This is a genomic window from Thalassospira australica, from assembly GCF_000763295.1.
GTDB classification, from domain to species: domain Bacteria; phylum Pseudomonadota; class Alphaproteobacteria; order Rhodospirillales; family Thalassospiraceae; genus Thalassospira; species Thalassospira australica.
Map to the genome: position 1 here is coordinate 170,817 of NZ_JRJE01000020.1, position 57,671 is coordinate 228,487.

Sequence of the window (57,671 nt, forward strand, 5' to 3'; positions counted from 1 at the left end):
ACCTCGCTTTCGCGATCACCCGACAGCAGCATTACTTTCTTGAAATGATGGACCGCGCCCAGATGACCGACAAAGCTTTCGCCCTCCGCCCGTGGGGTATCGCGGAAGCGGAACGTCGCGCCATATTTGCCATCGACCAGCACCACGCATTCAAGGCCAGCGGCCGTTTCGGGTAAAAGTGCGGCAATGTCGGGATCGGATTTCATCAGTTTGTTGCGATGGGTAACGGCGACCTCATGCCCGTCGGCCCGCCCGCTTAGCCCCTGCCCCGGTTTTTCCGAGGCATGATTAACCTCATCAAGCGGCAGATTGCGATCCTGTGCCGCAGCCAGAACCGCCGAGGCCAAGGGATGCTTGGAATAGCGTTCAAGACTTGCCGCAAGTCTGAGCACCAAATCCCCGTCCATATCTGGCCCCGCCAGGACGTCCACCAGTTCCGGCCGGCCATAGGTCAGCGTGCCGGTTTTATCGAAAATCGCGGTTTCGCAGGTCGGCAAGCGTTCCAGCACGGTCGGATCCCGCACGACAATCCCGCGCCGAGCGGCGATTGAAATCGCACTCATCACCGTGATCGGAATGGCGATCAAAAGCGGGCATGGGGTCGCCACCACCAATACCGCCAGAAAACGTGATGAATCGCCACTGAAATATCCGACAACTATCGCAAACAACAAGGCCGCCGGAGCAAACCACGCACCGATCTGATCACCAAGGCGGCGAATGCGCGGGCGTTTTTGTTCGGCCTCAGCCATGACATTCATGATCTGGGCATAGCGCGAATCACGTGCGCGTTTTTCCGCCCGAATGACCAGAACCGCCTCGCTATTGATCGCACCCGAAAGCACCGCCGTGCCCGGTGCCTTGGCCACCACATAGGGTTCCCCGGTCAGATAACTTTCATCCATGGAGCCATGACCATCGACCACCACGCCATCAACCGGGGCTGTTTCATGCGGGAAGACAGCAATCAGGTCCCCGATGTTGATGTCATCAAGGGCAATGTCGGCAATCTCGCCCGCCGCATCCTTCCTATGTGCGACACTTGGCATACGCCGGGCCAGGGCATTAAGGGCCGAGGACGCCTTGCGCATGGCAAAGCTTTCCAACACCTGCCCGCCAGTCAGCATCAGGATGATCAGGCTGGCCGCAAGATATTCCGCCAGCACCACCCCGGTGACAAATGAAATGGCGGCAAGGAAATCTGCCCCCATTTCACGCCTGAGCAGCTTAAGGGCCAGTTGGGCAAGGATTGGAATGCCACCAAGCACGAACAAAGCATAGAGCGGAAGATCAGCCACGCGATAGCCGCCAAGCATGTCTGGCCCCAGCCACATCAGGGCAAAATGCCCCACCATGGCAATCAGCGTGCCGATCAGGATTGCGCGATTGAGGGACGCTGACGACAGCGCGTCGTCAAGCCGTTCAAGAACATCCCCCACCGCGCGGTCTGTCATATCTTTTTCCCGTTGGGTATCAGGCCCTGGAAACCTTGCCCATCGCCATGGATACCATCAGATACCCAAACCCCGAGGACAGCAAATTAATGCCAAGCAGCAAGCCAATCGCCCAGCTTGCCGAGCTTGGCAGTTCGGCAAAAATCAATATCCCGACAACAATCGAAATCACACCGGAAATCAGCATCCATTTCCAGCCAGGAAACTGTTTGAGCCAAAGCGACATCAGTATTTCAAACAGGCCGTACAAGACAAAGCCAATTGCCAGCAACACGGTCAGGGTAACGATCCCGCCAAGCGGAAAAAACGCCAGCCAAACACCAATCACCCCAAACACAAGCCCCTGAATAATATCAACCCCGCGGCGCGTCGGTGTATCGGCATTCCATGCCCCGTAAAAATGCCCCGCCGCCCCGATCAAAAACAGCCAGCCAATCACAGTTTTAAAAGCAATCGTTGTCGCAAAGGGAAAGGCCACCGCCAGAATGCCAAGGATCAGCATAATGATCCCGACATTGCGCAACCGTTTGCGCCCCTTGTCCAGAAGGCCGCGCATTTCCGGCGTACCGTCATTAACAACCTGTGTCATGGCTTGGTGCTCCTGTCTGTCAGATACAACAGAGTTCAACTTGGAATTGCTTACGCAACAATAAACGACTTAGGGTCGGAACTCATTAATTTTGGCTTGAACGGGTCCTGACTTTAACGCCGGGCCAATAGAAAAAGTTCCCTATCTACAGTCCTTTGCCTTGGCTGCCAGGCGCTCCGCCACCGCACGAACAGCCGGTCTTTGTTCATACGCCGGCTGCACCAAAAAGGTCGCAAGCGGGCTCTTGACCGGCTCAAACGGCAAGACCACAAGATCATGGTTTTCAATTGCCCGTCTGGCAAACGGGAACCGTGCCAGCAACACCCCAAGTCCGGCCTCTGCCGCAGCAAGGCCAATAGAATAATCTTCAAACCGGCGGTCTGATGGCTTTTGACGGAATTTAACGCCCTGGGCGTCAAGCCAGTGCCGCCAGCCTGTGGCATCACTGTCGTGAAGCAAGGTCATATTCGCGATCTCTTGGGCATCCAGCGCCTCCGGGGCCCGTCCGGCAAGCAGCTTGGGGGCAATCAGCGGCACCAGATGGTCGGTGAAAAGAACGGTCGATTTGGTGCCCGGCCACTGCCCCTTGCCGCAGCGAATGGCAATATCGGTTTGACCGTCGCTGAAATCCGCCAGCCGCTCTGAAATTTCAAGCTCCAAGCGCACATCAAGGTCGCGTTCAATATCGGGCACAAGTGCCAGAATCCATATCCGCGCATAGGATGGCAGAAGGCTAAGCCTTACCACATCAGGTCCGCGTCGCCGACGCCAGGGCTGCGCGCCCTGTGACAGCAGATCAATTGCCGTCTGGGTTTCACGCAGGAACCGCTGACCATCGGGCGTTGGCCGAACACCCCGGCCATAGCGTTCAAACAAATCATACCCCAGCCATTGTTCCACTTGCGCGACATGACGGCTGATCACGCTATGGGTTACCCCCATCTCCGTAGCAGCAGCAGAAAAGGACCCACTGCGTGCTGCGGCCAGCACAGCGGGCAAAAGGGCAAGGGGCGGCAAGGCCGGATCATTACTGTGCATCATATGCACATCTCATCCCCAAGCTATGGGCTATGTCAACATCTTTGCATCGTCTATCAGCAAGACAGAAACGCTCTTTGACCCTGATGACAAAGGTTTGCAACATGGCTTCGCGTCCCGCACTTGGCCTTTCCTGTGCCCTGATTACCGTTCTGGCATGGGCGGCATCTTTTCCGCTGATTGGTATTGCACTTTCGGGTTTTACCCCGCTGCCCCTTGCCGCAACACGTTTTGCCATTGCCGCCGTGCCCGCGGCAATCTGGTTGCTGATCGTGCGCCCACCGATGCCACATTTACGCGATCTTGCCCGTCTGGCACTTGGCAGTGCGTTGGGCATCAGCATTTACAACTGGCTGCTTAATACCGGGCAACAAACCGTATCACCGGGGGCGGCAAGCTTTATCATCAATACCTTGCCGATCTGGACGGCGATGCTGGCGACAATTTTCCTGCGCGACCGCTTCGGGCTTGGCGCGTGGATCGCCACCAGCATCAGCTTTTCCGGTGTTGCACTTATTGCCATTGGCCAGCCCGGCGAAATGCGCTTTGGCAATGGCAGTTCGCTTATCCTGCTGGCGTCCATTCTGTCTGCCAGCTATTTCGTTTTGGTGCGCAATGTGATTGCCCGTTATGGCGCGGGCACCTGTACGTGCTGGACGCTGATCACCGGGGCGCTATGGCTTTGCCCGTGGCTTGCTGACGGGATCGATCAGTTCATGACAGCCCCGCTCAGCGTGATGTCGGCCATGCTGTTTCTTGGGCTGGTATCCGCGTCTCTTGGCTATGCGACATGGAGTTACGCCATCAGCCATTTCGGTCCGGCGGGGGCTGCGAACTTTTTGTATCTCGTACCGCCAATTGCCGTCGCGCTGGCATGGAGTCTTACCGGGATTACACCCGATGTTCTGACGCTGATTGGCGGGGTGATCGCCATTATCGGGGTTATAATGTTGCGAATTTCCATGGCCCGCAACGCCAGAAGGGCAACCGCATAACCCCGACCGGCAGGGCATCGCAGCCTGTTTTCGAACGATTATAAAGAAATACTGATAACTGGTTCACAACAGCAGGCTTTGACACCGCGTTTTCAAAGGTCTATTGAAAATCCGTATCTTTCCAATGTGGATGGAAGCCCGTGTATTTTACACCCCTCAACTGCCCGGCTGCCAGACGGACACTGTCACTTTGTGTGGCGTGGTTGTTGCTGGTGAATGCCCTGTTGTTCGGGTTCATGCATGCGCCGGTCGCCCTTGCGGCAGTGCCGACAAGCACCACGGAAGCTTCTCAAACCACGGAAACCTATGTTCCGCTGATCATCTGTACCGCAAACGGGATCAAGACCATCTCGGTCCCGGCAGGTGTCGCCGAAAGCACCACGACCTATCCGCACAGTTCGGATGCGTTTGACGGTTTCCAATGTGCAAGTTGCGGGCTTGGCAATCATGCCGTTGGCATGCCCGTTGAGCCCCAATTGCCACTGGTCCATCGCATCCGCCTGTCAAAGAAGGTCACAGCCCTTCATATCACTGCACGGCTGCATGATTTTTGTCTGATTGCTGCCTCTCCGCGTGCACCACCCGTCGCCCTGTAAACGTGTTTTCTGATCCCGCAACACAAGGCCGCTCACGCCACAGGTGTATCCAATGCACCGCCCCGGGACCGGAAACTGACACGTGCCGTCGGATACAGGCACATTCCCGGTGCCATGCCGGGTTCACAGACTGGTGTCGGTACGCGACCTTTTGACTGCCGCGTATCTTTAAATTTGCCAATGGGGGAAAATCCCATGAACAAAGATGACGCCCTGAAAATTTTTGAAAAACTTGCTGACCCTACGACACTGACCTTGCCATCGGATGCCTGCATCGGCCATCACGCCGAAGATCAGGCCTATGTCTATTTGCTTAGCTCAGGGCTTGCCCTGCGCTGCCGCTATACCGCCAATGGTGAAAGACAGGTTTGCCGGGTCTATCGACCGGGCGATTTGATCGGCCTTGAAATGCTGGCGGTCACCGATCCGTCGCTTCTGATTGAAACCATCGCACCATCGGTCATCAAACGCATTCCGATTGGCCGGGTGCGGCTTGCCCAACAAAACGACCCGCGCGCGCAAGCAGCCGTGACATCGCTTCTGGCAAGCGAGGTCATGGATGGTCAGCAACTCAAGATCAGCTTTGGCACCGGATCGGCCATGCGCCGGATTTGCCGGTTTTTGTTATGGGCGGCCCAAAATGACCTTGTCGCCCTGCCCAACCGTGAAAAGCTTGGCAATATCATCGCCACAACAACCGAAACCGCCAGCCGCATGATTGCCAATCTGCGGCGTGACGGGGCGATTGCCAAAAACCCGCGGATGCCTTCGACCATGACGATCAACCGCGACAAACTTTCCAAGGCCGCGGGTGATCATCACCACCAATCAGCGGCCTGAAAACGGTTTCTGACTGAAACAAAAACGCACCGGGTGATTTCATCCGGTGCGTTATTATTTTACCGCTCGTAACGGGGACTTGCCGATATCAGGCCTGCGCCACCGGGAATTGTGCCGGCGAGGCCAGGTTGATTTTCAAAAGATTTTCCATATCCCCGGCAGCGACCGGTTTGCTGAAATAGAACCCCTGCACTTCGTCAACGCCTTCAGACGCGATGTGTTCAAGCTGGGTTTCGGTTTCAATGCCTTCGACATTGACCGCCATGCCAAATGACCGTGCCAGGAACACCACCGCACGCACAATCGCCGCGTTGCCGTCCGAACTGTCGATATCAATAATAAAGGACCGGTCGATCTTGATTTTATCGACCGGGAACCGCTTCAGATAGGCCAGCGATGAATAGCCGGTCCCGAAATCGTCAATCGCAATACGGATGCCCTGATTGCGCAAAACCCCAAGCGTGATCGCAGCTTCGCGCGGGTTGTCCATCACCGCACCTTCGGTCACTTCGAATTGCAACTGACGCGGATCAAGTTTCGATCGCGCCAACACATCGCCAACACTTTCGATCAGATCCTCATGCCGGGCAAGCTCAAGCGGCGAAAGATTGACTGATATCGTCAGCTCGCCATAGCCCTCTTCGCGCCATGTTCGGGTTTGGTCACAAGCGCGGTTAAGCACCCATTTTCCGATGTCGGCAATAATGCCCATCCGTTCGGCCACCGGGATGAAATCAACCGGGCTGACCTCGCCACGTGATGGGTGGAACCAACGGACAAGTGCTTCCATACCGATGATGCGGTGTCCGGCAATATCAATGATCGGCTGATAGAACAGTTCAAGTTCGTCATTCTCGATCGCGTGGCTCAAGTCGCGTTCCATCGCCTTGCGTTCCTGCACCTCGACCTGAAGTTTCGGTTCAAAGAAGTGATAGCGATTGCGCCCCTCGGCCTTGGAGCAATACAGCGCCAGATCGGCATTGCGCAGAAGGTCTTTTTCATCCCGACCATCCTGCGGATACATGCAGATGCCAACCGATGTCGACGCCTGCACTTCATTGCCCTCAAGCATGAAACGTTCAGAAACCCGTTCGATCAGTCGCTGGGCAACAAAGGTTACTTCCTCGACCGAGCCCGGCTCATTGATCAGAACAGCAAATTCGTCCCCGCCCAGACGTGCGACCACATCCTCGTTGCGCAGGCACACCCGCATGCGTTCCCCCACTCCCTGTAAGAGTAGGTCACCAATCGGGTGGCCAAGCGTATCGTTGATGTCCTTGAAGTTATCCAGATCAAACATCATCAGCACAAAGTTGCGCCGTTCACGTTTGCTGCGCTCCACGGCATTGGCCAGTCGTTCCTGAAACAATGTCCGGTTGGGAAGTCCGGTCAGCCCATCATGATGGGCCAGGAACTGAATGCGTGCTTCGCTGCGTTTGCGATCAGTAATATCGGTGATCGTGCCATCAATGATCGACGGCCGCCCCTGTTCGTCACGCACCAGACGGGCGTTTTCTTCGACCCAGATGATTTTGCCATCGGCACGGCGCATTTCGGTTTCGAACCCGTGCACAGCCCCGTCGCGCAACAACCGCCCGGTAATGCGCAGGCGACTGACCGGATTAAGATAATGCAATGACGGATCCTGTTCCGCCGCAACAAGGTCTTCGACCTTTTCGTAGCCAAGGATGGAGACAAATGCCGGGTTCGCCGACAGGATCGGCCCCAGCGGCAGGCTTTGATAAAGCCCCTCGGCCGAGTTTTCGAAAATCCCGCGGAATTTTTCCTCGGCATGGCGCAAGGCACGTTCGACGGACAGCTTTTCGGTCACATCCTGACCGATGCAAATCACCCCGGCAATGTCGCCGTCTTCGCCAAAGTGCGCTCGAGCATTCCATTGCAACAGGCGCACTTCACCGTCGCGCCGCTTGAACGAAAACACCTCATCCTTGATGATCTCACCGGACATAAGACGCCGCACCGCCATGCGAACACGTGCGCGATCTTCCTCGACCAGAAGGAATTCAAAGAAGTTCTGGCCCGCGGCTTCCATCCAGGAATAGCCAAAGGTCCATTCGCATTCGCGGTTGTATTCAAGAATCCGTCCTTCGGCATCAAGGAACAAGATCACGCTGCCCGCAGTCTGCACCAAGGCGCGATAGCGTTCCTGACGGCGGCGCAGGTCATATTCGGCCTGCCGGTTCTTGGTGATGTCGGTCATGGTGACGCTGTAGCCAAGCAACCTGCCACCTTCGCCACGAATATCGGTGGCATTCATCCGCACCCAAATCTGACTACCGTCCGCGCGGCGCATTTCAACATCGCGCGCATGAACACCTTTCCCGGACGCAAGATCACGGCGCAGTTGAAGGCGCTGGCTGTCGTCGGCATAAAATGTTTCCGGATGGCTCAAATAGGCCTGTTTTACGTCACGCACAGAATCATAGCTAAACAACGCGGCAGTTTCTTCGTTCACGCTTGTGATCGTACCTTCGGCATTCAGTTCAATGATGCCATGCACCGCATGTTCAAGGGCGCGACGATAGCTTTCCTCACGCGTGCGTTCCTGACCGAAAAGGACAAGACAATTGGCCATTTCAAGGTTCAGATACTGCCACTGGAAGAAGCGCTGCCCGTAATGCACTGTGCGCGTGCTATCGGCATCAAACTGCACGCCCTGTTCGGTAACAAGGGCGCGTTGATCACCGGGATTGATCAGGCCAAGTGGCGATGTCAGCCCCATCTCCAGACAAATCTGTTCCGCAGCACTGTTTGCGCAACGCAATTGTCCGTCCCGTTCGACCAGCAAAACAGGTTGCGGCGAAATCAACGATCCAATCCCTGACGAAACCGTCGCCCCGATCATGGTAAAACGGATATAGGCGCGATGCCCGACAACCAGCTTCCAACCAACAAGCAAATGCGGCTTGTCACCAAAAGCACACGCCACATGATGATAGCCGCCAAATTCCAGAAGATGTGCAGACAACTCCGACAGTGCACCGGAAACGTCACCGAGCACATCACAAGAGCACCATTCGCCGCTTTGCACGCTGCTTCCGAAAATGTCACACCAAGGTGCGTTGACAAGGAAACGCTCTTCGTCTGGGTCAAATGCTCCAGACGGTAAACACAGATGGCTGATCAACGCCGTCAAGGAACCGACGGAATTGATTGCGTTGATGTCTCCCATAGCGGCTTTATTCGTCATGTTTGTTGTCGCTGCGCGACCATAACTGCTCCCCCATACCGTGCAAAGCCCAAATTTCCCCGTCGAGAGCCAATATTCTCAATCATTTTGCTTGTATTTTTGTAATGGCTTCATTTTTGGTCTTTTCGATCACGCGCACAACCTTATCGCGGCTTTCTGCGCCCGCGTGACCAGCACACACAGAATGAACGCGATTTCACTACACAATCATTAAAATCCCGAAAATTTAATCGCTTAACTGTTGCTCACGGATGGTTATCAGAATACCATTTGTTCGCTCGGAGGTTTTTCACACGGTCTTGCTGCCAGCGTCACAGTCTGGGTCATCAGCATTTCAAAAAGCCATCCAGAACAAAGGAGCGACCAACGTGATTTCGCACCAGGACGCCTTGATCTACACAATGGTTATGGTTTCGGCCGCCGATAATGACATTACCGACGCCGAACTTTCCGCGATGGGCCGCCGTGTCCGCTATCTTCCGATTTTTGCCGGTTTCGATAATGACGGGGTCACAAGCGTTGCCCGCGATTGCGCAAGTCTGCTGGGCGAAGAAGATGGCATGGACCGCGCGCTGAACCTGATCCGCGATGCTCTGCCACGCAAATTGCGCGAAACGGCTTATGTCTTTGCCTGCGAAATCGTTCTGTCAGACAGTGAAATCAGTCAGGAAGAACTGCGCATTCTTGAATTGCTGCGCCACCGTCTTGATATTGATCGGCTGGTTGGCGCGGCCATTGAACGCGCCATGGCTGCACGCTATGTCCGGCCCGGCGATCTTTAAACACCATGGCCTTTGCGCGGCAAACCTGGTTTCGGTTGATCCGCCGCAGCAATAGAACCAACAGACCCAATCAGCATTTCCGCAAACACGATGGCCTGTCTGTCTGATATTGTGGTACCTAAAACCTGTTCAGAATAACGACGCCTGAATTCGCTGCTTTTCTGAACGCCACAATGTGATATGGCCTAACCGCAAAGATGATCATGCCCGCGCCCCTTGGTGCGGACTGATTTTGCATCTTCGATGTCGATGATGCCCACCGTCAGATAAAGGGACTGCCGCCATGACTGCTCTTTCCGGGGAAAACATTGCTTTTATCGGACTTGGACTGATGGGCCGTCCGATGGCGCTTAATCTTGAAAAGGCCGGTGCAGTCCTGACAGTCAACACCCGCAACCCCGAAACGCTCAATGCGTTCGAAGATTTGGGCATTGCCACGGCGGGCACCCCTGCCGATGCCGCGGCAGAAGCCGATATCGTCATCATTTGCGTTGCCGATACCGTTGCCCTTGAAAACGTGCTTTTGGGTGAAGACGGCATCATTGACGGCATGGAAGACGGCACCATCGTCATTGACATGGGCACCACGTCGGTCGAAGCCACGCGCCGCTTTGCCGATGCCGTCGAAGATGCGGGCGGCACATGGATTGATGCCCCGGTTTCCGGCGGCACCCACGGGGCCGAAAATGGTACATTGTCGATCATGGTCGGTGCCGACAAAGAAGATTTCGACCGCGTGCATCGCATCTTTGATGTTCTTGGCGCCCGCGTTACCCACGTCGGCGATGTCAGTTCCGGTCAAATTGCCAAGGCCGCCAATCAGATGATCGTCGGCATCACCATTGGTGCCGTGGCAGAAGCCTTTTCCATGGCTGACGAGGCATCAGTCGATCTTGAAAAACTGCGCGCAGCACTGACGGGGGGATTTGCGGATTCTGCGATTTTGCAAAAACACGGCGAACGCATGATCGAACGCAATTTCGAGCCCGGCGGGAAAGTCGTTACACAGCGCAAGGACCTGTTCCAGGCACTTGAATTTTCTGAAGGTGAACTGGGTGTGGAACTGCCGTTTACCCGGCTTGCCATGGAACTGTATGACGAAGTGATTGGCATGGGCGATGGTGATCTTGATCATTCGGCCCTGATCAAAGTCTATGAAGAAGATTGATCCCAAAGAAATTATTCTGACATCGGCGCTGACATGCCCGGAATGCGGGCATGTCGAAACCGAAACCATGCCCACCGATGCCTGCCAGTATTTTTATGACTGCAAGGGGTGCGGGGCGGTTTTGCGACCACTTCCCGGGGACTGCTGCGTATTTTGCTCTTATGCAACCGTGCCCTGCCCACCGGTTCAGATCGACGGCAAGGACGGATGTTGCGGGTAATCACGCACCGTCCTATGCAGTAATACCTGCCTTGTGACTGCCAAACCGGTACAGATACAGCCTGTCGGAACTTGTTTTCATCGGTATTTCACCAAAGGCCTGCCATCCGGGAATGGCAAAGGCCCGTGATATCACGATTGCCCCGGGGTCCATTCGTTGCGACAAAACATCCCCGACATCATCCATCAGGCGCGGATCAAGAAAGCAAACAACGACCTCGCCGGGATTATGATCAAGGGTGCGGAAATCGGCCCGGATCAGCGAAAGGTTTGGCTTGGCCGCAAGGATCGCGCGCATCCGGCTGATCGCAAACGGAACCGGTGACAATTCAATGCCGGTCACCTCGATATCCGGCCGGGCACGGGCAATGGCAATCGCCAGATCGCCCCACCCCGACCCCAAGTCGGTCACGGTTCCGGTTTCCGATGGAATATAAGCAATGATTTCGTCGGCCACCTTGCCCGATGTGGGCATTGGAACGGCTTTCAGCCTGATTGCATAAATCGCAATCAATGCCAAAATAATCCCGACAAAGACAAGAACGGATAAATCGGTCATAGACTCAAAACTATGATAATGTCTGCACCTGACAGTCCTGCCACAGCGGCACCGATGTCACAAGTTAGATTGAATTCCAAATCCAGAAGATACCAGCATGCCCAATGACGATACCGAAAACCGTATCACCGAACTTGAAACACAGATCGCCTACATGGAAACCGTAGTAAGCGACCTGTCAGACATGATCAAATCCCAATGGGATCGCATCGACGTTTTGGAACGCCAGAACAAATTGATGTCTTCTGATGTTAAACGGATGATTGACTTTCTGCGTACATCACCAGAAGACGATGCACCGCCACCGCATTATTGATCAAACGGTACAGCCGTCCATGCCTGCCGGGCGGGCGACACCCCTGCGAGAGCGACGTGACCAACCTGTATCTGGATATCCCGACATTCGATGATTTCGCCAAGGTTCTTGATGGCTCGGTCTATCATGAACTTCCAGATGACTGGTGGGTCGGGACGTCTGATATCGTCGGTTCGACCAAGGCCGTTGCCCAAGGCCGGTTCAAGGATGTGAACATGGTTGGGGCATCGGTCATTTGCGCAGTCAGCAATGCGCTTGGTCATTCGGATTATCCATTCATGTTTGGCGGTGATGGGGCAAGCTTTGCCTGCCCGCCAGAAAAGATCGATGCCGTGCGTGATGCCATGGCAGCGACTTCAACCTGGGCGCAGGAAACACTTGATCTTGAACTGCGCGTCGGGCTGACGAAAATTTCCGAAATCAGGGCCAGTGGTCGCAGTGTCCGCGTTGCACGTTATGCGGTGTCGCACCCGGTATCCTATGCCATGTTCAATGGTCGCGGGCTGCGCTGGGCCGAAGATCAAATGCGCGACGGCAACAACGTCATTCCCCCGGCGCCAGCGGGCACGCGCCCCGATCTGACAGGCCTGTCATGTCGCTGGTCCCCGATCCGGGCCGATAAAAACAATCAGATCTTGTCGATCATGGTCATGCCTGCAGAAGACCGTGAAAAGTTCGATGCTGTTGTTGCCGGGCTTTTTGACATCCTTGACGACGCCCCGCGCAAAAGCAGCCCCATCCCCGCCAAAGGACCAGATTTTGCCTTTCCCCCGCCGGGGCTTAAGCTTGAGGCTCTGGCGACCGAGGAAAAAGAAGGCGGATATGTCAAGGCGTGGCTCAAGGCACTTTATATCGCGCTCATTGCCCTTGTTCTGATGAAAACCGGTTGGAAACTGGGTGATTTCGACCCAAAGCGCTATCGCGATTATACCGGCTACAACACCGATTTTCGTAAATTCGGGGACGGGCTCTGGATGACGGTCGATTGCAGTGCTGAACGTGGCTTGGAAATTGATGAATATCTGCGTATTGCCGAAGACCGGGGCGACATTCATTTTGGCACCCATCATCAACGCACAGCAATCATGACCTGCATCGTGCCCTCAATCACCAGCGACGCACATTTCCATTTCCTTGATGGCGGTGAAGGCGGCTACACCGCAGCAGCGACAGTCTATAAGGCGAAAATGAAGCGCGATCAGGCAACTGCTGACGCGCCATCCAACGCATAGCGTTTCCCCATCATCCAAGCTTAATAGATTTCTTGCATGAAAGGCGCGAATACCTGAAACTGCTGCCCGTTCGGACGGATCAAAATCAGGCAGACAGGCATCAGTCATGCCCAATCTGTTTTCCGAACCGCCGCCCAAAAACCGAATGAAACGGTCGTCCGCCACCACCACCGGCCGGATCATTCCAATCAGAACATCTCGCGCGGAGGAACCTTGATGCGCCCCACCCCGGAAACCGGATCCGCACCCGGTTCACAATCGCCCCAAAGCCCGACCCGCATGGCACTGCTGCGTGCAAAAAAATGGTTCCCCTGGCTGGTCCTGCTGTGTGGCTGCCTTGTTCTGTCGCTAAATTTGGGTGTGCGTCAATCACTGGGCCTGTTCATTCCCGACATGCTCAATGACACGGGCTGGAACGCGGCGACCTTTGGTCTGGCCTTTGCCATTCAGAATTTGATGTGGGGGATTTCTGCCCCGATCGCCGGGGCCATTGCCGATCGTTTCGGCACCACCCGCACCCTGATTGGCGGCGGTATCATTTACGCGCTTGGGCTTTATCTGATGGGCACATCAGGATCCCCTGGCGAGCTTCACCTTACCACCGGTTTCCTGATCGGTACCGGTGTTGGCATCACGAGCTTTCCGGTGGTCCTTGCCGCCATCAGCCGTGTTTTCAGCGCCGAAAAACGCAGCTTCGCACTCGGCCTGGCATCGGCGGGGGGCTCGGTCGGTCAGTTGGTCATGGCCCCGACCACCCAGGCGCTTAACAGTTCATTCGGCTATGCTGCAGCCCTTGTCATTCTGGCGGGCATTTCGATGCTGATCATCCCGGCGGCCTTTGCCATGACCGGCAAGGCCGAAGGCAACAGCCCGACAGCCACTCCCGACATGGGACCACAAGGATTGGTCGCAGCCTTCCACGAAGCCCGTAAACATCGTGGCTTCGCGCTTTTGAATGCCGGTTTCTTTGTCTGCGGGTTTCATATTGCCGTGATTGCAACCCACCTGCCGACCTTTACCGAGCTTTGCGGACTGCCGAGTTCTGTTGCCGCCGAAGGATTGGCACTTATTGGCCTGTTTAACATCATTGGTACGCTCACAGCAGGTTGGGCCGGGGGCAAATGGCGCAAGAAATACGGCCTGTCGTTTATTTACGGCATGCGTGCAATGGTCATTGTGATCTTTATCTTCTCGCCCAAAACATCTGAAACCATCTTGCTGTTTTCGGCATCCATGGGCGCGCTTTGGCTTTCGACCGTGCCGCTGACCAGTGGGTTGATCGCACAGGTGTTTGGTCCGCGCTATATGGCGACCCTGTTTGGCATTGTCATGCTGTCGCACCAGATCGGCGCGTTCTTTGGCGCATGGATGGGCGGGATTGTCTATGACATGACGGGTAATTTCGATGCCGTCTGGTGGGCGTCAGTCGCCCTTGGCGTCTTTGCCGCTGTGGTGCATTTGCCCATTGATGACAAGGAACTGCGCAGCACTGCCAAGGCATAACAAACGTGCAGACTTCCTCGATTTTAAAGCAGCGATCAGCACGCCCTGATCGCTGCTTTTTCATGGGCCTTTGCGTTCCCAAATTTCTGCGTTAAAACGCGGTCATGGACAAACCGATTTACATCACACCCGAAGGCCTTGACGCCCTTAAATCCGAACTCGACCACCTTTGGAAAAAGGAACGGCCAGAAGTCGTGGCTGTTGTCCATTGGGCTGCGGGCAATGGCGACCGTTCGGAAAACGGGGATTACATCTATGGTAAAAAGCGCCTGCGCGAAATTGACCGCCGCGTAAGATACCTCCGCAAGCGGATCGAAGATGCCGTGGTTGTCCGCGCCGAAGAACAACCCGATCACGCCCATATCTTCTTTGGCGCACAAGTCACCTATGTGAATGCCCGCGACGAAGAAAAAACCATCCGCATCGTTGGCGAAGACGAAGCCGACAGCCTTAATGGCAAAATCAGCTGGGTCTCCCCGGTTGCGCGTGCGCTTATGAAATCGGGTGTCGGCGATGTGGTTACCGTCCGAACACCTGCGGGCGAGGACGAGCTGGAAGTCCTTGAAATCAGCTACCCCGGCTGATCGCCCGAACCGCGCAGAGATCGTGCTAAACCGGGCCAAATTTGAATAACATGTTGATATCATGTACGCTTGCACTCTTCAGGACAGATGGAGAGCAAGAACATGGGGATCGAAAACCCACTTTTGAAGCGCGCCTATGCCCTGGCGGGGAACCGTGATGACATTCGCGCAGTCTATGCCGATTGGGCCGAAAGCTATGACGACGACACGCTTGTCGGCATGGGCTACGTCGCCCCGGCGATTGCTGCGGAAACACTGGCGGCTGAAATCACATCATCGGACCGGGTTCTGGATGCTGGATGTGGCACCGGACTTGTCGGCAAGGAACTGCATGACCAATGCGAACTGACGATTGATGGCATCGACCTTAGTACTGACATGCTTAAACAAGCCCGGCAAAAAGGCATTTATGATGCGCTTGAAACCGCCGATCTGACCCAAAAGCTTGATATCGAAGATGACGCCTATGACGGGGTGATCAGTGTTGGCGTGTTCACAAGCGGCCATGTTGGCCCAAGTGCGATGAACGAATTGGTCCGGGTGATCAAACCCGGCGCGCCGGCCGTCATTACCGTGCATGAAAAGGTCTGGGACAAGGACGGCTATGCTAAACACCTTGATCAGATGGAAGAAGACGGCATCGCCAAAGTCCGCGAAATCCGCGAGGCGCCGTATCACCAAAAAGAAGGCTACACCTGCAAGCTTTGCATTCTTGAAGCGGCCTGAGCACGTTCTCCCTACATCCGGCTTTTGACCCTGCGTGTTGGTTCGGCGACCTGCGGATCATCGGGCCAGTAATGTTTGGGATAGCGCCCCTTCATCTCGGCCTTGACCTGGGCATAGGACCCGTTCCAGAACCCGATCAAATCGCTTGTCACCTGAATGGGGCGTTGCGCCGGGCTAAGCAGATGCAACGTCACCGCGACCTTGCCATTTGCCACCATCGGCGTTTCGGTTGCGCCAAACATTTCCTGCATGCGCACCGGAAGGGCCGGTGTTTCACCGCTATAATCAATGCGGATGTTTGATCCCGTCGGCACCTGCCAATGGGTGGGCGCCAGACGATCCATTTCCTGTCGCTGGCTCCAGTCGATCCCGGCGAGCAAAGCCTCAGACAGGTTAATTTGTTTTAGCTGGCTGCGTTTGGTAATCCCGATCAGATAGGGTGCCACCCAATCTTCAAGCGATGTCAGCAGGCCGTCATCAGAAGCATCGGGCCAATGATCGCCATCCACCCGATGCAAGAACGCCAAGCGTTCACGCAGACCGTTCGCGGCCTTGTCCCACGGCAGGCAATGCAGGCCGAGCTTGCGGATGCCCTCGATCATGGCGGCTGCGATCGCGTCGGGATCGGCTTCGTCATGGGTGGCCTTTTCGTCCAGAACCAATGCGCCAATCCGGCGTTGCCAGCGGGCGGCCACCGCATCGCTTTGGCTATCCCAGAAAACCTCTGTGCCTTCGGAAATCTGATCGGCAAAATGGGTTTCAAGGGTGGCGCGCGCCACCGGGGCCGCAAGGTAAATCTTGGCTTCGCGTGCTTGCCCGTCCAGTTCCGCCACCGCGATATAGGGTTCGTTGGCAAGGCTGTCTTCGTTGGGCAAAACACCCCCGCGCCCACCTGACAGGCGATAACGCGCATCCGCACCTTTTCGCCGCTCGCCAATCCGGTCGGGATAGGCAAAGGCCAACAGCAAGCCGACCTCATCAGCGCGATCAACCTGTGCTGGATCAGATTTGCCGAGCCCCGCCTGTTTGGCAACCGTTGCCAGTCGCCGTGACAGTTGCTTGGCCGCAGCACCAATCATTTTTGGCGCATGGCCCTTTTGGATGGCGTCAATTCGCAGACGCAAATCCGCCCCACGCCCGCGCATGAAATCCCGGTCAGATAACAGCGCCGCCAAGGCACAGGCGACCACCTCAAGACCAAGCTGCGCCCCACGCAACATCATATGCGCCAAGCGCGGATGGACCGGCAATCCGGCCATGGCAGTGCCCATCGGCGTAATGCGGTTATCAGGATCAAGCGCCTCAAGTCCGCGCAGCACATCGCGCGCCTGATCGATCTTGGAGGCGTCCGGCAGATCAAGCCATGGCAGGGTTTCGGGATCGGTGACACCCCAGCGCGCCAGCTCAAGCGTCAGGGGGGCCAGATCGGCATCAGATATTTCCGGCGCGGTAAACGGCGGACGCGCACGCTGTTCATTTTCCGACCACAGGCGATAACACACGCCCGGCTCCAGTCGCCCGGCACGGCCGCGACGTTGCTCAGCGCTGGCTTGTGATGATTTCACCGTCACCAGCCGTGTCATGCCCGATGCCGGATCAAAGCGCGGCAAACGTTGCAAGCCGCTATCGACAACCACCCGGATGCCATCAATGGTCAATGACGTTTCAGCAATGGCGGTTGCCAGCACCACCTTGCGCTTGCCTGCGGGGGCGGGCTGGATCGCGATATCCTGTGCCTTGGCATCCATCGCACCATACAGCGGGGCAATGATGACATCCCCATCAACAGCCTCTTTTAACGCGCTTTCAACCCGGGTGATTTCGCCCTGCCCCGGCAGGAAGGCCAGGATCGACCCGTCTTCTTCGCGAAGGGCGGTTTTGATCGCCGCTGTCATCTCGGTATCAATGCGAATATTGCCCCATTTGTCGGGCTTGGGCGGGATGTATTGGGTCTTGACCGGGTACGCCCGGCCTTCGGATGTGATCAATAGGCAATCGCCCATAAGCGATGCAATCGGCCCGTCATCAAGGGTAGCGGACATCACGACAATGCGCAGGTCATCGCGGAGCGCCCCTTGGGTTTCAAGCGCAAGTGCCAAGCCCAGATCGGCATCAAGGGACCTTTCATGAAACTCATCAAAGATCACCGCACCGACCCCGGACAATTCAGGGTCATCCTGAATCATGCGCACCAGAATACCCTCGGTCACGACCTCGATCCTGGTATCAGACGAAACCTTGCTGTCAAACCGCACGCGATAGCCAACACGTGCGCCAACCGCCTCACCCAAAAGCTGCGCCATACGTCGGGCGGCGGCGCGTGCGGCCAGACGCCGTGGTTCCAGCATAATGATCTTCTGATCGCCCCGCCACGCAGCATCCAGCAACGCCAACGGCACCTTGGTCGTCTTGCCCGCGCCTGGCGGCGCTTGCAAAACGGCATTGGTGCCCACATCCAGCGCGGATGTCAGGTCCGGCAGAACGGCATCAATCGGCAGGGCGGGATAGGCGTTGGGCATCGGGGTCTTTCAGCTCGCAAATGATATGCCGGTTATTTCGCAAATCTGGCGAGGTGGCAAGGTTTGCAAGTTCTGCTAGGTCTGCTCCCCGTCAACGGTTGGACGGGGAGCTAAAATCAAACCACGTTCACCTGCAATCCGTTGCAGGGTTTTCAGCCCGCGCGTCAGATCATAAAGCGCTTCCATCTCACCGCGTGCTTTCATCTCTGCGGCGGCTTTGCGCGTGACGACATAAAGGGCGCGAAAGTCGGTATCAGATAATGCACGCAACGCGGCCTCCTTGACATTGCGCTCCGGGTCGGGATGGGCAAAGACAAGGGGCGTATCAGGGGCCAGAACCGGGCTGTTTGGGCGTTGATCCATCGCCATCGTTTCTATCACGATTGACAGTCCCCAGACCATCCAGGCCTGTGTCCAGCGCATATAGTTTCGCCGATCCGGCCCAAGCCGCCCGATGCCGGCAAAGAACACATCGCGTTCGGGATCAAACAGATTTTCTGCCGCCCATCGGGCAACCTTGACCGCCCCGTCCATATCGCCAAACCTGCACAGACTTGCCATGGCTTGGGCTACCGCATGAGCATCACGGTATCCGTCCTTATCGGCAAAACTGCGCGGCAAACCGTTGTGATCAAAGCAATGGCTGCGATAAAATCCCCATCCACACGCAAGGGCATCATCAAGCCCCACCATACCTGACGCCCGAAAGCGCCCCAGAAGATCAAGAATGTAGCCGGTATGAAACCCGTCAATGAAACCATGGTGGGCACGCGTGCCATAGGTCCAGCCACCATCGGATCGTTGCGCCCTTAAGACACGTGCCACCGCCTGTTCGGATTTTGCATTTGGCCCGATAATGCGCAGCAGGGCAAAACCCGCCCACAGACTGGCATTATGAATTTCAACGTCGGTGTGATCGAAATAGGCAAAGTAACTATCACGCCAAAGCGGACCGGCGATAAATTCCGCAGCCCGGATAAGGGCCGGATGATCCGCCAGTACGCCCGTTTCCATCAGCCCATCAACACCAAAGCTTGTGACAATCGCGTTGCTCTGATGGTGTTTGGCGTAAAACGCCCGTGCCTGCCAGGCAAACGGATAACCCCAACCACCATCCGGGTTTTGCAGCGCCAGCAGATCATCCCTGACATCAGCAAGCACAACACCCGTGCCCGCACCACTCAAAAGCGCAAGCGTTTTGGGATTTACCATATGCGGAATGCGGGCAGCCTTGCGCAAAACATCAGGCCCACGTTTGATCGCCTGCACCCAACACAGTCGCGCCAAGCCAAGCCGCCCAAGCCCGCTTGCCTGAAACAACCGGCTTTCAAGCCCGTCAAATGGGTCCGCCCCGGCAAAGCCATCGCGGGCCATGCGGGCCAGAACCCGGTCGCGTATGTCGATCAAACCGGCTCTATCCATTTGCATCCCCCCCGGCGCACAGAAATCCCGGCCGCAATACCACAACAGATCAGATAATGCCCGTACGTCAGCGTATTATCCGTCACCATCGTCAACATAACCGAAAGCAACAGACACACCGAAAGGCGCACATGACGCACGGCCCAAAGCATTACAATCCATCCCAACAACCATAATACGGCCCCGACAATCCCGGTTTCAAACAGGATACGGAAATGGTCGTTATGCAACGCTCCGAACGACCCAAAAGATATGTGTGATGATAAAATCGCCTCAACCGCGCCTGCCCCGAAGCCAAACCATTGTTGCGCCATTGATGCCGCGCGCCAGAGTTCCCAGAACTCCTGCCAGAATGGAAAACGCCCGCTGCCATGAGTCAAAAACAGGCGTGGCAGATGATCAACCGCCGCCCATCCCAAAACGCCCACCGCACAAAGTGCAAACAACCATGTCAGCACACGTGAAAACCAAATAGCTCCCATAAGGTTGACCAGCATCGCCAAGACCGCAATCCGCGTCTGACTTAGCAACACGGCAATGCCCGCAGTCCCGCCAAGCCAGCGATGCCCGCGCCATTGCGCCACTGAACATAGCGCAAACAACCCCAGAAACAGGAACGGCTGGTTAAGCCGCATGCCGTCGTGCGTGACGTAAAAGGAACTCGAAAGAACCAAATAAACCACCAGAACCGGAACAATGATACGCAGGCAATCGCGCCCGATCACACACCCGGCCAAAAGCCCGACCGGCAACATCAAAAGATTGCCGACAAGGCGAAGCTTCTCGACCCCTACTCCACTGCCAACCACAATCACGGTGATAAGCCCCAGCAGGATCCCCCCGCCGATAAGCGCAGTTGGCGAAAACCTGAGCCCGCGTAAAAAGCCAAGCACCATGATCCCCCAGAACACAAGCAGGATCAGCTTCGCCATCATGCCGCCCGCCGCAATCAGCCAAAGCGAACCGCCCATCACCAGATTGCCCAAAAGAACCAACCAGATTGGAAGCACAATACCGTGCGACGCGGAGTGGCGGCTGTCAGCTGATATCCCCGCAATTGTTCCCCCTGTCATCGCGCATCACCCCGGCTGCATCGCGACGAACAGGCACGCATGAGGACATCCCCCATAAATTCGGGTATGCTGAAAGTCTTGTTTTCAAAGCAGGTTGATCGTTTCGGATGCTCAAGCTGGCGCAAATTTGTCTGATGGCTCAGATCATTCTGACCCCGCTGATGTTGGGTGGAGCGCGGCCGTGGGCATTGGCGGTTCTGGCGATGCTGACCGGGACCGGCATCCTTGCCGTTTGCATGCGCCCCGGTCCCGTGCGCGCAGCAGGTTACCTGCGCCATGCCTGGTTGTTTCTGGGCGCATTGATCGTCTGGTGCCTGATACAAAGCCTGCCGATCTGGCCGATACAATCTGATCCGTTCAAGGCGCCAATGATCGCGCTGATGCCAGATGGCTGGATGGACACGGCCATCTATCTGGTCTGGCTTGGCGGGCTTGTCACCCTGACGTCGCTGATCGGGCAAGCGTGCGGTCAGCACCTCGTAAACCTTGCAGCCTGCGCCATCGTGATCAGTTGCGCCCTTCAGGTTGCGCTGGCGGCCACATCCGCGCTGTTTGACTGGAACACAACATACTGGTTTGCCAAGCAGGCCCATCTGGGGGACTGGACCGGCAGTTTTGCCAACCGCAATGCCTTTGGCGCATTGATGGGGTTTGGCGTTCTTGCCTGTCTGTTTTTCTATGACCACAGCCCGGCGCAATCGGCTGGAAAGCGCCTTGATCGGTCGGGTGGCTGGTTGGCGCTTGCGATCCTGTTTGCCGCCGCCCTGATCCAAAGCCATTCGCGTCTGGCCTTTGTCATGATGCTGGTTGGGGGCATGGTCTTTGGCCTGCTGCGCACGGCCCCATACGCAAACTTTTCCAAACGCATGATCTTTGCCTGCTTGGGGGGACTTTTGGTAATCGGCCTTGCCACCCTGATCTCGCCAGAGCTTTTTGTACGCTTTTCCGATCTTTCGCGCGCCGATCTGATCCAGCGTGATGATCTTTGGCAGACAGCCCTTCTTGCCATCACAGATCGACCAATCACCGGATTTGGCCCGGATAGCATCACGCTTGCCCTTGGTCATTTTGCAACCCCGAAGCTGAACACACATGCCAACTGGTTTAGCAGCCATAACCTGTGGCTGGACGGGGCCATCATGTTTGGTGTTCCGATCATGCTGGGCATTGGTCTGGCATTAAGTGCGGCCATTAAAATCGTACTCAGAACCTGCCCCCACACCGCAAACCGCGCCCTTCTGATCGCGTTGTTTGCGATGACACTTCCTAGCACATTTGGCGACTGGGTCATGATCATTCCTGCCCTTACTCTGCCGGTGGTATTGCTGATGGTGGCAAGCTTTGAAGCCGGGCTTGCAGGGCAAGCGACAAGGCCCGAATACGGGGATCACGCGGTGCAATCACCCGCGCCTGATCAAGCAACCTTGCACTAGCCGCAAGGTCAGCCTGCGCAAGGTTGATGGCCTTTAACGTCAATAAAACCGGATCAAACGGATCAGAGACAAGTGCGTCTGCCAGCCCATCACGAACCTGTTGCCCATCACCGGAACCAAGGGCACGCACCAACCGTTGCGCACTTAGTTGCGCAGAAAAACCATCGGCATTTTCAAAGGCCGATGGTTTGTCATTGACCTGCGAGAAGGCGCGCACCTCTGAAAACAGGGCCACGCCCCCCGCTCCCAGCACCAAGCCCCCAATGACAAGCAGGACATATTTCATGACACCTGCCCGGTGTTCGCGGTTGGCGATATTCCCTTGCCATAAGCCACCCGCGGCTGCGCACCGTTTAAAACAATCCCTTCCGGGGCAATGCCCGCTGCACTCAACTGGTCAAGGGCGTGGGCAATATCCCGACGCTTGCTGTGGCCACACCGCAGGGCAAATAGCCTGACATCCGCCAAACCAAGTGCAACCACCCCATCCGCAACCGACAGGATCGGCGGTGTGTCAATAATCACATGATCAAACCGCGCCCGCAGGTGGGTGACAATTTCTGCCAACCGCCTGTCAATCAGGCCCGTGGCAATATGGCCAGGCACAGCCATGCGCGCCCCAAGGTAATAATATCCATCTTGCCCCTTTGCTGCGGTCAGAACGTCATCAAGCACCACATCACCTGACATCACTGCACTCAGATCCGGGCGCATTGCATCACCGATTTTAACGTGCGCAGGCAAAGCCGGATCATGCAGGTCCGCATCCAATACAATCACAGACGCCCCCAACCCGCCAAGCTTGTCGGCCAATGCGTGGGTGATGTGGCTTTTGCCATCTCCTGAAACCGGCGATGCAATTGCAATGACCTGCCCGGTTTGATCATCAGGTCTGTCGCCTTCACCACCTTGCGCCATAATGCGCATCAAGACGGCCAAATGCCCGGCTGCCTCCTCAAACGAAGAGGTTGTCTTGTTTGAGCCTGCCCCACCGCGGCGATCGGGGATGCGGGCAAACAACGGAACGCCAAGGTGGGGTTGCGGGTCAAAATCGTCATCAACGGTCTGATCAAAATAATGGCGCAATAATGCGGCAACAACTGCGGCAAAAAGCGCAACCATGATGGCCAGAACACTCAAGTGACGTTTGCTGGGGAACTCCGCCGCACGCGGCAACATCGCGGCGCGAATGATTTCGGCGTCGCCATGAAATGCGGCCAATGCCCGGCGCAGCGCCTGAACCCGCTGCCCAAGTTCCTGCAATTCAGTACGGGCCATGGCAACAGATCGCATCAATGCTGCCTGCCCTTGAACGCTTGTCGTGCGCGCGGCCATCCGATCCTGCCACTGATCACGCTGGGCAATGATCAGGTGTAATCTTTCCTCGGCCTCTTTGAGGGCGATATCCATACTGCCAGAAACGGTTTCTGCCGCCCGCGCAAGCGCCATGCGCGCATCGTCAAGCTCCTGCTTTTTGCCCTGCATGCGGGGGTGCCTGGGACCATATCGTTGATCAAGAACGGCAAATTCCTGCTTTTTGTCTTCAAGCTGTTCTGAAAGCTGCTGAACCGTTGGGTGGCCTACGACATCGGGGATCGCCAAAAGATCATCAAGGGTTTCTGCCGCCCTGCGGTTTTCACGGGCAAGACGCAGGGCCACGACCTCCTGCCCCAGTTTTTCGGCCTGCTCATCCAGGGCATAAATGCGATCAAGCATTCGGTTGCCCTCATCCGCATCAAGCATTCCGACCCTGCTTTGCGCCCGCGCCAGATCACCTTCAAGTACGGCCAGTTCACTTTGGGCAGCGTCAAACTGTGAAACGGCCTCCGTCAGTTGACGTCGGAGTGTGCGTTTTTGTTGGTTTTCACGGTGCCATACATAACTTTCGATAACCGCCTGCAACGCCTTTTGCGCTATTTCCGGCTGAGCCGCGCTAAAGCCAACCTCAATCACCGCTGCATTACCAACCCGGCTTGCATTCAGTCCCCCACGAAGGCGGGTGACCATGTCGGCTTCATCGGCAGGACGGTTTTCTTCAAAAGAAGGCTGCTTGAACACCGCCACCAATTGAGCAAACAAGCCGTCATCTGGCACCGACATCAGAGTAATACCTTCGCCGCGCAAGACCGATGCTGCTGCCTCAAGCGTCTGCTGGCTTTTAATCGCGGCAATCGCGGTTTCAATCTGTTGCGCGCTCAGAACGCCACGCGAAATTGCCCCATCATCAGTCCAGACACGGCCTGCAATTTGCGCGTCCAGCGACAAACCAATTTCCGCCACCGCACGATAGGTCCCCCGCCAATTGGCAACCAGGGCAAAAAGCAAAACAAGCGTGACAACAAAGCTCAGGATCGCAACACCACGCCGCTGCCAAACAATAATCACCAAATCGCGTAGAGACGGATCAAAACGTTCGGTTGCCTGACTGCTGACAGAACCGGTGGGCACATGGTTTTGCATCATCGCGGGCTTGCATCCTCAAGCTCCAGAATACCTTCAAGCTTTTGATAATCCTGCGCAGCCCAAAAAATGCTTCCGGTCTGGTTTCTGCGCGGGTCAACATCCAGAAACGAATATAGATTGTCCCATTCTGTTTCGGGTTGGCTGACGGGTTTGACGACCCCGACCTTTTCGCTTTGCACCGCACTTTCGGCGGATGTCGGTGTGTCAAAAAGCTCTGCGGGGCGGTTTGATGTCCCGCCAAACAACCGCCCGGCCAAATCGGGTGCAAAGCCTGCCACCAGACTTTGAAACTGATCGGGCCTTGGATGCATATCGGTTAACCCAAGCACGACACCGCCCAGAACCGTCTCAAGCAAAAAACGGCTCGCGCCGGTGTTGGCCAAAACCACATCAAACAGTCCCAGCACTATTTCAAGGTTTTCCTCGGTCACTTGCCAGTCGATGGCTGTGGCCTCGGCGTCAGTCTCCGGCGTGCGCGATAATATCCCCGCAACCAACTGATCAATTATCTGGCTCAGATCATTCGGGTCCTTGAGCTCGGTAATATTGGCTTCCAGCCACGAAATTGCTGATTGCTGATCCGTCAGTTCAAACCTGTCTGACGTGATCGTTTGTGCCTGCCCCTCCGCCGCGGCCCACATGATCGGCATCAATGCGCCAACCACGGCCAGTTTTCGCAGGATGCTGCGTATCCGTGCGCACTGCATCTTTGCAATTGTCGGCAATACCATTCGGGCAAATGCGCTTAGACCATGGGCATATCGCGGGATCATGTATCGCGGCTGGCAAGCAATGCGCCACAGGAACTCGATCCCCGTCCGTTGCCATATGATTGGCGCACGCTTTACCTCACCTGCCAGAACGTCAAACGCCCCGCCAACCCCCATGGCAAAACGGCATCCGGTTTGGGGAGCAAAGTGATCAACGAATATCTCCTTGCGTGGGGAAGGCAAGGCAACAAACAGGGCATCTGCCTTCGCCTGCGCGACACATTTCACAAGTTTTTGGTCATCCATCTCATAACCATGATGGGTCCCGGCAATGATCAGGCCGGGAAAACGCAGAGGCAATTCCACAGACAACCGATCAAGCACCTCTTGTCGGGCGCCCAGCAAAAAGACACGCACACGGTCATGGGCGAAATGCCCAAGCAGATCGGTCATAAGTTCAATGCCGGTCACCCGCTCTGGCACCTTGATCCCCATCATGCGTGCAGCCCAGACAATCCCCATACCATCGGCTGACAAGCAGTCCGCGCGCGCAAGCGCCCCAAACAAAGCGTCATTGCGCACCGCACCGGGCAGTTTTATGGCGTTTAAGGAATGCTGGCAAAAACAGGTGGGGGATCGGCGATCCGGTGACTTTGCAAGTGCGTTTCTGATATCGCTGCAAAGTTCAGGGCGGGTACGAACATCAAGAGACAGGCCAAAAAATTCCGATCTTTCTACTGTCTTGGCATTTCGCATTCCTGCCCCCATCCACGTCAATCTGAATGCCCCATTTAACCATAACACAGACTTTTCTGGATTTTCCCGTTTGTCGTTCGATGCTCAGGATCACATCCAGGGTCGATCAACAGGTCTGTATAATTGGTTGAAGGCAATGCTAACTTATGATTGATTTATCGACAACAACAGCATCCCAAGGTGATTGTCGCGGTGAAGGTGACATTACTGACCAACCTTGTGCCACCCTACCGAACAAATGCCTATGACGCGCTTCATCGCCGCGCTGTTTCGGCAGGTGGCGGCTTGCGGGTTATCTGTACCCAACAGGGCGAACCACAGCGAAACTGGCCCGCAACAACGGCGTCTTTCATGCGCGAAAGGCTTCCCGGGCTTCTGCTTCCACTAGGTGAAAACCGTACATTATCCATTCCTTTTGGGGTTACCCGCACCCTGCAAAAATCACCACCATCGGTTTTGATCCTTGCCGGGTTTGGTATCGCCCAATGGCAGGGGCAAAACTGGGCGCGTCAACGCAGGATTCCAACCATCTTGCAATTTGATGGCTGGGCAGGTTCCGATGATGCCTATACCAATCCTGTCAGGTGCAAGCTCCGTCAACACATGGTTGCCCGCGCTGATGGCTTCATTGCCGCAAGCACGCGCGGTGTGGCCTGGTTTGAACAGCAGGGAATACCAAACCAAAAGGTCGCAATTGCCCCCATCCCACCATCCTTTGAGGCCCCAGACGAAACCAATCTGAAGGATCGTGAAAACAGGCAATATGATTTGCTTTGGTGTGGGCGAACCACCAATTCAAAGGGCTTTGATCGCTTTATTGAAATCGTCGACAAACTTTCCAACCAAGGCATTACGGACAAAATCGCGATTGTTGGCAGCACCGACATCACAAACACCACACAGCTTGTATCTGCAATTGGGGTATCAGAACGAACCGACGTTTTTGGACAACTGCCCCCAGACCAACTTCCCGCAATCCTGAACAATGCCAAGCTATGCCTGTTTCCCAGCCGAAATGATGCATATGGCGTCGGTGTCATTGACGCCATAGCTTGTGGGGCCGTGGTTCTGGCAAGTTCGATGGTTGGCTGTGCACCCGATGTTCTGGAAAATTCCGAAATTCTACCGGTCGATAACGACAAGGCCTGGGTCACAGCATGCATCCGTCTGCTTTCTGATCCCGACCATTGGGAACAAACCCGCGAAATTCAGGCCGGAAAGATCAACTTTAATACGCCCACGCATCACGGGGCGGCAATGTGGGATGCCATCACGCACGCAACATGTGAAGTTTCGGAAAGCCGCAGATGGAACTGATCAAACCAAACGCGAGAACATCGACATCAGCACCATCGGTTTGGCTGATCAGCCGTATTGATCAAGCCAAAATACTCGCCAGTCATTTGAACGATCAACACAGACTGGCACGCTGGGACAGCTTTTGGCGCCATGACGGCACCGGCCCCATTCGCCCCAAATCACGACAGACTGATGCGCGTTTGTCTGATATTCCCGGTCGCCATCTGCTGCCTGACGTGCTTGGCAAAACAGCACAGAAACTGGGCCTGCTCGCGCCAAACCTTTACTCAGATGTTCCCTTGTCCATGCTGGCAGCCCTGCGCACACCCAAAGCCGACATTTTGCACGGACAGGGAAATTACAGCCTGCCCGCGATGCGCCGGGCAAAGGCACATGGCATGGTAACAATCTCAGATGTAACCGGCCAACTGGCAAAAATCCGTTGCCAACAGCTTGCCGCAGAATACGCCTGCCACAACCGGACATATCACGAAATATCAGCCTTTCTTGCCCGACGCCGCACACAGGAGGCACAGTTTGCCGATGCGGTATTCGCGCCATCTGACGCGGTGGCCGATGGTTTGCAGCGGTGCGGCGTCGCACCAGAAAAAATTCATCTTGTACCCTTCATCGCGCCGGGCTGTCAGGCGCTGCTTGATCGGCACCGCACCACGCATAATGACACGATCGTTCGGCTGTTTTATGTCGGCAACCTGTCACTGGCAAAAGGCATCGCGCATCTTTTGACCGCATGGAAAACCATCCGCGAAAAGTTCGGGTTACGTGTCGTACTGACCCTTGTTGGCCCGGCAAAATCCTGTGCCCGGGCAATGCTGTCAAACCTGCCGGACGGGGTCACATGGCAGGGGCCTTTGCCCCATCGAAAGGTCGCTGACCTGATGCTTGGATCGGATGTTTTCGTCTTTCCCAGCCTGAGCGAAGGCGCAAGCCTTGCAACCATGGAAGCCATGGCAGCGGGATGCGCGGTCGTTACCACCTTTGATGCCGGAAGCCCGGTAATCAATCACATAAGTGGGCTGATCGTGCCACCGCGTGATCCATCCTCGTTAGCAACCGCTGTCTCGGCCCTGATCGCTGATCCAACCATGCGCCAAAACATTGCACAAACGGCGCGGGACCAAATCGCCCGCGATCTTTTGCAAGGTTATGGCCAGCGTGTCGATCTGGCCCATGAAGCTGTTCTGTCGCGCCATGGTTAACAAGTTTCAAACCATACGATCTGGCCTCTATCCACTTTGGCTTATCGGTGCAAACCTGTCAGCCCGGCTGGGCGGCATGGTGATCCTTCTGATCATCGGGCATTCTTTTGCAGCCGAGGTGCTTGGCGAATACTTTAAGGCACTTGCGCTGATTGGTTTGGCGATCACCGCAACACAGGCAGGCAGCGGGCCGCTTCTGGTTCGCCTCGCCCAAAGCCGGTCATTTGTCAAAGCCCGTTTTCTTGTGATTTTGCGGCTTGTGATTGCGCTTGTTTCAACAGTCCTTGTCATCAAATACGCAGCCCAACCTTTGGGGCAATTCTGGCCCCTGATGCTTATGCCGTTTGCCTGTGCCCTTTCGCCGGACTGGATTGTGGCCGCCCAAACCAGATTTTCCAGATTGGGCCTGATTGCCGTTCTCGGACAAGTCACCGGTATCATGGTTGCCGTTTGGGCATCTGTCAGCCAATCACCTGATGCGCTTTATGGCATTGCACCGGCAATCTCGCTGGCAAGCCTTGTTTTTGCTTGTTTGTTTGCATTCAAGCGCACCGGAAACGATAGCGACCTCACTGTCCCTGCCCGCCATGGCGAGAACGCCGTTGGCCTTGTCGGGTTCACATTGCTGGCAGGGTTTCTGCCCAACCTTGATTTCGTTTTATTGGGCGCAGGAGACGACACATTGTTTCTCGCACAACGCGTTTTTCTACTTTGTGCGGGCCTGACTGCTGCGATTGCATCAACACTGTTTGCCAAACGTCAATCGGGACATTTGCGTGATTTCTGGCTGCTGATGCCAATGGCCTCGGTGTCCCTGATGCTTTTCTTCTGGCCTGAGGCCCTTGCGACATTGATCTATGGCGCACCATCCGATCTGCTGATCTCGGTCCTTCAGGCCGGTGCAGCATGGCCGATGCTGTTTGCGCTTTTGACACGGCAAATACTGATCTTGCAGGAAAAAACTGCGTTCAGGTTGGTCGGCTGGATATGCCTTGCACTGGCAATCATCACCGCATTTTCCATCCCCAACGTCGGCACCGCAACCGATGTCATGGTGCTGATTGAACTTCGCCTGGCGGTTTTGATGGTCATCCTGTCTGCCTGTCAGCGCTACGTGATCACCCGGCAGGTGACCGCATGAACCAACTGAAAACAACCATCCGCAATAACCAGCTTATTCACGGGCAGTTTGGTGACATCACCTTTGGTCCGTGGGGATTGGAATGTTCGGACCGGCATGCGTTTGTCACCCTTACCGATACCCCAAGAAACGTTCAGCGCAACGAAAATGTCTGGTTGCTTTCCGGCGGTCGGCTGCAAATTGACTACGCCACACAACAATCAGAAACCAACACACTTCATCTTCAGGTTCGCTTTCACGCCCTTGATGACATCCTGTTGCAAGATGGTGTGCTGCGCATGGTTTTTGACAAAACGGCCATCAAACACGGGGTCATTGACAACAAAACGATCCTTCATACCGATAGCGACAAATACCGCCTTCATCAAACCAACACGGTCAGGCTTGTCGGGCAGAACCACGCAACCATCACCGTCACCCTTGATCATGCCGAAGGTGCAGGGCGGTTTGATCCATATTTGTATCTTCGTGATCGGGCGGACCAGTGGATCATTCATGCACGTTTATTGCCGCGTAACCCGGTTGATCAGGTTTGGCTGCGCTGGGCCAATCGCTTTTTCACCGTCTCCGCCCCTGATCGCCTTGCCCAGTTATTATGGCGCATCACACCTGCCCAAAAGGCCCTTTGGCGATTGCGTGAACGCATGGGGCGAAACTGGCCGGAAATACAGGCCGTACCGCTTAACCGTCTTCAGCGTGGTCAATCATTGACGCTGGAGGTGACATGTCGCTTTCATTAGCCCAATATGATCTGACCACCCGTTGTCGTAAAATTTCCTGTCAAATTGCAGATGATTTAACAAGACGACAACAGGCAGACGGGACTTTTGCCCTGCCGGATTTCTATGCCAAGGCCTTTGCCATCAACCTTTGGACCCAGCTAGATCGAAATCGGTTTCACGCCAATATTGAACGCGCGCTAACCGCATTAAAGACGGAACCTCAGGACAGGGGGTATCACCGCGAATTCATTGAATATGCCTTCCGTGAAACGCCCGGACTGTCAGAAGAAACCATTGCAGGCGTTTTACGCAACGCACCCTCACAAAGCCCCGATGTTGCCAATTGGCAAATACTTGGTCTGATGAACCGCCAAAAGCGGGACGACGGGCTTGGCACAAAGCTTACCAACCTCGCGCATTTTGCATTGATCCGCTGTCGGTATTGGCGAAGCCCGCTATTTCTGGACCGTCCAAACTGCTTTTCGGCCCAGTATCATGCCTTTTGCGCTGCACTTCTGTCCGATAGCCCAAACAAACACCAACAACGCCTGGCCCGCACAGCAACCAAATTGCTTGCAGCCCTGAGTGGTACGCACGGATATGCAAATTTGACCGGGCGTGGTGCGGGGCAGAGTTTTGGCGCAGTCTGTGCGTTATATGCCCTGATCAAACATGGATATCAGGCCCCGGCAAACGCCATCCTTGATCGGATTGAAAAGGCCGTTTTCACCGATGCGGGATTACCACTTAATCTGCTGGCGGCAGCCCCACTGCCAGATGCACCCGGCCCGGCAAACCCCGAAACACCGGGATGGTACAACTACAACCGCCATGATGATTATCTTGCCTTTGCGGGATACTGGCTGTGTAAGGCAGCAAAACTTCCTATGCACGGGAAACATCCGTCCCCCGCAGGCACAGTTGAAACCACATCACACTTTGCGCATTTCTCATCCCGGCACTATCATGCGCAGATGGCGTTGCGGGGCAAACAGGTGTTTGACGTATCCGGTGCGCCAGTCATCGTTTCCGGTCAGGGAACTACTGCAAAACTTCTTCTTCCCCCCACGGGCGGAGAACAGGACGTACCAAGTCTCTATGACAAGGAATCGCATCCCCTACCCGCCATCGGTACAGATCATTTCGCACGCTTTCTTCGTACCAAACACACGGCCGACAACACGTTTGAAATTGCCTTTGAACTTCGTGGCATTGCAGGCACGCGAAAGATTGAGTTTCAGGATCATCAGGTCATCATAAGTGATGGCTTTCCCGATACATCAGGCCAATGCGCAGATCTTTTCCGTATCCTGTTTGATGGCAGAATTGATCTTATCCAAACTGCGGAACGCGTCATCATCTGCCCTGCCCTTGGCATACAGATGCATGCCAACACTGCGCTTCAGATTGATCATTCCCCAACCTTTAGCGCCGCGGGACCCGCGATGCGCGTAAGTGCGCCAAATGCCAACAAAGCCAAACTCGTGATCATCTGGGGAAAGCCCAATGCGTAAGCCGTTCACGATCATCACAACCGTGCATAATGGCGATGCACATCTGGTTGATTATTTTGATAATCTGGCATCAATCCTTGGCCCAAATGATCATGCAGTGATCGTTGATGACGGCTCAGAAAACCCGGTAGCCCTTCCTGATAGATTGCAGGATAAAACCACCATCACAGTGCTTCACCCCGGCAGGATTGGACGCGGTGCGGCACTTAACCTGGCACTTGAAAACAGCCCGATCGATCTGATCGCCATACAGGATATTGACGATGCGTCCCATCCCGATCGGTTTGATCATCAGGCCAAACATCTGACCGATCATCCCGGCGGGCTTGTTTTTGCCACGGCAACCTCTGACCCGTGGCGAGCGCGTTTTGGACATCTCCAGCACATCCCTGCTGCGCGGCTATATTTTGCCAATCCATTACATCATTCATCCCTTGCCATGCATCGGTCTGTCTGGGAACGCATTGGCGGGTATGACACCGATTTACCATGCTGTATCGACCTTGATTTCTATTTACGGGCCGTCACCGTCGGGCAAGCAAGGATTTGGCGTATTGGGACGCCTCTGATCACCCGCACGCTTGATCCGCAAAGCCGATATTTCTCCCGGATATCTGCTGATATCTACCAGCAAACACTTGCGATGGTGCTTGATCGCCACCGCATGCACCTGCCCCGATCGATTTGGCCCCTACTTGGCAAGCTGCGACGATTAAGCAGGGGGACGTTGTGACAAAAAACGCAAAAGTCGTTGCCATGGTTCAGCTCCCACCGCCGATGCATGGTGCCGCAAAAATGAACCAGCATGCTGTTGATGCCCTCTCAGCGCAGTTTGATCTTCAGGTGATTGAGATGCGCTTTGCCCGAACAGTGTCAGAGGTAAACCGCTTCTCGCTGCGCAAGCTTGCATTGGCGGTCTGGCTACTGATGCGGCTGGCCTGGAAGTTGCCACAGGCAAAGTCACTTTACATCTGCTTCGCGCCGTGTGGCTCCGCCTATTACCGCGACTGTCTTTATGTTCTGCTGGCAAAGCTTTTTCGCGTGCCGGTGATATTGCATCTTCATGGTCGTGGCCTGCCCAACATGCGAAAATCGCGATGGCAGAAACAATTCCAGCAACATGTTTTTCACCGACAGACCGTCATCCTGTTAGGCGAAAAATTGCGCCCGGAAGTCACCGAATTGACCTGTACCACCGTGATCATTCGCAACTGTCTGGAGGCTGGCTTATTTCTGCCTCAACGCACCGATCCATGGGCACCGCATCAGCCGGTCAGGCTTTTGTGGCTTTCCAATCTGTTTCGCTCCAAGGGCATCGAAACCCTGATTGCCGCATGTGCACTGCTGCGCGCCGAAGGCACAGATTGTCACCTGACCATTGCCGGTGATCATGGTGATATCTCCAAATCCGAACTAGATGCCTTGCTGGAAAGACACCAGATGCATGATGCCGCAAGCTGCATTGGTCCTGTCTCGCCAAATGAAAGGCAGGCTGCGCTTAAAAACACTGACCTGTTTGTTTTTCCCAGTACCTATGCCAATGAAGCTCAGCCACTTGTCGTGCTTGAAGCCATGGCTGCATCTGTTCCCGTGATCACCAGCACCATCGCGACACTGCCGGAATTTGTCCGTCCTAGAGAAACCGGCCAATTGTGCCCGCCAGACAACCCGGATTTGCTGGCAACGGCCATCTCAACGGCCATCAAGGCACCCGAGGAAACAACAATCATGCGGGATCAGGCATACCAAATGTGCCAACATGAGTTCCATCACGAACGTTTTGCCCGCGAACTGACAAAGCAGGTTTCCGATATCACTGGTCCGCCCTGAAACACGACTTCACTTTTGTGTTTTTCACACGCAAAATAGCTTTTGCTTGCCATCGCAAACAGGACGACGCCAATGGACCGCGACGCATTCAATGCCTTCTGCAAGTCCCTGCCCCACACCACCCATGTGGTGCAATGGGGTGGTGCTGATGTCTGGAAAGTGGGTGGTAAGGTTTTTGCCATTGGCGGCTGGACCAAGAACGAAACACTTGGCATTACCTTCAAGACATCGGAAATCGGCTATGAAGTTCTGAAAGATCAACCGGGTCTGCGCCCGGCACCCTATCTGGCATCACGCGGTATGAAGTGGATCCAGCATTATGACAAGCCGGGCCTAAGCGATGATGACCTGATGGACCATATCAAAAGCGCGCACCGCATCGTCGCCAAGGGTTTGACGAAAAAGCTGCAGCGCGCGCTTAATTTGTATCAGGACGAATAAAGGCTTCGCGTAAGGTCAGTGGCCTAGAGCCGCCAGAGATCAATACCCGCCGGAACACTGTCACGCGGTAACACTGCACGCACATCGGCAACAAAGCCCTTGCCGTCCTTAAGAAGACTGCTTACCAGCGGCCAGCCCTTGGCGACATATTCCTTGTGCGATACTGCCAAAACCAACGCGTCGGCTGGTTTCAGGTCATCATCCCCGCTCAGTTTCAAGCCTGCGAATTCGTGGGAGACTTCCGTGGCATCGGCATGGGCATCATGCACCTGCACCGTGATTCCGGCATCTTCGAGCGAGCGGATAATGTCAATCACGCGTGTATTGCGGATATCGGGCACATCTTCCTTGAATGTCAGACCAAGCACGGTGACGGTCGGTTTTTTGGTTGCCCCTTCACGCAGCAGTGCGCGAATAACCTTGTTGGCAACCACATCACCCATGCCATCATTCACGCGACGCCCAGCCAGAACCACCTGCGGGTAATAGCCAAGCTCTTCGGATTTATGCGTCAGGTAATAGGGATCAACACCAATGCAGTGTCCGCCGACAAGCCCCGGCGTGAATTTCAGGAAGTTCCACTTCGTCCCGGCAGCTTCAAGCACATCACGGGTATCGATACCCGCACGGTCAAAGATCAGCGACAGCTCGTTCATCAGCGCAATATTCAAATCACGCTGGGTATTTTCAATCACTTTCGCTGCCTCGGCGGCCTTGATGGTCGGCGCTTTGTGAACGCCTGCGGTAACAACACTTCCATAGACATCGGCAACGATATCAAGGGTCGCTGCGTCCTGCCCCGACACCACCTTGGTGATTGTCGTAAAGCGATGTTCGCGATCGCCCGGATTGATGCGTTCGGGCGAATATCCGACCGTGAAATCACGTCCGGCCTTCAGGCCTGAAAGCTTTTCAAGGATCGGCACACATTCTTCTTCGGTCGCGCCGGGGTAAACCGTGCTTTCGTAAACAACGATGTCGCCTTTTTTAAGGATGGCACCAACGGTTTTCGATGCCGAACGCAGCGGGGAAAGATCCGGACGGTTGGAGCTGTCAATCGGGGTTGGCACCGTGACGATGTGGAAATCAGCCTCGGCCAAATCCTTGGGATCATCGCTCAGCAAAAGATCTGCTGCGGCCAGTTCATGATCATCAACCTCACCGGTGGCATCATGCCCGTCTTTAAGCTGGGCAATCCGTGCGGTGTTGATGTCAAAGGCAACAGTGCGCCCAGTGGCTGTCCCGAATGCCACGGCAACCGGCAATCCAACATAACCCAACCCGATTACGGAAATCTTGCGTCCGTGGCTCATTACTCAATCCTACCAAAGATACACGTTTCTGACTTCTATCCAGCCTGCCAAAAACCGTCAACAAACGAGATCACAAAGAAACAGGGCACCGCATAACGGCAATGGCCTGTCTCTTATATCAGTACCCGGCCGGGCTTAGCCCTTCACGACGATATTAACCAGTTTCGGGGTCGGCTTGGCGACATAGATCACCTTGACGATCTGCATGCCTTCAAGGTGACGGGCAACGTTCTCGTCTGCCTTGGCAAGTGCTTCGACCGTTGCCTGATCAGCATCGGCTGCCACCATCACGGTGCCACGCTTTTTGCCATTGACCTGAACCGGAACTTCAAATTCGTCATCCTTGGCCTTTTCGGCATCGAATTCCGGCCAGTCAAACTTGATCACCGATTTCTTGGCACCGAATTCGTCCGCCGCCATCCGGCTCATAAGCTCCTCACCCAGATGCGGTGCAAACGGTGCGACCATGAGCGCCAAGGCCTTGGCATGTTCATCATGCACGGCATTTTGTTTGGTCAGCGCATTGGTCAACTCAATCAGGGCTGCAATCGCCGTATTAAGCCGCAAATCAGCAATATCGCCGGTCACCTTGGCAATTGTCTTGTGCAGAAGCGTTTCAATCTTGCCGTCCACCACGTCGGTGCGTTCCATCTGGGTCGTGACTTTCCAGACGTTGGACAGGAACCGCATCATGCCGACAATCGCATCGGACTGCCACGGTTTGGAGCTATCAAGCGGCCCCATATACATTTCATAGGTGCGGAACGTGTCGATGGTGTATTGATCGCAGATTTCCTCGGGCGGGATACCGTTTTTATAACGTTTGCCCATCTTGCCCGGAACAGTAATCAGCTGTTCATCCGTTTTGGCGTTGAACGGTACTTTCTTGCCATCGACATCGCGCATTTCAACATCATGGATGTCGACATAAACACCGCGCGCGTCGGTATAGGCATCAGCCGTGATCATGCCCTGGTTAAACAGCTTCTGGAACGGCTCGGGCGTGCTGACATAGCCAAGGTCAAACAGGACCTTGTGCCAGAACCGCGAATAGAGAAGATGCAGCACCGCGTGCTCCGCACCGCCAACATAAAGGTCAACAGCCCCCGGCTGTGCCTTGCCGTCCTTATCGGTGCTGTTTGCCCAATAGGCCGCCGCATCGTCTGATGCGAACTTGGCATCATTTTTGGCATCGAAATAACGCAGATAATACCAGCAGGACCCCGCCCAGTTCGGCATGGAGTTGGCATCACGTTTGAACGCGCGCACGTCATACTCGCCGCCATCATGGGCGTATTTTGATCCGACTTCGGCCTCCACCGGCAGAACCGAACCATCACCAAGGACAATCCCCGTCACTTCCATCCAGTCCTTGGCACGTGCGAGCGGCGGCTCCGGCTCGGAATTCGGGTCTTCGTTGGATTTCGGTTTGAAATCGGTCATTTCCGGCAGAACGACCGGAAGGGCGGCCTCGGCAATGCCGTGCACCTGATCGGTCTCAACGTCGAACAGAACCGGGAACGGCTCCCCCCAATAACGCTGACGCGAAAACAGCCAGTCACGCAGTTTATACTGCACGCGCCCGCGTCCAATGCCCTTGGCTTCCATCCATTCGATGATCTTGGCCTTGGCATCCGGGGTCGAAAGCCCGTTCAGCGAGACTTCGTCATTGGCGGAATTGATCGTCTCGCCAACCTCAACCTGGGCCAGCTTGAACGCGCCCGGCTCCGCCTCATAACGCGCAAGAAGCGTTGCCGCATCGCCATCAGCCAAATCTGCCGGGGCGTTGTCCTTAAGCCAAGCGTCTGACGGCTTGGTGGTTGCCTTGATCGGCAGACCGAATTTATGAGCAAATTCAAAGTCGCGCTGGTCGCCGGCGGGTACTGCCATGATCGCACCGGTGCCATAGCCCATCAGGACATAGTCCGCAATCCAGACCGGGATTTCTTCACCCGTGACCGGGTTGGTCGCATGCGCGCCAATAAACACCCCGGTCTTTTCGCGTTCGGCATCATCCTTGGCCGATACGGCCTTAAGCTCGGACGCCTCCGCACGATAGGCCGCAACCGCGTCCTTCTTATCATCCGCAAGCAGCTTGTCCACCAGCGGATGTTCCGGCGCCAGCACCATATAGGTCGCGCCAAAGATCGTATCCGGGCGGGTGGTGTAAACCGCGATTTTTTCGTCCGTACCGTCCACTGTTTTAACCGGGAAATTCACCCGCGCACCCACAGAACGGCCAATCCAGCCCTTCTGCATCTCGACGACGCCATTCGGCCAATCAAGCCCTTCAAGGTCGGTGACCAGACGATCGGCATAATCGGTAATGCGCAACATCCACTGTTTGAGCGGACGTTTATACACCGGATAATCACCACGTTCGGACTTGCCTTCGTTGGTGACTTCCTCGTTCGACAGAACCGTCCCCAGCATCGGGCACCAGTTAACCGGCACTTCATCGACATAGGCCAGACGCCCGCGATCAATCGCGCGATCAATTTCCTTGCCTTCGGCCTTGGTGCCCTCGCCAATCACGGATTTCGGCTGCGGCACGCCATCTTCATCCAAAAGCCACTCACCACTTTCCAAAAGCGGGCGCAGCTCGGCAATCGGGCGCGCACGGCCGGTGATGGTCTGATCTTGCGGGCCTTTCCATTCCACGGTCGGATCATAGAAGCTGTTAAACAGCTGCAGGAAAATCCATTGCGTCCATTTGTAATAATCCACATCGGTCGTGGCGAAACGGCGATGCGGATCATGGCCAAGGCCAATGACCTGAAGCTGACGCAGCATATTTTCGATATTGGCTTCGGTCGTGATGCGCGGATGCTGACCGGTCTGGATGGCGAACTGTTCGGCCGGCAGACCAAAGGCATCAAAGCCCATGGAATGCAAAACATTGTGGCCACGCATGCGCTCGAACCGCGCCTTTACATCCGTCGCGATATAGCCCAGCGGGTGCCCGATATGCAGGCCCACCCCGCTTGGATAGGGGAACATGTCCAGAATGACGCTTTTCTTTTTACTTGCGTCGAAATCCGCATCGCCGGGGTTGGGGGTACGATAGGTATCGTTTTCCCGCCAATAAGCCTGCCAGCGCTTTTCAAATTCCCGCGCACTTTCCTGATAGTTCGCCACGCTCAATCAACTCCTGCCTGTCGGGCCTTTGTCTGTTGGCATCGGGCGCATGCCATGGCGGCGCGCCTGCCAGATCAGATTGCCTGTCACAATAATCCTAAGCAGTGTTCATAAGCGCGCTTTGATCTGCGTGCAACATCAGATCGCGGGTTTTCAGCAGCAATTCCGTCAATTTTCCAAAGCCATCATGCAAAAAATGCACAGCCCGACCGCACAACAATCACCCCTGAATTGTACGACAACACTGGATTTTTCACCCAGGACATGCCATATTCAGCATAGTAATTTACCAAGTATCTGATTGCGCACGATATCCTTGTGCAACTTTGCTTGGCGAAAGTATCTGTTTTGATGATTTGAAACAGATACAGCTCTCAAAAGCTCTCGTCCAGGGAGGACGACTATGGATATCACCATTGGTGGCCTTACGTCCCAGCAATCCGGCGCCCAGTCCGGGGGATCCGTGCGCTCGGCGCAATCCTATTTACCGGGGCAAAGCGATTCTGAAAAAACCGGAAACAACGGCACGTCCGCCTTTGCGGCTGCGACGTCGGTTTCCCTGTCTTCGGAGTCTGCCAACCGCCTTTCAGCCGACAGCATCGTTGCCGCAATCAACGAAAGCCTGCAATCGACCGGCATTTCTGTTGAAAACGTTGATCCGGGCGAATACACGCCCGAAGCCGTTGCCGACCGCATTCTGGCCCGCGTTGGCGATCTGATCGCCACCAACGCCAGTTCCGAGGCCGAAGCCCGTGAAATCTTTGATCAGGCAAGCGAAGGCATTCAGGCCGGTCTTGAAGATGCGCGTGAAATCCTCGAAGGTCTTGATGCGCTCAATGACGAAATCAGCGGCAACATCAACGAGACTGAAGAACGCCTCAATGAAGGCCTTCAAAGCATCGAGCAGCGCCTGACCGAGCTGTTTAACAGCAGCGCATCAGAAGAAGCCACAACGCCGGAACGCGATGAGCAGGTCCTGCAATCGCAGGTCACCCAGACCGCACAGGCAAGTCAGGCTTATGCCGAAGCTGGCAGCAATGCCCAGCGTAATGCACCACGTTATGGCACGAACGGCTAACACCACAGATATTCTGAAGCATAAATCAGCTTACAAACCGGCAGCTTTGGCTGCCGGTTTTTTTTAACTGAAAAATTAGCCAATCAACCATCCCGCATCAGGATAGCCACCCACTTATCTCGTGCCATTCACGAATCTCTTGTGTTAGCATTGCGACTGCGAAGGAACAAAGACAGCCACCGAGTTGAAGTGAAAATTCTATTTCCCCCCTTGCGATACCTATCCTTTTGTATATGATGCCCTGCTAACTATGTGACGCAGGTTTGCGTTTCGCCGTCACCACACACCATAAAATACGTCAAAGCGAGCCCCCGCAACATGCGTAGACTAAAGCTAATCCTGATTATACTGGTATCGGTCGCGGCGATCCTGACGGCGTTTAACGTTTACGTCCGAACAGAATTAAACGGAACGGCATCGCAACAAGCCTCCACCCAAGTCAATGCAACCCTGCTTGGCTATGCTGATCAGCTTGAGCAACGCATTGTATTGTCCATCACAGTTCTGCAAGGACTGGCGGAAAAACTTGGCAAAGGGGACTATTCGGCTCGCGAAGGACATATCCTTTTAAAGCAGGCCACTGAAAGCCTTGAAATGGCACGGGTCATGGCCGTTGCTGACAGCACCGGTCAATTGGTAGTTTCGTCGCGGGGACCAACCCCACCAGACATCAACGTTAAAGACATTCCAAATGTCGCCTATTTCCTCAGCGGGGGCGACCGGCCCTGGTATTTCGGCGGTCCTGTTCTCAATAGTATCGACAATCAATGGCAAATTCTGTTTTCCGTCCCGATGCATGACGCCGATGGTACTTTGACCGGTGTAATTGCTGCGGTTATTACACCATCAGCGGTGATGGAGCCGTTTGGACGGATCATGTTGCCAGATGATCGACTGATACTGGTTAATTCACGCAACCAAACGGTTGGCGAAATTCCGTTTAGTGCCGACGACATCGGCAACAACAGCTCCTATTCGGCCGTACTCGGTCAGGCATTGGATACGGATGAAACGGTAACAACCAGAATCGACACAGAACATCAAGGCACCGTCATTGCGTCTGCCAGAACAATCGCGAACGAAACACTCGGGATTATTCTGACACGTCCGGAAAATGTGGCCTTGCAGGGATGGAAACTTTTCGAAGCTGCGGCACTTGTCGCATCAATCGGGCTTTTTGTTTTGGCCTCGATCTGCTGTTTGATTTTCTATCGCTACGATTCAATCCAGCGAAAACACATTCGACAGCTTTCGCTCTTAAACGACAAGATCAAAAAAGAATCCATCAAGGTCAATGAACTGGCCAAGGTGAAAACCGATTTTCTGGCGAATATGAGCCATGAAATCAGAACACCAATGAATGCGATCATCGGCCTGCTGCATCTACTGGGCTATACCAAGCTTACGACGGAGCAAAAGGAATATGTCCGCAAGATTTCTGATTCCGGGAAATTTTTGCTGGGCATCATTGATGATATCCTGACCTACTCGAAAATCGAGGCCGGTAAGGTCAATATCGAGAAAACCATTTTCTCGACCCATGAAATCATGGACTCGCTCTCGACCATCCTGTCGGTAAATTCGACCGGAAAGGATATCGAAGTTCTGATTTCAGTTGGCGAAAGTGTCCCGAAACATCTGATTGGTGATCCCTTCCGTCTGCAGCAGATTCTGATAAACATTGCCGGGAATGCCATCAAGTTCACCGAACGCGGCGAGGTACTTGTTGCGGTCGATATGACCCGCAAAAACGACAATAAGGTTGAACTGGAATTCCAGACCCGTGACAGCGGCATTGGCATGTCAGCTACGCAGGTCGACAACCTGTTCAAACCGTTCCTCCAGGCCGATACATCCACGACCCGAAAATTCGGCGGCACCGGACTTGGCCTGTCGATCTGCAAACGCCTGATCGACATCATGGAAGGGGATATTTCCGTCACAAGTACCGTTGGCGAAGGTACGACCTTTACCTTTACCCTGCCGTTTGAATTGCCGCAAAAAGGGCAGACCGCGGCAACCACGTCCCGCAGCGAAATGCGTGTTCTGGTCGTAGACGACAACACACTGGCCCGCGAGGTTATTGACAAAACCGCCCAGAATTTGGGCTGGACGACCCTAATTGCCAAATCCGGTGAAGAAGCTCTCGACATCGTCGAACAGAACTCTGCAGAAGGCAAAGCTTTCGACCTTATCCTGATGGACTGGAGAATGCCCGGTCTTGATGGCGTCGCCACCAGCGAGAAGATCCGAAACAGGCTTCCAGCCGATGAAATGCCGATTGTCGTCATGGTCACCGCCGCCGACAAAGACCAGTTGCTGCGTCATTCCTCGATTGAAAATGTCGATGGCATTGTTCTTAAGCCGGTAACGGAATCATCCCTGTTTAATGCCGTGATTTCGGCAAAAACCCCAGCTTCGTCAACAAACAAAGGTCACGAACTTGTACCGGAAAACGTAAAGCCGGATGGTGAACCCTGCCAATTGACCGGGATCCATATTCTTTTGGTTGAAGACAACTATATTAACCAGGATGTCGCAATCCATATCCTGGAAATGGAAGGTGCGTCTGTCACGCTTGCCGAGAATGGCCAAGTCGCGGTGAACAAGGTCGAAGATGACAGCAACAGTTTCGACGTCATCCTCATGGATCTTCAAATGCCGGTAATGGACGGCCTGACCGCGACATCGGAAATCCGTAACACATTGGGCAACACTGACATCCCGATCATTGCCCTGACGGCAGGCGTGTTTGATAGTGACCGCGAGAAATGCTTTGCCGCAGGCATGGATGGTTTCATCAGCAAACCATTCCGCCCCGCAGATATGGTCCGCCTGATCCTTTCCAAGGTTCCGGAACACGATAGAAAGACCCAAGCCCGCAATTCTGGGGCAAGCGACCAGCAGCCGTTCAAACCCACGGCAACCATTGAAAACACCCAAACCGCAAAAGACGATGCGACAATGAAGCCCGGCCCGGCAACCAATGCACCCGCATCAAGCCGCGGGCTTGTGATTGACCGGAAACAGGCACTCGAAATGCTTGGCGGAAATGAAGAGCTTTTCCAAACGCTGAGTGCGCATTTCATCGCATTGTATCAAAATGTTTATGATGACTTTGCAGCGGACGTGGAAAATCAGAATATCGAAGAACTCGGAAAACGTGCCCATAGCCTGAAAGGCGCAAGCGCATCAATTGGCGCGAACGCCCTGCAGTCTGTGTGTAGCGAACTCGAAAAACAGGCACAACTCAATGATCCGGATAATATCGACAGCCTGATGGCCGAACTAAAGACCGAAATTCGATCAGTTCTGCTGGAACTGGGCGGCGAAGATATCAACGCGGCAACAACCAAAGAAAACGCAGGCCCGTCAAGCGCGGCCCCGTCAAGCAACGCACTTGAAGAACTTCGGGCCGCGCTTGAAACCAACAACCTTGCAGCATTGCGCATGATTGATGACCATGCCGATGCCCTTATTTCCATAGTCGGCACAGATCAATTTGAATTGGCAAAATCACATATCGAAAAACTCGATTTTGCAAATGGATTGAAAATATTGCCTGAAAAAGCGGAATAACCCGAAGACATGAACACACCTCAGGCAGGTCGCATCCTTATTGTTGACGATGATCCAATCGTGATCCGCGTCCTGGCATCAGCGCTTGGCAACTACGCCACCCTGATGTTTGCAACCTCGGGCAGCGAAGCGTTGGAGATGATCAAACGTCATGATTTTGACGTCATCCTGCTTGACGCGACCCTGCCCGATCAAAGTGGGTATGATATCTGCAAAAAGATCAGTTCCCAGCTTGAAAATGACGGTGTGCAAGTCATCTTTGTCACCGGGCGGACGGAAATTGACGCAGAAACACGGGCGTTAAGCTATGGTGCCGTCGACTTCATTCGCAAACCTGTTAGCGTCCCTGTGGTTCAGGCACGGGTCAGAACGCATCTTACGCTGAAACAACGTACCGATCAGCTCAAGCTGCTCTCGCGTATCGATGGTCTTACGGGCGTGGCCAACCGTGGCGAATTTGAAGCCGTCTTAAAACGGGAATGGGCAACCGCCCGCCGTCAGCAAACCATGCTTTCATTAGTGTTTTTTGATATCGATCATTTCAAAAAGCTAAATGATACGCTTGGCCATCAGATCGGTGACGACCGTCTGCGTGCCGTTGCACAGTTACTTGCATCGGCGATTAGCCGGGGCAATGATCTTGTTGCACGTTATGGCGGCGAAGAATTTGTCATGCTCTTGCCCGGCGCACCGCTGTCGTGGGCGCAATCAATGGCCGAAACACTTGTCGGGAAAATTTACTCGGAAAATCTTCCCCATCCCAAAAGCCCCTTTGAACGCATAACACTAAGTGCCGGTGTCGCATGCGTTATGCCAGAAGACGATCAGTATGACTCCCTGATCGAAAAGGCCGATCAAGCCCTGTATAAGGCGAAAACCAAGGGACGCAACACAGTCGTCAGCTACACCCCCTGAGACAAACATCCAAGACCGAAACGTATCATGTTATATGTCGTTTCCTAATCTGATTGCACATACTTGGAGCGGGCAAACAGCATGTCGGAAAAACGCAATATATTGCTTATTGAGGACGAACTTGTCAGTCAGGCTCTGTTAACAGCAATCCTTCACAAAGAAGGGTATGACGTCTCGTCCGCGACCAATTATGACGATGCGCTCAAGGCATGGAAGACCACAGCTTTTGATCTGATCATTTCGGATTACTATCTCGAAGGCGAGAAAACCGGCGCCGACGTCATGCGCGATATCCGCACAGAAAACACGACCGTTCCTGCCATCGCACTGAGCCTTGCCGAAGATTCCAGCTCACTGGATGCAATCAATAATGCCGGTTTTAACTTTCACCTCAAGAAGCCGGTGGATATGAAGATTTTAACCGCCGCCTTGACGGCCTTGTTAAAAGACTGATGTGATTTCCCAAGCCAATACTCACGGCCAAGCCAACCAGCCCTGTTGCTGATATTTGGGGCACATTGCATCAATTCTCCGGTCATCCCCCCTCTATCTCAACACTCGAAACCAACATTTTGCCTGCCTACACTTAAGGTTAGGACAAAATATTTCATTTATTTTCAATTGCTTAAATATAAACTATACCTAATATTAGACGTTGCAAATAATCAAAACCTAAAGTAGAGTCCCCTGAACAAAAGCTCATGTAGAGCTTTGCATAAATTACCGCTTTCTATGTTCAGGCAGGACTGTGATATGGCGATAAACATCATTTCCAACCATGCGGCCAATATGGCCCAACGAAATCTGGCCGCCTCTCAGGCGGCAGCGACAAGATCGCTTGAAAAGCTTTCGGCTGGCGCACGGGTCTTGTCAGCGCGCGACGATGCCACATCCTATTCAATCGGCACACGCCTTAACGCGACACTCGAAAGCCTTAAAACAGCCGGTACCAATGTCGGACAAGCCAATTCGATGTTACAAATTGCCGATGGGGCGCTGGAAACAATTGATTCAATTCTGGTGCGTATGAATACGCTGGCATTGAAAGCAACGTCGGAAAATCTTGCACCGTCGCAATATGGCTTGCTCAATGAAGAGTTTACCCAGCTTCGCGATCAAATCACCCAGATCACCGCTTCAACCAATTTCAATGGCGTCCAGCTATTGGGGGATAACGTTTCCGTATCTTTTGATAAATCAGATCTGAAGGCGGGTGGTTCTGCCGATGCTTTGGCGATTGGCAACGGTTTCAGCAACATCGAAATAACCGATAACAGTTATTGGGCGACCGATGGCAACGACAACGGCCTTGGTGACAACCGTCTTTCCATCGATCTTGCGAAAGTTGGCAACAGGATAATGATGGTCAGCACCGCCGAGATTGACGGGGCGGCATCAGATTCAAGCCAAAGCATTGATGTAACCGACTATATCACCGGTGGTGCCAAGGAACTTGCGACGGGCGAAAGCACAACCCTGAGCTTTGCCGATGTTGGCGTTAAGGTCAGATTGAATGCGAATATCGCTACAACCATTGCCAACGCCCTTGCACAAGGATCAGATGGCGCTGGCGCAGATGGCAACACGGCCAACCAAATATTTGGCAGCACGCCGCTTGTTTCTGTTCTGGCAGATCAGGGGGAAAAACTTTCAGACAAGATTTCTTTTCAGATCGGCCCCAATAATGCCATGAGTGATCGCCTTGCGATTTCACTTGATCGGGTGGACCCGCACGCCCTGGGAACAGGTAGCAACGGGGCGGAAGAAAGCCTTGCTGATCTTGGCGGAAATGCCATTTCATCACCGGGGAATGCTAAAACCGCTCTCAAGGCGGTTGCACGTGCCATTGATGATTTGCAACGCGCACGATCCAATGTCGGCACCTATCAGAACCGTTTGGACTTTGCCACCAACTCCCTTTCCGCATCCGAGGAAAATGTGAAAGAGGCGCGCTCCAAACTGCTTGATCTTGATGTCGCCGCCGAAATGACAAACTTCATGTCCCATCAGCTTCTGATGGAATCCGGTGTGGCGATGCTCGCCCAAGCCAACCAACGCTCACAAGATTTGTTGCGGTATTTCGAACGCTAACGCGTTTTCATTTGCGATCCTGCAAAAAGCCCCGTGCCTAAGCATGGGGCTTTTGCCTTGCGCCCCGCCCCCTTAAAACTTCCCTTAAACAGCAGCGCATTTACCTCTATGGTCAGGACAACAGCACAAAGAAGAACAGGCTAGAATAGGCTAGAATAGGCTAGAACAGGGAAGCACGTTAAATATGACCACCCCACCCTCAACCACCTGGCACCACCTTTCCTCAGACTGGATCAATTGGGCGGATCGCCTTGCCCCCGCAGCCGAAAAAATCAACCGTCATATGCTTGAGGCCACTGACCTTGAAGGTCTGGCTGCATCCCGCAATGGCGCACCGCTTGACGTTCTTGATCTGGCATCCGGGGTCGGAGAACCGGCCTTTTCCTTTGCCCGCGCACTGGGTGGTAGCAGCCATAGTAGCGCTAACATCGCCGGAATTTCAGGCCATGTGACAGCAACCGATATCGTACCGGACATGTGCGATGGTTTGGCCGAACGCGCCGCCGAGGAAGAAATAGCCAACATCACCGCCCTTCCGGCCAATATGGAAAAGCTGCCCTTTTCCGATCAATCCTTTGATATTGTGTCGTGCCGGTTTGGTGTGATGTTTTGTGATGATCCCGATCTGGCGCTGCGTGAAGCCCATCGGGTTTTACGCCCCGGTGGGCGGGCGGTATTTATGGTGTGGGCGCCCTTGGTGGATAATCCGCTGTTTGCTGCCATGGATGCAATTCTGGGCAATATTCTTGGCATCGGGTTCGATCAGGCCGGGCTTGATCCGTTTTCGTTTGGCAATGTCGATCAATCCATGAACAGGCTTGAAGATGCCGGTTTTACCGGTATTGAGGCCACCAGCCACAACCCGGCCGGACGTATCCCCGAAACCGCAGCCTTCTGGAAGCCACAGATGGATATGCTGTTTGGCAATATCCTGCGCGATGCATCGGATATGGATATGGGTGCGATTAATGCAGCAATGTTTGAAACACTTTCGCCCTATATCGAGGACGGCCATTTTCAGGTTCCGATTTGTTTTCATGTGCTTAGCGCAAAACGCACCTGATCACGGCACTCTGAAAACCTTCTCGCAACGCCAAAACCAAGGAAATCCGCCCGCCTTCGCACAATAGGCTTGCGGATTTTTTCTTGCGTTTTTGCCAATGGCGTGGCAAATGCCCGCCTTGAAGCGATCATCGCTTCCCTGTCGTAGCACCAGGTTAAAAACACGAAAGACTAAACATCATGAAGACGATTGTCGTCTGCTCTGGCGGGCTGGATTCCGTCACGCTGGCCTATAAGGTCGCGCATGAGCACAGCTTGCATTCCCTGATTTCATTTGATTATGGCCAGCGCCATAAAAAGGAACTCGATTTCGCTGCCCGCACGGCGCGCGATCTTGGGGTCAAACATCACATTGTTGACCTGACCCCGGTTGGCGCCCTGTTGGGTGGGTCGTCGCTGACCAGCGATGATATCGACGTACCCGATGGCCATTACGCCGAAGAAACCATGCGCATCACTGTCGTCCCCAACCGCAATGCCATCATGCTGGCGGTTGCCTTTGGGGCAGCGGCCAGTGCCGGGGCCGATGCGGTCGCCGCAGCCGTACATGGTGGGGATCATTTCATCTATCCCGATTGCCGTCCGGATTTCATCAACGCCTTTCAGGCCATGCAGAACCACGCGCTTGAAGGGGTCAAGGACGTATCGCTTTATACCCCGTTTGTGAAGGTCTCCAAGGCCGATATCGCCGCCGAGGCAGGCCGACTGGGTGTGCCGATTAACCTGACATGGTCGTGCTATAAGGGAGGGGATACCCATTGCGGGCGCTGCGGCACCTGTGTTGAACGGCGCGAGGCACTTGAACTTGCACGCGTCAAGGACAGCACCGTCTATCAGGATCGCGATTACTGGAAACAGGCCCGTGCCGACCATATGGCGCGCAAACTAGGCCCCCCTGTCGAGCTCCAATAGCGCCGTAAAATAATCCTCATACAATTTCATTTGACGCCATGGATGCCCGCCTGCGCGGGCACGACGGATAAACGGTGAACCCGTGTGGTTTGGCACTGTCACCCGCGCGCAAGCCGGGACCTCCAATCCGCATGTACGGGGCCGTATAAATGGACAAATTCGAAAGACAACAGATGTTTACCATCACCAAGCAATTTGCCTTTTCCGCCAGCCACCAGTTGGCCGGGCTGGACGATGATCACCCGTGCGCGCGGCTGCATGGTCATAACTATATCGTTGAGGTGGAACTAAAAGGCGCCACCCTTGATGAACGCGGTTTTGTGCGCGACTACCGCGAACTTGGCCCGCTCAAGCGCCTGATTGATGATGAATTTGATCACCGCCACCTTAATGAGGTGCTGGGTCATGACCACCCCACAGCAGAACAGCTTGCGCTGTTTTTCTATGACTGGGCCCATGACCGCTGGCCCGAAGTCTCGGCCGTGCGTGTGTCGGAAACCCCGAAAACCTGGGCGGAATATCGCCCATGACGCACCACAACCCGCAACTGGCGCACAGCAAGGATCCCCGCGACAAAATCCGCATTTCGGAGATCTTTGGCCCGACCGTGCAGGGTGAAGGCACATTGATCGGCATGCCGACCGTGTTTGTCCGCACCGGGGGCTGTGATTTTCGCTGTTCCTGGTGTGATACGCTCTATGCGGTTGATCCGGCGTACCGTGCCGACTGGAAACCCATGAGTGCCGCCGACGTTCTGGCAGAGGTCAAAACACTTTCCGGCGGGAAGCCGATCCTGATCACGCTATCGGGCGGCAATCCGGCGATCCAGCCATTGGGCGACCTGATTGCCATGGGCAAGGATCAGGGGTTCACATTTGCGATTGAAACCCAGGGCAGCATTGCAAAGGACTGGTTTGCGGATCTGAACTTCCTGACCATCAGCCCGAAACCACCAAGCGCCTCGACCGATTTTGATGCAGATGCGCTTGCTGCGTGCATTGATGCCGCACAGGCCAATGGCATGCTTGAAGGTCCGGCGATCACACTTAAATTCCCGGTCTGTGATGAAGCCGATCTGATGTTCGCCGATTATGTGAGGAACCTTCACATTGGCATTCCCGTCTGCCTGCAACCGGTCAACACCACGCCTGCCGAACCGCACCCGGACGGGGCGAACGGAGTTGATATCGACGGGCTGACCGAACGGTATCGCTGGCTGGTTGATAGGGTCGCCAAACGCAAATGGTTTGATGTGCGCGTGCTGCCGCAATGGCATGTGCATGTCTGGGGCAATCTACGCGGGGTGTGATTGCACGGCCCGCATGAAAATATATTTTATACGAAATAGCTGATCCTTTTCAGAGAGATCGGCATTTCATGGCATGGGCCGCCCACCGCACAGATTGCTTTCCCTGTCGGCGCGCCCCATTTTCATATTGTGGCGCATTGTGCGCCATCTTATGGAAAGTTCACATCATGTCATTTCGCAGTTTTTCTGAAACGCAAGCGAACTCGGTAAAGAAACCAGACGCCAAACCGGCAACTGGCGCACCGATTGAGACACCCGCCCCAAAACCAGCGTCCGCAAACCCCGATGCGGCCCCAACCCCGCATCAGGGCGCGAACGACTGATTGTTCGGCTCGGAGGGGCACGCCCCTCCGACGCCTTGCGTCAGATACGGGCACACAGATCATTTAACCGATCTTTGCCGGGCCATTGCAGCTTCGCCTGACATGGACAAAGCTCTTTCCAAACAAATTATAACGGGGGTTACCCTGCGCCATGACCATTTCCCGAATGTCACAGAAAACGGTCACGTTCCAGCATCCGTTTCAGCTTCACGGGCGGGGTGAGATTTTCCCTGCCGGAAGCTACGTTGTTGATACGACCGAAGAACTTGTCGAAGGCGTTTCTTTCACCGTTTACCGTCGGGTTGCGACCCAGCTTCATATGAAAAGCAGACAGCACGGGATGCTGTATGATCGCCTTTTGGACATCAATCCGATTGATCTTGATTTTGCCCTTGTGCAGGACGCCGACCCTGACCGCCCGGCACATCACTGATCCCAATAACCAAAAACCAAAAAAGCCGAACAAACTTGGGATCAGGGCTTCTGGATTCTAGGATTTCAGGGGGGATTTGCACTTTTGCGACAACCTGACCATATAAAGGATGAGGCCTGTTTCACGTAAAACTGGCAAAACAGTCCTCATGTTGCTTCAGGGCATCTGCCCGCGACCATGACCTGACGCAGCGGGAACACGGGCCCTGTCAAACTGCCGGACCATGACGCGCGCTCCAGATACTGCGCTGAAACGTTCCGGTTGCTCGAAGGAGCCACGATTATGAGCATTACCCGAACAACACACCGCACGGTGACGTTCTTTCACCCGTTTCATTTGCCCGGGCATACCGGATTGCTTCCGGCCGGTGAATATGAAGTCGACACACTGGAAAAACTTGATCCCGACGCCCCCAGCCGGAGCTACATCAAGCTGGAATGTCACGTCCATCTCTGGTCGGTGAAGGAACCATCGGGCGGCGCAAAAACGCTTAAGGTTGACCCCGGCGCGCTTGAGGCGGCCATTGCACTTGATTCCGATCCCATGCGCGAAGAAGAACGCACCAAAATGATCAAATCCTTTGGCGGCACACCAACCGATGATGCCGCCTGATCGCCACAACATGATCGCGTCCCAACGATCCAAGGCCGCCTATGGCAACCAGATCAGCGGCACAAGCCACGCCTGATCCTGTAATAGTTTGATGCCTTCAAACACCGGTACCGCCACCAGAAACCAGCAGGCATCGCGAATGGTGGTCAGAAACAAACCAGGCTTGATCACAAGATCATTCTCATCACGCCACATCATCAGTTTTGGCCCAAACCGCGGCACGGCCTGACAATAGTCGTGAAACGCCGAACCAAACCGATCAGCCAGCATGGCTTCTTCATGTTCGACCACCATGCGAAACACCAGCCAGCACCCCAAACAAAACAGCCCGGCAATCACAAGGCTTCCTGTCTGCGCCCCGGCCCCAAATGCGCCCATAAAGCTGAACACATACAGCGGATTTCGACTGATCGAATAGGGCCCGCGTGTCACAAGTGCGGTTTTCTTGCGCCCGCCAATATAAAGCGCACACCAGCCCCGCCCCAGAATGCAAAGCGCAATGGCGATGATCCCGACCGCCTCGATGGCGTCGTGCCAATCATGGTCGCGATCAAGCCACGCGCGGGTAAAACAAACCAGACACAGCAAAACCAATACACCGATGCGCAACGTCCGTTTGCGTCGCTGTTGAATGCGTTGCAAATCCTTGCACGCCTTGTGGCTTTTTGTGACTTGGCTAGAAGCAGTGGCAAATGTCTGATGATGGTCCATAGCGGCCCCCAATGTTGAACTGGGGATAGCATCATCAATCATCCTGCCTTTGGCGTCCGATACTGTTGATCCGGTCGTGTGATTGGTATTTCGGACGGCTGATCTTGCCCGGTCGTGGCCTGCCTTGCCGCTTCGCGCACGGCACTTGGCGTTTCGCCGGTGATTTTCTTGAACGCCAGATTAAAGGTCGATTTCGAATTAAACCCAACGCTTAGCGCAATGTCCAAAATGGTCCGTTCGGGTTCCAGCACAAGAACCGAACGGGCTTCTGCCACCCGGGCAGCATTGACGAAATCAAAGAAGCTTTTACCGACATGATGGTTAAGCACATAGGAAAGCTGATTGGGTGTCACCCCGACCGCACGGGCAAGTTTTGGCAATGAGACCAATGGATCAAACAGGATATCACCGCGTGCCTCAATATCGTTAAGCTGTGAAAGCGCCCGTGTGACCCCGTCTTCATCAAGCAAGGGTCGAATTGGCCCCCCATTGGCAGCGGTTACTTGTCCGTTGGTGTCATTCTTTCCATCGTCAGAAGCCGACGACGCATCAGACATTCCACTGGATGTCTGTGCGACATCGTCATCGAAAGGCCAATCGGCCATGACAAACAACGCCGGCTGGGTGGCGATTTCATAGCTCATGGCAAACAGGATCAGCGCAAAGGCGATTTCTGTACCAAACATTTCGCCACTGTCGTTCTGATAAAGTCCGACAATCTTGCTGACAGCCAGTGTCATGAACATAAATGTCAAACAGCCAAGGATAACGCCAACCCACCGCTGCATGGCCTTGCGGTCTGCGCCAAGCTGTTCTTCGGTTTTGCGTAAATACCGCGATGCCACGCGCCAGACCAATGCCATATAAATGCAGGCTTGGACAAAAATTCCGCCCCAGCAGAAGCCCCCGACCAGATCGCGCACCTGATAGCCATCTACCCATAATACCGAGCGTCCCCCATCATGGGTAACCACCCAGGCGAGCAGGTTGAACACGACAAGCGGCAGGATGAAATGCCCCCAAGCACGGCCGCATGGATTGCCCGAAATTTCGCGGAAATAAAGATAAATCGCCGGTGCAATGGCGAAGTTCATCGGCCCAAAGATCAGATCAAGGACACCTCTGAGATCTGCGGCGACAAATTGTTCGAGAACGTCTTCGACCAGGTTAAGCGCGATGGCGGCAATAAACAGCATCATCCAGCGGTTGGCCGCAAAGGCACGTGCGCCTTCTGATCGCAGGACCAGACACAGAAATACCACCTGTACCAACCCGACCGCGGCAACCACGACACTTGCATAATCCATCCAACCGGTCATTCCGGCTTACTCCTGCTTTTATCCAATTATGACTTGGTCGGGCACAGCAGTGCCGTTCGGACCGCCTATATCGTTTCAATAGACACAATCGGACACAATCGGCGTCCGATTATGCACAGGCGGACGCATTGGCACGCTGTTTTTGTCAGCTTTCTCAATAACGAGCCATGGCGCAACGAGATCAGATTTCCTGATCACGATGTAACACAAAGCAACACAGGATCGTCCAAATAGAAATACCGTCACAAAAATTTCCACCATATTCGATTGACTATATCGAATTGATATATGATAGTCCGTCATATATCGGATTGATATAAACTCTTTGGCACCTTCCCCCGCCAAGGCGCGATCAATCCGGGGGAAACAAACAAGGATACTGGTCTGAACATGGATGTACGCACATTATGTCTGGGTGCCCTGATGGGCGGCGAGGCAACAGGATATGAAATCCGGAAAATGTTTGAGGATGGCACGTTCAGCCATTTTCAGATTGCGTCCCTTGGTTCGATCTATCCGGCCCTGACCAAGCTGACTCAGGACGGTCTGGTGACGTTCGTTGAACATGAACAGGAAAACCGGCCTGACAAAAAGATCTATCAACTGACTTCTGAAGGGCGCCGGTCTTTTTTGCGCACCCTATTGCAGACACGTCCGGGTGAAGACCGGTATCGGTCCGACATTCTGTTTATGCTGACCTTCGCAGAGGAAATGCCGCTTGAACTGACCGAAGCCCTGATTGACGAATTTGCTGCCCGCCATCAAATGATGAGCCAGCAAATTGACCCCGACAAGGACGACGGCACAGATGCACAGGGGTCGCGATGGCACGATGAAGATGGCAATCCGAAACCGGGATGCTGCTTTGTCGCCGGGTTGGGACAGGCAATGTGCGATGCGACGCTGAAGTTTATTCGTGAAAACAAACAGGGTCTTCTCGACCAATTGAAAAACTACAAAGCCAATAAATCTTGATCGGCATGAAAGACAGCATCGCCATAAGAGACGACGCTATGACGTGCCCGGGGTAACAAACGCTGTCCGGCAACGGAATATTTGAGGGAACAAGAAAATGAATGCTTCACGCCTGATTGCCATCCTTTTGGTTTTGGGGACCGTTGTATGGATCGGCAGTGCCTATTTTTCTGATGATGAAGCCACAGAACAGGCAGCGGCATCCGATGCGGAAACCGGTGATGCATCAGCGTCGTCAGAAAATGGCAACACCAAACCACATGCCAGCGTGCGCACCATCACCAGCCGGGCCGTTGATCATGTGGACCACCTGCGCATCACTGGACGTACCGAAGCCGTCATTTCCGTTGAAATCCGCGCCGAGACAGAAGCCCGCGTGATTGAAATCGGCGCGATCAAGGGGCAGGCCGTTCAGAAAGGCGACCTGATCGCACGCCTTGATGTTGGCGACCGGCAGGCACGCGTTGCCAAGGCACGCGCCCTTGTCGCGCAGCGTGAACTTGAACATACCGCAGCCGAAAGCCTGGCCGAAAAGAACTACCGCTCCAAAACCGGCGTTGCCCAGGCGCTTGCCCTTCTTGAAGAAGCCCGTGCCGATCTGACCATTGCACGCACCGAGCTTAACAACACTGAAATCCGCGCCCCGTTTGATGGCATCGTCGAAGACCGGCCAGCCGAAATCGGTGACCTTCTGTCAATTGGCGATCCGCTGGCGACCCTTATTCAGGCCGACCCGATGCTGGTTGTTGCCCATGTCCCCGAACATTCCATTCGCGCCATTGATCTTGGTCAGCTTGCCGAAGTGACCCTTTATGACGGCAGCACCCATAGCGGTATCGTGCGCTATACTGCGCGCGTTTCAGATAACGATACCCGCACGTTCCGGGTCGAAGTCGAAATGGAAAACACCGACCTTCGCATTCCTGATGGCATGACCGCCGAACTTGAAATCCCGATTGGCACCAAACGCGCCCATCAGGTGATGTCATCGGTACTTACACTCAATGACGAAGGCGAACTTGGGGTTCGTGCGATTGTTGACGACAACAAGGTTGATTTTCTGCCCGTTGAATTACAGGGCGGAACCCGTGACCATATCTGGATCGGTGGCCTGCCCGAAGAGTTCGAACTGATTGTGGTCGGTCATGACTGGGTCACGGAAGGTGCGACGGTGGAGGTTGTACACCTTGAAACCGACGAGAACGGTGAGCCGATTTACCGGGATGCAGATCAAAGCGATGATCACAGCACGGACACCACCACCCTTTCAGAAAAAACCGCGCAATAAGCGCGTGTCATGAGGAGATCAAAAAATGTCCCTGATTGATCACGCGCTGAACCGTTCGCGCACCGTTATACTGGTTCTGTTCCTGCTTCTGGTGACCGGCTGGGTTGGCTATAACACCATCCCGAAAGAAGCGGACCCGGATGTCCAGATCCCGGTTCTTTACGTCACCATGCATCATGACGGCATTTCACCCGAAGATGCAGAACGTCTGCTGTTGCGCCCGATGGAGCAGGAATTGCGATCCATCGAAGGTGTCAAGGAAATGAGCTCGCAGTCCTATCAGGACGGGGCATCTGTCACGCTTGAGTTCTATTCCGATGTCGAAATCGACGAAGCACTAGCCGATGTGCGCGAACGCGTCGATATCGCCAAATCCGAATTACCAGATGACACCGATGATCCCGAGGTTCACGAGGTCAACCTGTCTCTGTTCCCGGTTCTGGTTGTCACCCTTGCTGGTGATGTGCCCGAACGCGCATTGCTGCGCATCGCACGTGACCTGAAAGACGCCATCGAAGGGCTGCCTGCCGTCCTCGAAGCCAATCTGGCAGGGGATCGTGAAGAACTGGTCGAATTCATTATTGATCCGATGAAGATCGAAGCCTATCGCTTAAACGGGATCGATATTGTCACCCTGGTGCGCAATTCAAACTCACTTGTCGCCGCCGGTGCGGTTGATACAGGTAACGGCCGCTTTAACATCAAGGTCCCCGGCCTGTTTGAAAGTGTAAGCGACATTCTTGACATGCCGCTTCTGGTCGATGGGGATTCCGTGATCCGGTTCCGTGACATCGGCGATGTGCGCCGGACCTTCAAGGATGCCGAAAGTTTTGCCCGCCTGAACGGGGACCCGGCGATTGCCATCGAGGTTTCCAAACGTGTTGGCGAAAACATCATCGAAGTCATTGATGCCATCAAGGCCACCACAGCCGAAGCACAACAGGCCTTTCCCTCCAACCTGACGGTCAGCTATTCGCAGGACAAGTCATCAGACATCCGCACCATGCTGACCGATCTGCAAAACAGCGTGATCCTTGCGATCCTGCTGGTGATGGTGGTTGTGATCTGGGCGCTTGGCTGGCGGTCGGGCCTTTTGGTCGGACTTGCCATTCCCGGTTCTTTCCTGACAGCCATTCTTGTCCTTTGGGGATTGGGCATGACGGTTAATATCGTTGTGTTGTTCAGTCTTATTCTGGCTGTCGGGATGCTGGTTGATGGTGCGATTGTGGTCACGGAATATGCCGACCGCAAAATGATCGATGGCCTGCATCGCAGCAAGGCCTATCCGCTTGCGGCAAAACGCATGGCATTGCCGATCATTGCATCGACCGCGACCACATTGGCCGCCTTCCTGCCGCTGGCTTTCTGGCCCGATATCGTCGGCGAATTCATGAAGTTCCTGCCGATCACGGTGCTGTTCACATTAACCGCATCGCTTGCCATGGCCTTGATCTTTGTGCCGACCGTCGGTGCATGGTTCGGTAAACCGGGCAGTGCCAGCAACGAAAGCCTTCAGGCCATCGCCGCCGATCATGCCGATGACATCGAAAAGGTCAAAGGCGGCACAGGTTTGTATGTACGCATGCTTAAGGGGGCGTTGCGGTTCTATTGGATTGTCGTGCCTGCGGCCTTTGTCATCCTGATCACGGTTTGGGGAACGTTTGGCCAGCTCGGCAAAGGGGTGGAATTCTTCCCGTCTGTTGAACCGGAAGTCGCGGTTGTGCAGGTCCGCGCACGCGGGAACCTGTCTTATTATCAGCAAGACGATCTGCTGCGCGAAGTTGAAAACCGCATTCTGGCCCTTGATACCCATCATGAAGGCGAGAACTGGTTTGATACGGTCTATGCCCGTTCCGGTTCCGGTGCCGGGGGCAATGAGGCGGCCGAGGACGTTATCGGCGTCATTCAGCTTGAATATGCCGATTGGCAAGCCCGCCCCAAAGCCACCGAAATCGAAAAACGTATTCTGGCTGAAACCGCCGATCTGGCAGGTATTCGCATTGAAGTACGCGCACAAGAAGCCGGTCCGCCGCAAGGCAAGGACATTCAGATTCAGTTGCGGTCCTTCTATCCTGACCTTCTGGATGAAACAGCCACCACATTGGTAAACGGTCTGCAGGATATGGGGGGGCTTTATAACTTCGAAGACGGCAAGTCGCCCCCGGGCATTGATTGGGAATATACCGTTGATCGTGCGCAGGCGCTAAAATTCGGGGCCGACATCAACCAGATTGGCAATGTGGTCAAACTGGTGACCA

Annotated in this window: 48 protein-coding genes (2 of these 48 cut by a window edge); 34 read left to right on the forward strand and 14 right to left on the reverse strand. The window is 54.6% G+C overall.

All coding sequences use genetic code 11. From position 1 onward, the window contains the following. The 3 genes from JF44_RS0109945 to JF44_RS0109955 form a co-directional block, all read right to left on the reverse strand. Positions 1-1,454 carry the 5' portion of a heavy metal translocating P-type ATPase gene (locus JF44_RS0109945; RefSeq protein WP_081944396.1) on the reverse strand. 475 nt of this gene lie to the left of the window's left edge, so only the first 1,454 of its 1,929 coding nucleotides appear in the window; the start codon lies at positions 1,452-1,454; its stop codon lies beyond the left edge, outside the window. A 19-nt stretch (positions 1,455-1,473) separates the two neighbouring features. Continuing rightward, entirely contained in the window at positions 1,474-2,043 is a 570-nt protein-coding gene (locus JF44_RS0109950) for an HdeD family acid-resistance protein (protein WP_033068806.1), read from the reverse strand. Positions 2,044-2,184: 141 nt separating this feature from the next. Further along, on the reverse strand, positions 2,185-3,084 hold the full coding sequence (locus JF44_RS0109955; RefSeq protein ID WP_033068807.1) for a LysR substrate-binding domain-containing protein: 900 nt from the start codon (positions 3,082-3,084) through the stop codon (positions 2,185-2,187). A gap of 101 nt (positions 3,085-3,185) precedes the next feature. Between JF44_RS0109955 and JF44_RS0109960 the strand changes: the two genes are divergently transcribed. The 3 genes from JF44_RS0109960 (at position 3,186) to JF44_RS0109970 (ending at position 5,512) form a co-directional block, all read left to right on the forward strand. Then, a complete protein-coding gene (locus JF44_RS0109960; RefSeq protein WP_052065740.1) occupies positions 3,186-4,076 on the forward strand; it encodes a DMT family transporter in 891 nt (296 codons plus the stop codon). A 140-nt stretch (positions 4,077-4,216) separates the two neighbouring features. Then, the gene (locus JF44_RS0109965; protein ID WP_033068809.1) at positions 4,217-4,672 is read left to right on the forward strand and encodes a DUF2946 family protein; all 456 of its coding nucleotides are present in this window, start codon (positions 4,217-4,219) and stop codon (positions 4,670-4,672) included. A gap of 195 nt (positions 4,673-4,867) precedes the next feature. Continuing rightward, entirely contained in the window at positions 4,868-5,512 is a 645-nt protein-coding gene (locus tag JF44_RS0109970; protein WP_033068964.1) for a Crp/Fnr family transcriptional regulator, read from the forward strand. An 88-nt stretch (positions 5,513-5,600) separates the two neighbouring features. Here the strand turns inward: JF44_RS0109970 and JF44_RS0109975 are convergent, their stop codons facing one another. Further along, complete coding sequence (locus tag JF44_RS0109975) at positions 5,601-8,564, reverse strand: sensor domain-containing protein (protein ID WP_238318421.1); 2,964 nt, start codon at positions 8,562-8,564, stop codon at positions 5,601-5,603. 527 nt (positions 8,565-9,091) lie between these two features. On the opposite strand from JF44_RS0109975, the gene JF44_RS0109980 reads away from it, so the two are divergent. The 3 genes from JF44_RS0109980 (at position 9,092) to JF44_RS0109990 (ending at position 10,893) form a co-directional block, all read left to right on the forward strand. Further along, the gene (locus tag JF44_RS0109980) at positions 9,092-9,505 is read left to right on the forward strand and encodes a tellurite resistance TerB family protein (protein WP_033068965.1); all 414 of its coding nucleotides are present in this window, start codon (positions 9,092-9,094) and stop codon (positions 9,503-9,505) included. 283 nt (positions 9,506-9,788) lie between these two features. Next, positions 9,789-10,673 carry an NAD(P)-dependent oxidoreductase gene (locus tag JF44_RS0109985; RefSeq protein ID WP_033068811.1) on the forward strand — a complete coding sequence of 295 codons (885 nt, stop codon included), beginning with the start codon at positions 9,789-9,791 and terminating at the stop codon, positions 10,671-10,673. Continuing rightward, on the forward strand, positions 10,660-10,893 hold the full coding sequence (locus JF44_RS0109990; protein ID WP_033068812.1) for a GDCCVxC domain-containing (seleno)protein: 234 nt from the start codon (positions 10,660-10,662) through the stop codon (positions 10,891-10,893). The genes JF44_RS0109985 and JF44_RS0109990 overlap by 14 nt, the downstream gene beginning before the upstream one ends. Positions 10,894-10,905: 12 nt before the next feature. Here JF44_RS0109990 and JF44_RS0109995 read toward each other — a convergent pair whose 3' ends face one another. After that, positions 10,906-11,451: a class I SAM-dependent methyltransferase gene (locus JF44_RS0109995; RefSeq protein ID WP_033068813.1), complete on the reverse strand. Its 546-nt coding sequence runs from the start codon at positions 11,449-11,451 to the stop codon at positions 10,906-10,908. 97 nt (positions 11,452-11,548) lie between these two features. Between JF44_RS0109995 and JF44_RS0110000 the strand changes: the two genes are divergently transcribed. The 5 genes from JF44_RS0110000 to JF44_RS0110020 all read left to right on the forward strand — a co-directional run bounded on the left by JF44_RS0110000 (position 11,549) and on the right by JF44_RS0110020 (position 15,812). Beyond that, the gene (locus JF44_RS0110000) at positions 11,549-11,767 is read left to right on the forward strand and encodes a SlyX family protein (RefSeq protein WP_033068814.1); all 219 of its coding nucleotides are present in this window, start codon (positions 11,549-11,551) and stop codon (positions 11,765-11,767) included. 56 nt (positions 11,768-11,823) lie between these two features. Next, positions 11,824-12,999, forward strand: coding sequence for a DUF3095 domain-containing protein (locus tag JF44_RS0110005; protein ID WP_033068815.1), 1,176 nt, complete (start codon positions 11,824-11,826; stop codon positions 12,997-12,999). 216 nt (positions 13,000-13,215) lie between these two features. Beyond that, complete coding sequence (locus JF44_RS0110010) at positions 13,216-14,502, forward strand: MFS transporter (protein WP_238318422.1); 1,287 nt, start codon at positions 13,216-13,218, stop codon at positions 14,500-14,502. 104 nt (positions 14,503-14,606) lie between these two features. Continuing rightward, positions 14,607-15,086 (forward strand): transcription elongation factor GreB, encoded by a 480-nt coding sequence (greB, locus tag JF44_RS0110015; protein WP_033068816.1) that lies wholly within the window; start codon positions 14,607-14,609, stop codon positions 15,084-15,086. A gap of 102 nt (positions 15,087-15,188) precedes the next feature. Beyond that, a complete protein-coding gene (locus JF44_RS0110020; RefSeq protein ID WP_033068817.1) occupies positions 15,189-15,812 on the forward strand; it encodes a class I SAM-dependent DNA methyltransferase in 624 nt (207 codons plus the stop codon). Between the two features lie 11 nt (positions 15,813-15,823). On the opposite strand, the gene hrpB is transcribed toward JF44_RS0110020, so the two are convergent. The 3 genes from hrpB to JF44_RS0110035 form a co-directional block, all read right to left on the reverse strand. After that, complete coding sequence (gene hrpB / locus JF44_RS0110025; protein WP_033068818.1) at positions 15,824-18,331, reverse strand: ATP-dependent helicase HrpB; 2,508 nt, start codon at positions 18,329-18,331, stop codon at positions 15,824-15,826. A 75-nt stretch (positions 18,332-18,406) separates the two neighbouring features. Next, on the reverse strand, positions 18,407-19,753 hold the full coding sequence (locus JF44_RS0110030) for a prenyltransferase/squalene oxidase repeat-containing protein (RefSeq protein ID WP_052065705.1): 1,347 nt from the start codon (positions 19,751-19,753) through the stop codon (positions 18,407-18,409). Next, on the reverse strand, positions 19,735-20,826 hold the full coding sequence (locus JF44_RS0110035) for an O-antigen ligase family protein (RefSeq protein ID WP_033068819.1): 1,092 nt from the start codon (positions 20,824-20,826) through the stop codon (positions 19,735-19,737). The genes JF44_RS0110030 and JF44_RS0110035 overlap by 19 nt, the downstream gene beginning before the upstream one ends. Before the next feature lie 134 nt (positions 20,827-20,960). Between JF44_RS0110035 and JF44_RS0110040 the strand changes: the two genes are divergently transcribed. Next, the gene (locus tag JF44_RS0110040) at positions 20,961-22,259 is read left to right on the forward strand and encodes an O-antigen ligase family protein (protein WP_162181398.1); all 1,299 of its coding nucleotides are present in this window, start codon (positions 20,961-20,963) and stop codon (positions 22,257-22,259) included. Positions 22,260-22,541: 282 nt separating this feature from the next. On the opposite strand, the gene JF44_RS0110045 is transcribed toward JF44_RS0110040, so the two are convergent. Then, positions 22,542-24,722 carry a GumC family protein gene (locus JF44_RS0110045; protein WP_033068821.1) on the reverse strand — a complete coding sequence of 727 codons (2,181 nt, stop codon included), beginning with the start codon at positions 24,720-24,722 and terminating at the stop codon, positions 22,542-22,544. Then, positions 24,719-26,188: a WecB/TagA/CpsF family glycosyltransferase gene (locus tag JF44_RS19940; RefSeq protein ID WP_052065706.1), complete on the reverse strand. Its 1,470-nt coding sequence runs from the start codon at positions 26,186-26,188 to the stop codon at positions 24,719-24,721. Before JF44_RS19940 ends, JF44_RS0110045 begins: the two co-directional genes overlap by 4 nt. Before the next feature lie 192 nt (positions 26,189-26,380). Here JF44_RS19940 and JF44_RS0110055 point away from each other — a divergent pair, with 192 nt between their 5' ends. From JF44_RS0110055 to JF44_RS0110090, 8 genes are all read left to right on the forward strand, one after another. Then, positions 26,381-27,505 (forward strand): glycosyltransferase family 4 protein, encoded by a 1,125-nt coding sequence (locus JF44_RS0110055; protein WP_162181399.1) that lies wholly within the window; start codon positions 26,381-26,383, stop codon positions 27,503-27,505. Beyond that, positions 27,496-28,707: a glycosyltransferase family 4 protein gene (locus JF44_RS0110060; RefSeq protein ID WP_156111648.1), complete on the forward strand. Its 1,212-nt coding sequence runs from the start codon at positions 27,496-27,498 to the stop codon at positions 28,705-28,707. Before JF44_RS0110055 ends, JF44_RS0110060 begins: the two co-directional genes overlap by 10 nt. Beyond that, positions 28,664-29,848, forward strand: a complete 1,185-nt coding sequence (locus tag JF44_RS0110065; protein ID WP_156111649.1) for a hypothetical protein — start codon at positions 28,664-28,666, stop codon at positions 29,846-29,848. The genes JF44_RS0110060 and JF44_RS0110065 overlap by 44 nt, the downstream gene beginning before the upstream one ends. Next, positions 29,845-30,588 carry a hypothetical protein gene (locus JF44_RS0110070; protein ID WP_033068824.1) on the forward strand — a complete coding sequence of 248 codons (744 nt, stop codon included), beginning with the start codon at positions 29,845-29,847 and terminating at the stop codon, positions 30,586-30,588. The genes JF44_RS0110065 and JF44_RS0110070 overlap by 4 nt, the downstream gene beginning before the upstream one ends. Next, positions 30,573-32,084, forward strand: a complete 1,512-nt coding sequence (locus tag JF44_RS0110075; RefSeq protein WP_033068825.1) for a hypothetical protein — start codon at positions 30,573-30,575, stop codon at positions 32,082-32,084. The genes JF44_RS0110070 and JF44_RS0110075 overlap by 16 nt, the downstream gene beginning before the upstream one ends. After that, positions 32,077-32,817: a glycosyltransferase family 2 protein gene (locus JF44_RS0110080; protein WP_033068826.1), complete on the forward strand. Its 741-nt coding sequence runs from the start codon at positions 32,077-32,079 to the stop codon at positions 32,815-32,817. The genes JF44_RS0110075 and JF44_RS0110080 overlap by 8 nt, the downstream gene beginning before the upstream one ends. Continuing rightward, a complete protein-coding gene (locus JF44_RS0110085; protein WP_033068827.1) occupies positions 32,814-33,914 on the forward strand; it encodes a glycosyltransferase family 4 protein in 1,101 nt (366 codons plus the stop codon). Before JF44_RS0110080 ends, JF44_RS0110085 begins: the two co-directional genes overlap by 4 nt. A 72-nt stretch (positions 33,915-33,986) precedes the next feature. Then, the gene (locus JF44_RS0110090; protein ID WP_033068828.1) at positions 33,987-34,355 is read left to right on the forward strand and encodes an MmcQ/YjbR family DNA-binding protein; all 369 of its coding nucleotides are present in this window, start codon (positions 33,987-33,989) and stop codon (positions 34,353-34,355) included. A gap of 23 nt (positions 34,356-34,378) precedes the next feature. On the opposite strand, the gene JF44_RS0110095 is transcribed toward JF44_RS0110090, so the two are convergent. Both JF44_RS0110095 and JF44_RS0110100 read right to left on the reverse strand, forming a co-directional pair. After that, complete coding sequence (locus JF44_RS0110095) at positions 34,379-35,668, reverse strand: nucleotide sugar dehydrogenase (protein WP_033068829.1); 1,290 nt, start codon at positions 35,666-35,668, stop codon at positions 34,379-34,381. A 135-nt stretch (positions 35,669-35,803) separates the two neighbouring features. Continuing rightward, positions 35,804-38,806, reverse strand: a complete 3,003-nt coding sequence (locus JF44_RS0110100) for a leucine--tRNA ligase (RefSeq protein ID WP_033068830.1) — start codon at positions 38,804-38,806, stop codon at positions 35,804-35,806. A gap of 403 nt (positions 38,807-39,209) precedes the next feature. On the opposite strand from JF44_RS0110100, the gene JF44_RS0110105 reads away from it, so the two are divergent. The 11 genes from JF44_RS0110105 to JF44_RS0110155 all read left to right on the forward strand — a co-directional run bounded on the left by JF44_RS0110105 (position 39,210) and on the right by JF44_RS0110155 (position 51,120). Further along, positions 39,210-39,884 carry a DUF5610 domain-containing protein gene (locus JF44_RS0110105; RefSeq protein ID WP_033068831.1) on the forward strand — a complete coding sequence of 225 codons (675 nt, stop codon included), beginning with the start codon at positions 39,210-39,212 and terminating at the stop codon, positions 39,882-39,884. Between the two features lie 318 nt (positions 39,885-40,202). After that, on the forward strand, positions 40,203-43,463 hold the full coding sequence (locus JF44_RS19945; protein ID WP_052065708.1) for a response regulator: 3,261 nt from the start codon (positions 40,203-40,205) through the stop codon (positions 43,461-43,463). A 9-nt stretch (positions 43,464-43,472) separates the two neighbouring features. Then, positions 43,473-44,378 (forward strand): GGDEF domain-containing response regulator, encoded by a 906-nt coding sequence (locus tag JF44_RS0110115; RefSeq protein ID WP_033068832.1) that lies wholly within the window; start codon positions 43,473-43,475, stop codon positions 44,376-44,378. Between the two features lie 81 nt (positions 44,379-44,459). Continuing rightward, a complete protein-coding gene (locus JF44_RS19950; protein ID WP_052065710.1) occupies positions 44,460-44,831 on the forward strand; it encodes a response regulator in 372 nt (123 codons plus the stop codon). Between the two features lie 300 nt (positions 44,832-45,131). Continuing rightward, positions 45,132-46,469, forward strand: a complete 1,338-nt coding sequence (locus JF44_RS0110125) for a flagellin N-terminal helical domain-containing protein (protein WP_033068833.1) — start codon at positions 45,132-45,134, stop codon at positions 46,467-46,469. Between the two features lie 184 nt (positions 46,470-46,653). Next, positions 46,654-47,532, forward strand: coding sequence for a class I SAM-dependent methyltransferase (locus JF44_RS0110130; protein WP_033068834.1), 879 nt, complete (start codon positions 46,654-46,656; stop codon positions 47,530-47,532). 179 nt (positions 47,533-47,711) lie between these two features. Then, positions 47,712-48,443 carry a 7-cyano-7-deazaguanine synthase QueC gene (queC, locus tag JF44_RS0110135; protein WP_033068835.1) on the forward strand — a complete coding sequence of 244 codons (732 nt, stop codon included), beginning with the start codon at positions 47,712-47,714 and terminating at the stop codon, positions 48,441-48,443. A gap of 149 nt (positions 48,444-48,592) precedes the next feature. Then, complete coding sequence (gene queD / locus JF44_RS0110140; protein ID WP_238318423.1) at positions 48,593-48,973, forward strand: 6-carboxytetrahydropterin synthase QueD; 381 nt, start codon at positions 48,593-48,595, stop codon at positions 48,971-48,973. Next, complete coding sequence (queE, locus tag JF44_RS0110145) at positions 48,970-49,752, forward strand: 7-carboxy-7-deazaguanine synthase QueE (RefSeq protein WP_052065712.1); 783 nt, start codon at positions 48,970-48,972, stop codon at positions 49,750-49,752. Before queD ends, queE begins: the two co-directional genes overlap by 4 nt. 474 nt (positions 49,753-50,226) lie before the next feature. Next, the gene (locus tag JF44_RS0110150; RefSeq protein ID WP_033068836.1) at positions 50,227-50,508 is read left to right on the forward strand and encodes a hypothetical protein; all 282 of its coding nucleotides are present in this window, start codon (positions 50,227-50,229) and stop codon (positions 50,506-50,508) included. Positions 50,509-50,790: 282 nt separating this feature from the next. Then, positions 50,791-51,120, forward strand: coding sequence for a hypothetical protein (locus JF44_RS0110155; protein WP_033068837.1), 330 nt, complete (start codon positions 50,791-50,793; stop codon positions 51,118-51,120). A gap of 39 nt (positions 51,121-51,159) precedes the next feature. Here the strand turns inward: JF44_RS0110155 and JF44_RS0110160 are convergent, their stop codons facing one another. Next, on the reverse strand, positions 51,160-51,831 hold the full coding sequence (locus tag JF44_RS0110160; RefSeq protein WP_081944398.1) for a methyltransferase family protein: 672 nt from the start codon (positions 51,829-51,831) through the stop codon (positions 51,160-51,162). A 38-nt stretch (positions 51,832-51,869) separates the two neighbouring features. Beyond that, positions 51,870-53,150 (reverse strand): helix-turn-helix domain-containing protein, encoded by a 1,281-nt coding sequence (locus JF44_RS0110165; protein WP_033068838.1) that lies wholly within the window; start codon positions 53,148-53,150, stop codon positions 51,870-51,872. 390 nt (positions 53,151-53,540) lie between these two features. Here JF44_RS0110165 and JF44_RS0110170 point away from each other — a divergent pair, with 390 nt between their 5' ends. From JF44_RS0110170 to JF44_RS0110180, 3 genes are all read left to right on the forward strand, one after another. Next, entirely contained in the window at positions 53,541-54,125 is a 585-nt protein-coding gene (locus JF44_RS0110170) for a PadR family transcriptional regulator (RefSeq protein WP_033068839.1), read from the forward strand. A 97-nt stretch (positions 54,126-54,222) separates the two neighbouring features. Next, positions 54,223-55,413 (forward strand): efflux RND transporter periplasmic adaptor subunit, encoded by a 1,191-nt coding sequence (locus tag JF44_RS0110175; protein ID WP_033068840.1) that lies wholly within the window; start codon positions 54,223-54,225, stop codon positions 55,411-55,413. Positions 55,414-55,438: 25 nt separating this feature from the next. Beyond that, positions 55,439-57,671 carry the 5' portion of an efflux RND transporter permease subunit gene (locus tag JF44_RS0110180; protein ID WP_033068841.1) on the forward strand. It continues 962 nt past the right edge of the window, so only the first 2,233 of its 3,195 coding nucleotides appear in the window; it begins with the start codon at positions 55,439-55,441; the stop codon falls past the right edge of the window.

Bases quoted from the DNA above. Each gene is read 5' to 3' on its own strand.
- JF44_RS0109995 (WP_033068813.1), bottom strand. From the start codon at position 11,451: ATGACCGATTTATCCGTTCTTGTCTTTGTCGGGATTATTTTGGCATTG.
- JF44_RS0110010 (WP_238318422.1), top strand. From the start codon at position 13,216: ATGCGCCCCACCCCGGAAACCGGATCCGCACCCGGTTCACAATCGCCC.
- JF44_RS0110000 (WP_033068814.1), top strand. From the start codon at position 11,549: ATGCCCAATGACGATACCGAAAACCGTATCACCGAACTTGAAACACAG.
- greB (WP_033068816.1), top strand. From the start codon at position 14,607: ATGGACAAACCGATTTACATCACACCCGAAGGCCTTGACGCCCTTAAA.
- queE (WP_052065712.1), top strand. From the start codon at position 48,970: ATGACGCACCACAACCCGCAACTGGCGCACAGCAAGGATCCCCGCGAC.
- queD (WP_238318423.1), top strand. From the start codon at position 48,593: ATGGACAAATTCGAAAGACAACAGATGTTTACCATCACCAAGCAATTT.
- JF44_RS0110070 (WP_033068824.1), top strand. From the start codon at position 29,845: ATGAACCAACTGAAAACAACCATCCGCAATAACCAGCTTATTCACGGG.
- JF44_RS0110125 (WP_033068833.1), top strand. From the start codon at position 45,132: ATGGCGATAAACATCATTTCCAACCATGCGGCCAATATGGCCCAACGA.
- JF44_RS0110060 (WP_156111648.1), top strand. From the start codon at position 27,496: ATGGAACTGATCAAACCAAACGCGAGAACATCGACATCAGCACCATCG.
- JF44_RS0110075 (WP_033068825.1), top strand. From the start codon at position 30,573: ATGTCGCTTTCATTAGCCCAATATGATCTGACCACCCGTTGTCGTAAA.
- JF44_RS19945 (WP_052065708.1), top strand. From the start codon at position 40,203: ATGCGTAGACTAAAGCTAATCCTGATTATACTGGTATCGGTCGCGGCG.
- JF44_RS0110105 (WP_033068831.1), top strand. From the start codon at position 39,210: ATGGATATCACCATTGGTGGCCTTACGTCCCAGCAATCCGGCGCCCAG.
- JF44_RS0109955 (WP_033068807.1), bottom strand. From the start codon at position 3,084: ATGATGCACAGTAATGATCCGGCCTTGCCGCCCCTTGCCCTTTTGCCC.
- JF44_RS0110160 (WP_081944398.1), bottom strand. From the start codon at position 51,831: ATGGACCATCATCAGACATTTGCCACTGCTTCTAGCCAAGTCACAAAA.
- JF44_RS0110130 (WP_033068834.1), top strand. From the start codon at position 46,654: ATGACCACCCCACCCTCAACCACCTGGCACCACCTTTCCTCAGACTGG.
- JF44_RS0110175 (WP_033068840.1), top strand. From the start codon at position 54,223: ATGAATGCTTCACGCCTGATTGCCATCCTTTTGGTTTTGGGGACCGTT.
- JF44_RS0109960 (WP_052065740.1), top strand. From the start codon at position 3,186: ATGGCTTCGCGTCCCGCACTTGGCCTTTCCTGTGCCCTGATTACCGTT.
- JF44_RS0109970 (WP_033068964.1), top strand. From the start codon at position 4,868: ATGAACAAAGATGACGCCCTGAAAATTTTTGAAAAACTTGCTGACCCT.
- JF44_RS0110040 (WP_162181398.1), top strand. From the start codon at position 20,961: ATGGCTCAGATCATTCTGACCCCGCTGATGTTGGGTGGAGCGCGGCCG.
- JF44_RS0110095 (WP_033068829.1), bottom strand. From the start codon at position 35,668: ATGAGCCACGGACGCAAGATTTCCGTAATCGGGTTGGGTTATGTTGGA.
- JF44_RS0110045 (WP_033068821.1), bottom strand. From the start codon at position 24,722: ATGATGCAAAACCATGTGCCCACCGGTTCTGTCAGCAGTCAGGCAACC.
- queC (WP_033068835.1), top strand. From the start codon at position 47,712: ATGAAGACGATTGTCGTCTGCTCTGGCGGGCTGGATTCCGTCACGCTG.
- JF44_RS0109950 (WP_033068806.1), bottom strand. From the start codon at position 2,043: ATGACACAGGTTGTTAATGACGGTACGCCGGAAATGCGCGGCCTTCTG.
- JF44_RS19940 (WP_052065706.1), bottom strand. From the start codon at position 26,188: ATGCGAAATGCCAAGACAGTAGAAAGATCGGAATTTTTTGGCCTGTCT.
- JF44_RS0109990 (WP_033068812.1), top strand. From the start codon at position 10,660: ATGAAGAAGATTGATCCCAAAGAAATTATTCTGACATCGGCGCTGACA.
- JF44_RS0109985 (WP_033068811.1), top strand. From the start codon at position 9,789: ATGACTGCTCTTTCCGGGGAAAACATTGCTTTTATCGGACTTGGACTG.
- JF44_RS0110080 (WP_033068826.1), top strand. From the start codon at position 32,077: ATGCGTAAGCCGTTCACGATCATCACAACCGTGCATAATGGCGATGCA.
- JF44_RS19950 (WP_052065710.1), top strand. From the start codon at position 44,460: ATGTCGGAAAAACGCAATATATTGCTTATTGAGGACGAACTTGTCAGT.
- JF44_RS0110155 (WP_033068837.1), top strand. From the start codon at position 50,791: ATGAGCATTACCCGAACAACACACCGCACGGTGACGTTCTTTCACCCG.
- JF44_RS0110030 (WP_052065705.1), bottom strand. From the start codon at position 19,753: ATGGATAGAGCCGGTTTGATCGACATACGCGACCGGGTTCTGGCCCGC.
- JF44_RS0110090 (WP_033068828.1), top strand. From the start codon at position 33,987: ATGGACCGCGACGCATTCAATGCCTTCTGCAAGTCCCTGCCCCACACC.
- JF44_RS0110020 (WP_033068817.1), top strand. From the start codon at position 15,189: ATGGGGATCGAAAACCCACTTTTGAAGCGCGCCTATGCCCTGGCGGGG.
- JF44_RS0110165 (WP_033068838.1), bottom strand. From the start codon at position 53,150: ATGACCGGTTGGATGGATTATGCAAGTGTCGTGGTTGCCGCGGTCGGG.
- JF44_RS0110115 (WP_033068832.1), top strand. From the start codon at position 43,473: ATGAACACACCTCAGGCAGGTCGCATCCTTATTGTTGACGATGATCCA.
- JF44_RS0110035 (WP_033068819.1), bottom strand. From the start codon at position 20,826: ATGACAGGGGGAACAATTGCGGGGATATCAGCTGACAGCCGCCACTCC.
- hrpB (WP_033068818.1), bottom strand. From the start codon at position 18,331: ATGCCCAACGCCTATCCCGCCCTGCCGATTGATGCCGTTCTGCCGGAC.
- JF44_RS0110170 (WP_033068839.1), top strand. From the start codon at position 53,541: ATGGATGTACGCACATTATGTCTGGGTGCCCTGATGGGCGGCGAGGCA.
- JF44_RS0110150 (WP_033068836.1), top strand. From the start codon at position 50,227: ATGACCATTTCCCGAATGTCACAGAAAACGGTCACGTTCCAGCATCCG.